We start from the raw sequence: 57671 nt of genomic DNA, 5'->3' as shown, positions 1-57671 counted from the left end.
TTGAACCACTTGTTTCATATTGATTCCGGTGGTCGTAACTGTTACGAAAGGTTGGTCTTTGTAAAAAGCCTCATATTTAGCTACTACATCTTCCAAGTTTTCTTCGATTGTTGTGTATAATGTAGCGAAAATTCCTCTAGCAAAATCACCTCTGTTAGGTACAAAAATCAATTCGTTTGCATAATCCGCTTGCAATTGGTTGACACTTTGGTTTATTTCGCCCAAATGTTGGTGTTCAAAAGCTTTGTAATGCGACATATTATTTGATCTCCAGCTAAAATGCGTCGTTTCCGAAGGCGTAACTCCGGCTCCCGTACTTCCCGTTGTGGCATTGATATGAACGTCAGTCGTAAGCATTTCGTTTTTGGCCAATGGCAATAATGCTAATTGAATCGCTGTCGCAAAACAACCAGGATTAGCGATAAATTGTGCGTTTTTGATAACCGTTTTATTCAATTCGGGCAAACCGTAAATGAAAGATTTATTATCGAACTCTTTGTCTTTTGTCAATCTGAAATCATTTCCTAAATCGATAATTTTGGTATGACTCGCAAATTGATTTTGCTCTAAAAATGATTTTGATTTACCGTGTCCTAAACACAAGAAGACAACATTCACATTTGGATTTACGGTATCGGTAAAATTCATTTCGATATCGCCCATCAAATCATGATGCGCAACCGAAAGTGGTTTTCCAGCGTTTGTTGTGCTGTAAACAAAATCAAGTGTAGCATTGGGATGAAACATCAATATTCTGATGAGTTCTCCCGCAGTGTAACCTGAACCGCCAATTATTCCAATATTAATCATGTGTCAGTTTATTTACAGATGAAAATATGTTTTGGGCATTCCCCAGAATTTTGATAAATCCTTTAGCATCGTCAGAGGTCCAAGCATTGTTCATTTCTCCATATTGCCCAAAACCGGTATTCATTAAATCATTTTCAGATTCAATTCCGTCCAATGTAAAGTGATATGGTTTTAGAGAAACGATAACGGTTCCATTTACAGTCGTTTGAGTGTCTTCTAGGAAAGCCTCGATGTTTCTCATTACAGGGTCCAAAAATTGTCCTTCATGAAACAACATTCCGTACCAGTTTCCTAATTGTTCTTTCCAGTATTGTTGCCATTTACCCAGCGTGTGTTTCTCTAATAAATGGTGCGCTTTGATGATGATTAAAGGCGCAGCAGCTTCAAAACCAACTCTTCCTTTAATTCCTATTATAGTATCACCAACATGGATATCTCTACCAATTGCATACGCGCTGGCTAATTTTTCTAAGGCAACGATGTTTTTTGTTGGTGTGTCCAAAGTACCGTTGATACCTACTAATTGTCCTTTTTCAAATTGTAGTGTTACTTTCTCTTCACCCGTTTTTTGCAATTGAGAAGGGTACGCTTCACTTGGTAAAGTTTGATTTGAGGTCAATGTTTCTTTACCGCCTACGCTTGTTCCCCACAATCCTTTATTAATGGAATATTGTGCTTTTTCCCAAGAATAATGAACTCCGTTTTTAGATAAATAATCAACTTCTTCCTGTCTTGATAACTTTAAATCTCTTATAGGTGTAATGATTTCAATTTCGGGAGCAATGGTTTGGAAAATTAAATCAAAACGAATTTGGTCATTTCCTGCACCAGTACTTCCGTGGGCGATTGCTTCAGCACCAACAGATTTTGCATATTTAATCGCTTCGATAGCTTGAAAAACACGTTCTGCACTTACAGATAATGGATACGTATTGTTTTTTAATACATTCCCATAAATCAAATATTTAATGGCTTTGTCATAATATTTATCTACAATGGTAAGATTTGCATGTTGCGCACTTCCTAATTCGTAAGCTCTTTCTTCGATAGCGGCTAGTTCAGCTTCATCAAATCCTCCAGTATTTATAAGAACGGTATGAACTTCATATCCTTTTTCGTTTTTTAAATATTTCAGGCAATATGAGGTATCTAATCCTCCACTATAAGCTAATACAACTTTTTTCATGATATTATTTTTTTTAAGAACAAGGCTTCTTTAATTGATTTTAATCTGTTTAATACTCTGACATTAAATGGATGTTTAGGCGGGTCTTTAGGTTTTTCTTTTGGGTCATAAAGCATTCCGGTACACAAGCACATTTTGTTGTCTTTACTTTTTAGGATTTCATAATTGGTACACGTTTGGCATCCTTTCCAAAAACTGGGATCACTGGTCAATTCTGAAAAAGGAACAGGTTTGTACCCCAAATCGGAGTTGATTTTCATTACCGCTAAACCAGTTGTGATTCCAAATACTTTAGCCTCTGGATATTTTTCCAATGAATAATCAAAAACAAATGATTTGATTTTTTTTGCTAAACCTAAATTTCTGTAATCAGGATGTACAATCAACCCAGAATGTGCTACAAACTTTCCGTGTTGCCAACTTTCGATATAGCAAAAACCGGCAAATTTCCCATTATCTAATGCGATAACGGCATCTTTACTTTCCATCTTTTTTTGGATGTATTCAGGAGTTCTTTTTGCAATCCCAGTACCTCTCAATAAGGCGGACGATTCAATAGTATCGCATATTTCTTGCGAATACTTATAATGTTCTTCCTGAGTTACAATGATAGAAATTTTCATTTCAAGCGATTATTTTGAGTTAAAAAATGATTCGTGTATTTGTTTTTGAAATGCATTTTCGCCAAATTCAAATATAATACTAAAACAGTCGATTGTTGTGCAATAAATTGAACTACAATACGATAGTGATAAATAAGTATTAATTTTTGGATATATTAATCCAATGGAAAATAGCGGTAATTTCAAAACGGAAAAAATGAAAAATGAATAAAGATACGAAACAGCTTTTGGGTACTATAGGGATAGTATCCGTACTTCGGGAGAAGTAGTAGGTCTGTTTGTCCGTGACAAAGAAGTTATATGTAAACTTGTTTTATTCATTGGTGCAAAAGTACACATATTTTTAAAACACAACACTAATTTTGTGTTTTGTAACAAAATTTTAATGTATTGTTGATTTCTTAAATCGAAAAACTCCTTGATAGGCTTAATTATCAAGGAGTTTTATGTAATAGTGTTAATTTAAAATATTAGTTTCTAAACCTGTTTCTGCTGATTACATCTTTTATTTTGACTTTTAAATCTTCTCCGGTGTCATAAACCATTTGTTCATTGCTTGGAAAAGCTACCGCTCTTTTGTCAAAATAAGAGTAATAATTATCATCAGAAGCGCGTCGGTCTCCCTTATAAGTGGCGTAAATATTTTCGAAAATAAACTCACTGGCTATTGGGAAAGATTGTAATAATTGATTGTTTTTAAAGTTGATGTAATCTACTTTGGCAGTAATTTGACAAGATTTAAACTGTCTGAATTCATAAATGCGTACTGTTGCATTTCTCATATCATCCACCATGACCACTTTACCTTTTTCGTCTAGTACTTCTTTTCCGTTGGCGTCAATTAGTTTTTTGACACCATCTTTTATAATGCGGTCTTTTATAAACTCTCTTTCTTTTATTTGCTCAGGCGAGATATAAATATGTCTAAAGTTGATTACCATTCCATAATCATAATCAATCCCTTTTTGTTTGTTGCTGTGGTATACAGTCCATTTGTCGTTCAATCCATAGGTGCTAAAGTCCAATAAGTCATTTTGAAGACGAACCGGGATGATCATATTCGTTTCGTTTTTGGTGTAAACCGATACATAATCAGAACCTTTAAATTTAGCTTCATCCATGAGTTGTAAAACGTTTTTATAATTTGGAGTTATTTGGTTTAAATATTCCATATCATCATACGCTTTTCGGTAATTCATTTTGTCTGAAGTTCCCATTAATTTTTTTGCATTAGCATACAAATACGCTGATAAGGCATTTTTGCTGTCAATGATTTGATCGTTATAATTCTCAAATGGAAAAATTGCATTTCGTCCTTCTTTAAGTAGTTTTAAAGGAAGTAACGGTTTGATTTTTTCCTGACGGGAATTCAATTGTAAATACGTGTTGTACATTTTTTCCAATTGTGCAGGATTAGCATCTTTTGCTAATAAATTAATGGCATTCAAATCACGTTCTTTTGCTTTGGCGAAAGCCTCTTCCAGCAAGTAAACATAATCTTGTTTGCCTTTTTTATCTTTATTGGTTCGCAAATTTGAAACGGCATTATCAATTGCTTGATCGTAATTTCCAGAGCTTAATAAATTTTGGGTTTGTTTCACGCCACATGAGGAAACAAGGAGAAACAGGGATAATAAAAGAGTAATTTTTTTCATAAGCTTACAGTTAAGTAAATGATTTTTCGAAATTGTTTCTACTGTTTTTAAGCAGTTTTACGGGTTTTGAATTTTAAAATCCAAAAATAATGCCATAAAAAAACCTAACAAAAATAGAATAAATGTTAGGTTTTAAAAAGTGTATTTCTAATTTTTATTGTCTCACAAAAGGAGGCAGTAATTTGCTGGAAACTTCACCAAAACCAATTCGGACCTGACCATTTTGGCAAAAACCTTTCATGATTACGGTGTCATTGTCATTGATAAATTTACGCTCTGTTCCGTCGCCCATTTTTATTGGATTTTTTCCGCCCCAAGTTAATTCTAACATGGAACCAAAGCTATCTTCAGTTGGGCCGGAAATAGTTCCTGAACCCATCATATCACCAGAATTTACGCGACATCCATTTGAGGTGTGATGTGCTAATTGTTGGCACATTGACCAGTATAGATATTTAAAATTAGAGTGCGAAACTACTGTTGGTTTTGCATTTTCAGGCTGAATTGCCACTTCTAAATTGATATCAAATGAATGTTTTCCTTTTTGTTGCAAATAAGGAAGTGGAGTAGGCTCTTGTTTTGGTCCTTTGGTTCTAAAAGGTTCCAAAGCATCCATAGTAACTATCCAAGGCGAAATTGAAGTTGCAAAGTTTTTTGCCAAGAATGGTCCTAATGGTACATATTCCCATTTTTGAATGTCGCGGGCACTCCAGTCATTCAATAAAACCATCCCGAAAATATAATCTTCAGCTTCAGTTACAGCAATGTTTTCTCCCATTATATTTACATCCGTAGTAATGAAAGCAGTTTCAAGTTCAAAATCGACTGAACGAGAAGGGCCAAAAACCGGAGTAGTTTCTCCATTTGGCAGTGTTTGTCCCATTGGTCTGTGAACCGGAATTCCTGATGGAACTATGGTAGAACTTCTGCCGTGATATCCTACAGGGATATGAAGCCAGTTTGGTAATAATGCATTTTCAGGGTCACGGAACATTTTTCCTACATTAGTTGCGTGCTCTTTACTGGAATAGAAGTCAGTGTAATCACCTATAAGTACCGGTAATTGCATTTCGACATCTTCCATTTTGAAAATTATAATATCTCTGTCTTTAATATTATCTTGTAGTTTCGAATTTGTCACATCAAAAAGTTCCGCAATTCGGTTTCGAACCAAACGCCATGTTTTTTGACCGTCAGAAATAAAATCATTCAAAGTATCCTGCATGAACATATCATCCGTCAGTTCAATGCCTTCAAAATAATTTAATTGTTGTAAAGCTCCCAAATCGATTGCAAAATCACCAATTCTTGTCCCTACGGTTACTATGTTTTCTTTGGTAAGAAAAACTCCAAAAGGAATGTTTTGAATAGGGAAATCACTTTTGGCAGGTACTTCAAGCCATGATTTTCTATTGGTATCGTTAGCTGTTATTGGCATATTTTGTTAATTATTTTGTTAAAAAATTACTCATCAAATATATTATAATCTAACTATTAACCAAACGTTTTTTTGTATTTTTGCATCAAATTAACGAAAATCAAAAAAATGCAACGCGACGAACAAATTTTTGACCTTATTCTAGAAGAACAAGAAAGACAAATTCACGGATTAGAACTTATTGCTTCGGAAAACTTCGTAAGTGACGAAGTAATGGAAGCAGCTGGTTCTGTTTTAACTAACAAATATGCTGAAGGATATCCTGGCAAAAGATACTACGGCGGTTGTGAAGTAGTTGATGTTGTTGAACAAATTGCTATTGACAGAGCCAAAGAATTGTTTGGAGCTGCTTACGCAAATGTACAGCCACACTCCGGTTCACAAGCTAATACAGCGGTTTACCACGCATGTATCAAACCAGGTGATAAAATTTTAGGTTTTGATTTGTCTCATGGAGGACACTTAACTCATGGTTCACCAGTTAATTTTTCAGGACGTTTATACACGCCTTCATTTTACGGTGTAGATAAGGAAACTGGAAGATTAGATTATGATAAAATCCAAGAAATAGCTACTAAAGAACAACCAAAATTAATCATAGCAGGAGCTTCGGCTTATTCTCGTGATATGGATTTTGAGCGTTTCAGAGTAATTGCTGACAGTGTTGGTGCTATTTTATTGGCTGATATTTCTCACCCTGCAGGACTTATTGCTAAAGGCTTGATGAATGATCCATTGCCACATTGCCATATTGTAACTACTACAACTCACAAAACATTACGTGGTCCTCGTGGAGGATTAATCTTAATGGGTAAAGATTTCGAAAATCCGTTTGGTTTAACAACTCCAAAAGGAGAAATCAGAATGATGTCTTCTTTATTAGACTTGGCTGTTTTCCCTGGAAATCAAGGAGGTCCTTTAATGCACATTATTGCTGCAAAAGCAGTAGCTTTTGGTGAAGCTTTGAAAGATGAATTTTTTACATATGCTTTACAATTACAAAAAAATGCTAACGCTATGGCGGATGCTTTTGTGAAAAGAGGATATGAAATCATTTCTGGCGGAACGGATAATCACATGATGTTGATTGATTTAAGAAACAAGAATATTTCTGGAAAAGATGCTGAAAATGCATTAGTAAAAGCAGAAATTACTGTAAATAAAAACATGGTTCCATTTGATGATAAATCACCATTTGTAACTTCAGGTATTCGTGTAGGAACTGCAGCTATTACCACTCGTGGTCTAGTTGAAGAAGATATGGAAACTATTGTTGCTCTTATTGACAGAGTATTGGTAGACCATACTAACGAAGACGTTATCGAGGCGGTAGCTAATGAAGTAAACGAAATGATGAGCGAAAGAGCTATTTTCGTATATTAACAAATACGTTTTAAAGTTTTAAAGTCGAAAGTCGAAAGTCTTTGATTAGAATTTAATATTCTGTCTTAGTTTTGGCTTTCGACTTTTGACTTTATGACTTTATGACTTTCTAACTTTAAGACTAAAATTATGTCTGTACTAAGATTAAAATTACCAACGGATCCAAGATGGGTCAATATAGTAGAAAAAAACATTGAGGAAATCTTGACAGATCACGCTTGGTGCGAACAAAAAGCAGCTACAAATGCCATTACCATTATCACAAACAATTCAGAGCATCAAGATTTAGTGAAGGATTTATTGGCTTTGGCCAAAGAAGAAATCGATCACTTTGAGCAAGTTCACAATATTATTATAAAGCGTGGCTTAAAATTGGGACGTGAACGCAAAGATGAGTATGTGAATGAATTGTATTTGTACATGAAAAAAAGCAGTGATGGAAGCAGAGTTTCCAGCTTAGTGGAACGGTTATTGTTTTCAGCAATGATAGAGGCCAGAAGTTGTGAGCGTTTCAAAGTGCTTTCAGAAAATATTCAAGACGAAGAATTATCTGTTTTTTATAGAGATTTAATGGAAAGTGAAGCAGGACATTACACCACTTTTATTACTTACGCTAGGAAATATGGTATAGGAATTGACGTTGAAAAGCGTTGGAGAGAATGGCTCGAATTTGAAGAAAATATTATAACAAATTATGGTAAAAACGAAACAATTCATGGGTAGTTTTTTATGACAGGTAATTTTAGTTCTAATTTTTAGTAAATTAATAAACGATTTAAGAACCTTAATAATCAGTTATTTATATTTATTATGTTTTAAGTAGATAATGTTTTGTATTTTAATTAAATTATTTATGACAGATTAATATTTATTTGATTTACATTTATCATTTAATTTTAACTTTAACACTTGTTTATTGATATGAAGCTCAATTTTAATTACGATGGAAATGTTGCTTGTAAGGCAATATTACAAGATCAATTAGAAAAATTTGATATTAAATATCAGCTGTTGGATTTAGGACAAATTGAAATTGGAGATAATGTTTCTGAGGATGTTTTAACTGAACTTCAGGTTTGTTTAACTAAGTATGGGATTCAGATTATTGACAATCCAAAAGGACAATTAATACAAAAAATTAAAGATGCTATAATTGAGATTGTCTATGAAAAAGAAAAATTTCCAAACATAACAATTTCTCAATATTTATCTGATAAACTGAACTTTAGATACGGTTATATTACTAATGTTTTTTCGGAATATACATTTACATCTATTGAAAATTTTATTATTATTCAAAAGATTGAAAGAGCCAAAAAACTTATAATTGAAGAGAAACTCACCCTAACCGAAATTTCTCATGAGTTAAACTATAGTAGTGTTGCTTACTTATCAACTCAATTTAAAAAAGTTACAGGATTAACACCTTCAATGTTTAAAAGAATAGTAAGTAAAAAGAGAGAGTTATCTAATAAAGATTAAATAAAATTTTAAAAACATACCCCCATATTTTATGATTACACACCAAGATTCAATGCATATTCTTTTAGCTGACGATGATGAAGATGATCGTATTTTTTTTAGTGAAGCTATACAAGAGCTTAAAATGAATAATAAGTTGACTCTATTTAAAGATGGTAATGATCTAATGGATTATTTAGTGCATCCTGAAATTAAGTTGCCTCATGTTTTATTTCTTGATTTGAATATGCCCGGAAAAACAGGAATAGACTGTCTGAAAGAAATTAGATCGAACACTCGTTTTAAAGATGTTTCGATTGCTATATATTCGACCTCTTCATCAGAAAAAGATATTGAAGATACTTTTATTGAAGGAGCAAATATTTATATTAAAAAACCTAATGATTTTTCTAAACTAAAAAAAGTAATCAAGGAGGTTGTAAATATGAATTGGCAATTCCATACCTCAGGTTTAAATATTGAAACTTTTTTCTTTAATATATAAAAAGGAATTGATGAAAATTCATGGACTATATAAAAACTCACAAGTCTTTAAAATAGCTTTAGCTATTGCAATTGTTGTTGTTTGTTATATAGCCTCGATGTTTTATTCCCAAATGAAAAAGCTCGATTCAACGGTTGAATTAATAGCTAATTCAAATGAAACTCAACTCGAATTAGAAAAACTATTATCCGTAATGAGTAATTACGAAACGAGCCTGCGAAGTTATATTATCACAAAAGATACGGCTTATATACAAGATCGATTTTTGAGTAGGGGTAAAATTGAAGAAAGTATTACAAAGCTTAGGTTGTTAACTGCAAATGACACTGCCAGATATAATGATATAGACCGATTAAAAAAACTTATTGATCTTAGATTCAAATTGTTAAGAAGAACCTTGCTTCTTGCACAAAGTAAAAATTCTGGTCCAGTAGCGATAAATGCGATGTTATTGCAGAACAGTAATGTTACTGAAATGATGAAATCCTTTGTCACTAAAATTATATTTTCTGAAAGTGCAAAAACGGAATTTGAAAACAATAATCATCAGTTTGAATTACAAGATTCAATCATTACCGCTTTTTTATTAGTGATACTTTCGCTTCTTATATTACTGCTTTCGTTCCAAAAAATGAATGTTGATATTGATGAACTCAAAAAGGCGAATGATCAATTAAAACTGTTGAATGAGTCCTATAATTCTGCTGAAATGACAGCCAGTTTCGGGCATTGGATGGTTAATTTAGAAAGTAATACCTATACTTTTTCAGATAATTTATTTCGATTGATGGGAGTTGAACCCAATGCATTCGAACCAAATATAGAAAATTCAATTAAATATATTCATCCGGATGATTTAGAATATGTCACTAAAGTACACATTGATTCGTTGGTTAATCATCAATCCACTTCAATGATATTTCGATTTTTGACACCAAGTGGTGATATAAAATATATCATGGGAGTAGGTAGTTTTACTAAAAACGGTAATGGAGATTTGATTAAAATAGGCGTTAATTATGACATTACAAGCCAGTATAATAAAACACTCGAGCTGGAAAATAATAATAAAGAACTTAAATATATTAATACTGAACTCGAGGCTTTTAACAATATTGTAAGCCACGACTTGCAGGAGCCGCTTCGTAAGATTCAAATGTTTATCTCCAGATTAGAAGGAAAGGAATCGGACTTGCTTTCGTCACAAGGGAAAGAATATTTCTCTAAAATTCGTGTAACTGCAAATAGAATGCAGACTTTATTAATTGATCTGGTGAATTATTCCAGAACAATAAAAGGCGATAAGGTTTTTGTAAAAACGGATCTAAATAAAGTTATTGAAGAAATACTTCAAGATTTATCTTCTAATATTGAAGATAAAAAAGCCATAATCACAATTGGAAATTTGCCTATAATCAAAGCGATACCTTTTCAGGTGAAGCAGCTTTTTATAAATTTAATTTCAAATTCTCTGAAATATAGTAAAGAAAATATTGCTCCAGAAATCAGTATTACTTCTAAAAAAATTACAGAAAAAGAAATGCATGATTATAAAATTGCTAATAAAAAGGATTACTATAAAATTGTCATTTCTGATAACGGAATTGGTTTTAAACAAGAGTATTCAGATAAAATATTCCTATTATTCAAGCGATTGGAAACAGACCCTAAATATTCTGGAACTGGACTTGGTCTGGCTATTTGCAGTAGAATTGTAGATAATCACAAAGGATTTATAAAAGTAAAAGCAAAACAGGGTGTAGGTGCTAAATTTTATATTTTTATTCCAAAAGGAGATTTGCTTTAAATTTTAATAATTATTACCAATACATACAATGTTATTACTAGCTGACGCCGCCATAAACGACTTTAAAACTATTCGAGAAATTGCCTATAAATCTTGGCCAAGTGCTTATGGTTCTATTTTATCGAAAGAGCAAATTGATTATATGCTCGGTTTGTTCTATTCAGAGAAAACCTTACTTAAAAATTTAAACGAAAAAGGACATCGTTTCCTATTGGTAAATGAGGGAGAAGTATGTCTTGGATTTGCTTCGTATGAACACAATTATTTAAACGAAAAATGCACTCGCCTTCATAAAATTTATATTTTGCCTGAGGCGCAAGGAAAAGGAGTGGGGAAGCTACTGATGAATGCTGTAGAAGACTTAGCCAAGGAAAATCAATCGGTTGTAGTTTCATTAAATGTAAATAAATTTAATAAAGCCATTTCGTTTTATAAAAAAATAGGATTTGAAGTAGTTTCAGAAGAAGAGATTCTATTGGAACATGGTTACAAAATGGAAGATTACAAAATGGAAAAGAAGCTTTAATTCCTTTGGTTAAAGCAATCTGAATCCAAAATTGCGTGAAATCTAAATCTTCGGATCTTTTAGAACCTACATTTTTATACATTTTCCAAGCTGTCTGCATAGCTGTTGAACTTAATTCAGGCACTCAAAAAACAACTATTTTAAGTAGTAAATTACTATTATTGCACTATAATTTCATGTTTGTAAAGCAATCCTTTTAATCCTTCTAAAGCAAAGACTGCTTTTTTTAACTTTGTTGTTTTTGGATCAATCGTATAGTTATAGCTTGTTTTGAAATCAGCTTTGTAAGCAATTGCTTTCGCAAATTCGGAACGGTATAAATCACAGTTTTCAAAAATAACTTCGGTTAAATCAGTGCTCATAAAATCAACTGCAATAATACTACAATTGGTAAATGAAGCTCCTTTCATCTTTAGAGTATAAAATTTGGAGAAATCCAAAATGCAATTGTTAAAAGTAATTTCGAAAATTAATTTATCGCACATCGCAAAATTCACGTCTTTGATTTCACACCGATTGAAAATCACGGTTCTAAAGGCGACATAGTTAATTTTGGCATTACTAAAAGTACAATCATTGAAGGTGCAATCAATAAAAGTAACCGCCACAAAAGCACATTGAGAGAAATTACAATTGGTAAACGTACAGCACTCAAACTCCTTAAAATTGACTTCTTCCTCTTGGTAGGTGATATCATTATACTCAATATCTAGAAAATATTCTGCCATTTATGGATTTTAATTTAGCTTTTAGTGCTGTTTTTCGGAACAAAGAAACAAAATTCTGAATCGTTATATTGGTTAAACTAAAGTATTATTTTTTGGATTTAAACTCTTTCATAGTCGCCTTTCCAGTGCTGAATCGCTTTTTTAATTTCCTTTCCCGAAAGATTTTCATGTAGCGCTCTTTGAGTAAGTCCAGGGAATTCATCGTCTGTGGTAAACCGCAAGGCAAATAATTGGTCATCATTTAATCGATGTTCGAAATCTTCCAGTCTTTTTCCTGTAATCGAAAAATAGCGGTATCGAAGTTCCAAACGCACGATTCGGTTTTGTAAAGTCAAAGTATAATGTTGACGTAACATGAAAGCCAGACAAAACAGAACAACGAAAATTCCACTTATAAATGACCAAATTAATGAATCTTCGGTGGTGCAACTAAAATATATACTGAATGCCAGAAATGTTATTACTATGGGATAATAAACAAAATGATGCGGTGGGTAATATCGAATATGATTTTTATAGGATTGTGTTTCCATAATTTTATTTTAAAGTTTTTTAAAGATAGTTAAAACAGTTTATTTTGAAGGCAACAGGTTTTTTAATTATGGAAAATCCCAAAATTATATATGTTTTGGCAGTGTTTAATAATAAAAAAAAGACTTGATTAATATGAAAAACAATTCAATGTAGGTTTTCAATATCGTATTATTAATGCTTTATCAAAACTATTTGGTAACAATAAAATTAGTGCACTCACCTATGACCTCTTAGCCTTGTAAATAATCAAACTGGTTGAAAATATTTTAGAATTAATATTTATGCTAGTACTAAATAATTTCTTTATACTTGCCAATTTCCTTGCTAAAAAAGAATAAACTGTTTGAAGTACTATAGATAAACTATCAGTATTTAACTTAATTTCAGTAGCAAGTAGGTTCTGTAAAATAGTCTCCACACTTGAAATAGCAATGTGGTTACTATCAGTACAAATGCTAAGTTCTTTTAAAACTTTGACTATTTCTTTGCTCTGTAATTTGATTTCAAAAAAATTTATTGTTTGATTGAATAGACTACTGTTTAAGAACTTTATTAATTTCATATTTTCTTCTTTGGCAACAATAAGCTGGGATTGATAAATAACCAAGTAGAACTTAACTTTTATATTTTTTTCAAAATTCAATACCGAATTAATACTGCATTGACTCTTTAAGATAACTTTATCTTGTACCGCAATCATATTTTTTGAACTAGTATCTCCAAAACTATGATTTAACCTACCTTCAGTGCAATACATAAAAAAAATAGGGGAATTTGAAATAGCCTCAGCGCTAATTCTTATATTTTGATAAATCATTAGATCAAATTCTAACAAATTTATTCCCGCTTGACTTTGTAATATCTTGATATTGCCTTTCGCAAAACATGAATCTATTTCAAGATTTAAATGATCTTCATCTGATGACAAGATACCTTCAAATTGATTGCTCATGTCAATGAAAATATCTTTTATATTTCCCGCATTTAAGTATATGTTTTTCATAAGTAATTTGGGGTTTATTATATTTAACTATTGGTTGTTAATAAGAAATTCTATTCGCATTGCATTATTAAAACAATATTGTGTAGAAAAACAGGATTTGAGTTTACCTGGAATTTGATAATTTACTGGAATAAAAAATTAATATCTTTTTACAGCGTTTTAACTACAAGGTGAACATCCTTATGTTGATTTAAAATAAATTGTAGTTACTTAGCTATGAACTAATTAAAATTGAAGTAAAATTATTTTAAATTTTTGTGGCTACATAACAGGTCACAACCATTTTAATTTTATAAAAGCAGTTCAGATGTGCCTAGATATTGATAGATTAATATCTATGTTTGTTTATATTTTCTTTGCATCCCAGTTAATGAACTCCTTTGCTTTACTTATTCTGATAGCTATGGGCGAGCCTTCATCTAGCTTACCTACTTCTAATATTGTATTTGCTATTTCAATAGCTTTGTTACGAACTTTCTTTGATAAATTTTTCATTGCTAGGGGAAATCTTTACGTATCTATGGCATAATATTGAATTTTAAAGTTTATTTGTTTTAATAATTAAAAACTAGTTTAGTATCAGCTAATTTTATTACCATCTAACAATATTGTGCTGCAGTTATATGAGTTTATAATTTAATTTCTAGTGGTATAAAGTATAATAAGGAAGTGAATAAAATACAATTACTGAAATTATGATTTCAAAACGTAGTCAATTGCAAAAATACAAGTGTTACATTTCTTTCAGAAAATAAAAGGCGCTACGATACTCAAATTCATAGGAATTTAAAAAGTTGTAGCGCCAGAATTAAATGATCAACATTAATTACATTCATAATTAAAAAAATCGTCACATACTATATGTCTATCTGCAATAATCAATAATTTTATCACAACTTAAAATCTTATCCACAAAGACAAAAGCTTTACTTCTGACCCGATTCTAAATAAGTTTTAAGTTTATTGATATCATCTGTGATCATTTTTTCAAAAAGTGGATTCAACAGATTTGCAATTACTTCTCCCGGCCCTCCCATTGGAGCTCTGTATGAAATCAAGATATCAAGCTCGGTAGTATTTTCTTTTGATCTAAAAACGACTATTCCTTCGTTTTCAATTGTGGATTCAGGCAGAGAATGCCAACTTAACAATTTTTCCTTTTCATCTTTTACTATCTCAGCTTTCCATGTTACTGTACCAATACCAGCCGGACCTTTAGCAGTCCATTGAGATGTTTTATCACTTATATTTTTTACCGATTCTAAATGTGTCATGAATTTTGGTAGATTTTCTAAATTTCTCCAAAAGTTGTAAACTTCAGCAACTGGCAAATTAATAGAACTAATAATTTTAATATTAATATCGTTTGATTTCAATTTTTTTGACTGTTCTAAAACGTCATAAACAGGACAGTAACCTGTGATTCCTCTCAAAAGCATGGCACTTCCTATACTTGTTTGGGTAAAACTCTTGTCTTTATTTTTTAAACCGTTGCAAAGAATCAAGGCGCCACCTGCCAGCATTAAAATTCGTTCCATCTTTGAAACATTGTTATTTTCTTTAAAAAAAATTAAAGGTGATTGTGTTATTGCTTCCATAAGTATTGTGTTAAAGTTATAATGCAGCAAGGCTGCTTTTAAAACGAAATTTATTTCGAGTATTTATTAGAATGATAGCCTATTTGTTAAATACTATATATTAAAATCATGAAACTAAACTTATTTTTTTTCAAAATATAAGTATTGAAAAATAAATATTTCCAAAGTATTTCGATAATTAAAAATTGAGGTCGCTGACTTTTATCTGGAAAACAACCTCAATCAGAGGATAATCATTTAAATAATATGACCAATATTATCAGCTTTGCCATTATCATTTTCAAAGCCTTTTTCATCGTCATCATCGTCATCATCGTCATCATCTTTTTCATCGTCATCATTATCATCGGCATTAAACTCGCTTTGATTTTCTGAAACAGATTCTACAAAAATCCCTTCATTCTGATTTATATCTTTAAAAGCGTCATCATCTCTTTCACCTAGTTCTTCAATAGTATCATCAGAATTAAAATTTGGATTTGAATTTTGATCATTGTCACTATTCCTGCTTCCGTTTCCTGATGCACTTTCTTGGAAGTTTGATGAAGATGTAGCTGATTCACTATCCCTCTGTTCAAACGAATTAAATCTCTCCTCGTTTAGTTGTCCATCATTCTCGGCAAACTGATTTGGATCTTGATTCAATTTAGATTTTTCAAATTCTGTAATTCTTGGTTCGTCTTTATAATTACGATCATCCTGATTGTAATTACCATTTGCATTGTTTTCCATAGTTTTAATTTTTAATTTAATTACTTAATTCATTTAACATTGATTTTGTGGTGATTATTTTAAACTAGTGCTGTACAACGCTTACAAGTTCCAGTTCTAGTTATTGTTTTAAATCCAATCCTCTTTTTAATTTTATTTCTAACAGTTTCTCTCATACTTTTAGCTTTAAACATTATTCTAATGATTATATATTTCAAATTTAGGATTATTACCCACTAAGATTTTACACGTTTAAACGGATGGTTTACAAGATTTTATAACCTTGAAAATATTTAATTATAAAAATGATGTAATACAATAGTTAAATTGTGTAAAAGAGATTAATCAGTTAATGATATTTTTGACATTATCCTTGTAGTAGCATACTAAATGAGAGCAAATAGTAATTTAGGAATCATTAGAAAATATGAAGAAATGTTAAAATATGTCGACTTGAGATTTTATTTTTTAGCGTCTCATCATTAATTGCTTATTGTTAAAACATGTTATTTAACCTAAAATACACTATTCATGAGAATTGAATTTTTAACAATTGTTTAATAAAAATTTATAGATTTTAATTACATCACTGTATAGTCTTTACTTTTATAAAATTTACAGTAGTGTTTTAGTAAAAGTACTTAGCCCATTAATTTTAGTAACATTAGCATCAGCATTAAAAATATAACACTAAGGGTTATAAAGATTACACTGTAGGCCTTCTGCCTTAAATTTAATTTTTGATAACTTTTATTAATGCTTAATAAACCAAATTATAAGATGAAAAATATGGGCTACGATTTCAATAATTCACATATAAAATTAGATTAGCCAAGATGAAAGTGGAAATTATATAATGTTTATTTTTAATTATATAAGTAAAAGTAACATTATTGAAGTAAATTCGTAATGCATCAAAAGCAATTTTTTAAACGCAAAAAAAGTGAATATTATGATTTTTGAAGATGTAAAATTTAAGAGTGGTTTTGATTATATTGAAAAAAATAATTTTTATAATTTTTTAACGGCTTTAATTACTTTGGAAATTATTGATTGGAAATTTGCCTTAAAAATAATAAAATCATATGTCCATTTTCAAATTAAACTAATTAATGATCCGTAAATCCGAGAAATTAAAAAATTATAAACTTTAAACAAATATTAAATTTTGGATAATTAAAATTTTGACAAATTTCAGCAGATGTAATTTATCTCTTTACTATTAAAAAGATACCTAATTAAAAAATTAGATCTCATCCTGTTGAAAAACAAACATAACTTTTAGCTGCCCCGCTGGAACATTATGTTACTTTATGAAAAATTATTGTAAGTGCCCCAAACGTAATTTTATCAATCTTGTAAACTAGAAACTTAACCGGTAATTGATTTAACAAATTAATTATTTCTTAAAATCTGAAACAAATGCATTTCCAAATAAAATATAACTCAAATAAATGCTGTGAAATAGTAACTAGAGAGCAATTAGAGAATTTCTCAATTCCATATGAAATTAATAATATGATGATTATTATTAAACAAGGGATTTCTCGTGAAGTTTTTCAAAATTTAGAAAAAAATCTAGCCCGTTATGGAATCGAAATTAGTGACGATCCTAAAAGAATTTTTTTACAAAGAATAAAGGATGCAATTTCTTTGGTCATCAAAAATGATAGAGCTTTGAAAAACAGAAAAACTTCTGTATATCTGAGCGAGACTTTGGACTTAAGCTACACCCATATTTCTACAGTATTTTCCGAAATAGCATATATTTCAATTGAAAATTACATAATTCTTCAAAAAATTGAAATAGCAAAGCAAATGATAATTGAGGGTAAATATTCACTCACAGAAATCGCTTATGAACTAAATTATAGTAGTGTGGCTCATTTATCCAATCAATTTAAAACCAAAATCGGAATTACACCGACTATGTTTAAACAAATAATGGATGAAAAAAAGACACAACAACTCAACAAAATTATAAAACTTTAACATCAATAATTTATGAAAGACATTACTATGAACATAATCTTCGCTGATGATGATTCAGAAGAACGTATTTTTTTTAAAGATGCTATTGCATCTTTCTCAAAAAAAATATTAATCAAATTTGTGAATGATGGCGAAGAATTGATGGAATATCTAAAAACTTTTGATATCAAATTACCCACAATATTATTTTTAGATTTAAATATGCCAGGAAGAAGTGGGATAGATTGCCTAACAGAAATTCGACAGTCTCCAGAATTGCAACTTTTAACAATAGCAATATATTCAACTTCGTGTGAAACTGAGGATATTCATAATTGTTTTGTTTTAGGAGCTAATGTTTATATCAAAAAACCTAACGATTTTGAAATTCTTAAAAAAAATCTGCAAAAAGTTATTAGTGTGAACTGGCAGTACCAAATATCGGATCTTAGTAGAGAAACCTTTTTTTTAACACTTTAAAATTTTAATCATTTTGAAGGAAATTGTTAAATTGAAAAATATTAAGAACTCATATTAATTTAATGACGAACCAATATTTCTTGTTCTAGAACTTTTGTGAGTAACTAATCATAGTGATAAACAGAATATTTTTCTGCTTAAAATTATTCTTTATTTTAAATACTTTTCTTAATAAAAGAAGAATCAAAAAAATCCTGTGATTAAAGAACATCACAGGATGATTAAAGGGTATCGATTTTGATTTCATGTAATTGAAATTATTTTATTTCTACTCTACAGCATCAAAATTTATTGTATTGTAGGCAGCTTCCGTTAACTTAATATCCGCCTCTTTCTCTTCACCTAGCGTAACCTCTAACAAGCGAGCAGCCTCTTTTTCTCCAAGTGTTTTAGCAAATGCAGCTAAAGTACCATAAGTTGCTATTTCGTAGTGCTCGATTTTTTGTGATGTGGCAATTATTCCGGCATCACGCACGGAACCTGCTTTGGTTTCTTCTACAATAGATTCCCCTTCTGTAATTAAGCCCTCCATAGCTTCACACTTTTTTGCGCTAGCTTTTTCCCCAATAGATTTAAAAATATTTTCAAGTCTAGTAACTTGTTCCTTAGTGACTGTTAAATGACTATTAATTGCTTCTACAAGATTAGCTGAGGTTGCATTTTTTGCCATTTTGGGTAATGCTTTGACAAGTGCCTTTTCAGCCCAATAAATGTCTTTTAGAGAGTTTATAAATAATTCTCTCAACCCTTCCGCAGCGTTTATCATTTTACTATCTGACCCTTTACTCTTAGCTTTTGATGAAGTTTGAGCCTCTTTTTCTGTTACATTAGTTTTCATAGGATTATTTTTTTAAAGATTAATAAAAGCAAATTTATGGAAACGCTATCGCTTAATTTTTATACCATTTGTACCATTAGTTACATGATTTTATTATCCCAAATTAGATATTTAAAAAGAAATAATATCTCTTATATAATTGTAATACTTTTTATTCATAGGTATGAAAATGATATAATTGTTAAAAGTAGAAGTAAACTAATTTTGAGAATTCAATAGATAATATTTTTCTTCCAATATCTCATCAAATAAATATTAACTTAAAATTTGAATTACTATGAAAACTAAAATGGAGAAAACAATAATGCTTAATAATAATGTGGCTCTAGTAAAAAAAGACATTGTACCGCAGTATGACATGATTGTATTTTGTCACCTAAGATGGGAGTTTGTATATCAAAGACCGCAACACCTTATTAGTAGATTATCAAAAAATATGAAAGTACTTTTCGTAGAGGAGCCTATTGCAAAATCACCAGGAGCAAAAGACACGTATACGACTATCAATATCACTGAGAATATTGACGTTTTTAAACCAAAAGTAGATGATATAGAGGATATTGCTCTTTTACTGAAAAAATTTTTAAAAAGCAATAAACCAGTAATTGGGTGGTTTTACTCTTCATCATTTAGCCCTTTGCTAACTGTCATAAATTTTGAAACAGTTATTTATGATTGCATGGATGAACTTTCACTATTTAAGGGAGCATCCAAACATTTAATTAATCAAGAAAAATTTCTACTGTCCCATGCTGATATTGTATTTACTGGAGGGAAGTCATTATTCGAATCAAAAAAGAATCTACATTCAAATGTGTACTGTTTTCCAAGTTCGGTTGATGAAACACACTTTGCGAAAGCACAGAATGGAATTGAAGTACCATCTGATATTTTCTTTCTTAAAAATCCTATAGTAGGATATTATGGTGTAATTGATGAAAGAATTGATTTAGAATTATTACATAACACTGCTAAAATTTTACCCAATGTATCATTTGTTATGATTGGTCCATTAGCCAAAATTGAAGATGGTGATTTGCCCAAAGATCAAAATATTTACTACTTGGGCATGCGATCTTATGAAGTGTTACCCAATTATCTAAAAGCTTTTGATATAGCCATGATGCCGTTTGCACTGAATGAATCAACTAAATATATAAGTCCTACAAAGACCTTAGAGTTTATGGCTGCGGATAAACCCATCATATCCACAAAAATCAAAGACGTGGTACGCGATTACGAAAACTGTATAAATCTTATAGATACTGCCGAAGAGTTTGCCAATACGATTACCACTATCCTTGACTCTGATAAAAGTATGTTGAGCAAGCAAGAAGGTTATTGTAAAATTCTTAAGAATACTTCGTGGGATGCTACAGCTCAAAAAATGACAACTATTATAAACACATTTGCTAAATGAAAAAAATCGACATTGTTATAATAGGCGCAGGAATCTCTGGTGCCGTTCTTGCAGAGCGATACGCATCTATTGGTAAAAAAGTTCTGATTTTGGAAAAGCGGAACCATATCGGCGGTAATTGTTACGATTTTATAGATGAAAATGGAATTTTAGTGTCAAAATATGGCGCTCACTTATTTCACACAAATGATGAAGAAGTCTGGAAATATATTAACAGATTTTCGTCTTGGTACCCTTGGGAGCACACTGTGGTTGCAAGAGTAGATAATCAAACAGTACCTATACCAGTGAACATCAAAACAGTTAATATTTTATTTGGTACAAACATCACTACTGAGGAAGAAATGAGGTTCTGGTTAGAGGAGAATCGTACTCCCTTTGCAAATCCTCGAAACGGAGAGGAAGCGGTTTTGGATCGTGTTGGAGCTGTATTATACGACAAAATGTTTAAGTACTACACAAAAAAACAATGGGATAAATACCCATCAGAACTAGATGCCTCTGTGTTAAATCGTATTCCTGTAAGATATAATCACGATGACCGCTACTTCATAGATAAATATCAGGCGCTGCCTATGGGTGGCTATACGCAACTTTTTGAAAATATGCTTAGTCATAGCAATATTGAAATTAAATTAGAAACTGATTATTTTGATAATAGAAGTGAGTATTCCCATTTTGAAAAGCTATTTTATACGGGTCCCGTGGATCGTTTTTTTGATTTTAAGCACAGTTTGAGTGAAAAACTAGAATATCGGTCTATTAATTTTGTTAGTGAAACTATAGATGCTCCATACTTTCAAGAAAATTCCGTGGTGAACTATCCTGGAATCGAAGTTGATTTTACACGTATTATTGAATACAAGCATTTTGGAAATCAAAAATCAGCAAAAACAACTATTGTAAGAGAATTTACAGTAGATGAGGGCGAGCCTTATTACCCTGTGCCAAATCCTAAAAATCAGGAAATATATTTAAAATACAAATTTGAAGCTGAACAACTTACTAATATTCATTTCGTAGGTAGATTGGCAAACTACAAATATTTTAATATGGATCAAGCTTTTAAAAATGCTTTAGATCTATTCAAAAGTTTAAATTGTGCTGAAAATCTAAAAACAACTTCATAATGAATCTTTTCAATAGTTTTTTTATGGGTGGCTTTGAATGTGCTGATCATATTAATCGCTCAGGCAATAGAGTAAATCTTTTAAAAGAAACTCAACACGACATACGATATTTTAGCGATTATGAAATACTATCCTCCCTTGGTATTAAGACAGTGCGTGAAGGCATATGCTGGAGCAAAGTAGAGAAAACTCCCGGTGTTTTCGATTTTTCTGGAGTCATTAATCGCATCAAAGCGGCTGATAATTTTGGTATACAACTGATTTGGGATCTAATTCATTTTGGCTATCCTGATGGGATTTACCCGAGTCACCCTCATTTTAATCACAGATTTAATTCCCTTTGCCGCGAATTTGCAATTTTTCACAAAAATAGCACAACTAATCAATTGTATGTAGTCCCTATAAATGAAATTAGTTTTTTATCGTGGTATAGTGGGGATAATAAAGGTACTGTTCCCTTTGCTACCAATAATGGTTGGGATATTAAATACCATTTATGTCAAGCAGCCATTATTGGAATACAAACATTAAAAAAAGTTGACCCTGATTGTATAATTGTACTCGTAGAACCCTTGGTGAGTATTCATAAATGTCCACAGGAAGACTATAAAGATTTTGAATTATTGAATGAGCATCAATATCAAGCTATGGATATCATAAGTGGTAGAATGTGCCCAGAACTGGGCGGATCAGAAGAGTTTCTTGATATTCTAGGCTTTAACTACTACTGGAATTGCCAGTGGTCAGTTGATGGTCAAACTCTTGAGTGGCCAGAGCAAACACATAAGATTAGAAAACCACTATCCATTTTATTGCAGTCAGCTTATAAAAGATATCGCAAACCTATATTCTTATCTGAGACAGGCCATTTTGGTACAGGTCGTGTAGAATGGATGGATGAAATTACCCAAGAATGTGAGAGGGCAAAAAAAAATGGCGTTGACTTCAATGGTATCTGTATTTACCCTGTAATCGATCGACCTGACTGGGATAATCTATTAAATTATAGTCAGTGTGGCATATGGGATTTGAATCCGAATGGTGATAGGTTACCGAATCTACCATACATAAATTGTATCAAAAATGCTCAAGAAAAATTCCAACAACCTATAGGAATTATTGATTATGTCTTGACCCTTTTAAAACAAATCATTTAAAAAAAATATAAAATGAGAAATATCAAATTAATAACAGGTATTACCTTCAGTGCCTTTGATCTTTTACATGCAGGCCATGTTCGTATGCTAGAAGAGGCAAAAATGTATTGTGATTATTTAATTGTAGGATTGCAGACCGATCCAACCATAGATCGACCAGAAAAAAATAAACCTACCCAATCCGTGGTAGAACGTTATATTCAACTAAAAGCCTGCAAATTTGTTGATGAAATTATCCCATATACAACTGAGCAGGATTTAGAAGATATTTTACAAACCCTCCCTATTGATGTTAGAGTATTAGGTGATGAATATAAAAACATCAATTTTACAGGTCGATCATTCTGTGAAAAAATGAAAATTAAATTAGTTTATAATACTCGCAAACATCGTTTCTCAAGTAGCGGACTCCGTAAAGAGGTATTCCAATGCGAGTCCTTAAAATCAGTATAAAATCTATTAGTAAAAGAAGTCCCAACAATAGATAAATATAAATCGTGAGGTTTATCAAATATTAATGATCAATAATAAAAACAAACGGAACAAGAGGTAAAAGAACACATCTAAAACTTACTGGATAACAGCAATGCTAAAAATGTTTTAAAATCCGCCTTGTAAATTGCTTTAAAGGCAATAATAATGAGTTTGTATCTTTTTCAAAGAATAATTAATTATCCGATAGCAGTGTAAACTCAAATATGTTTTTTGTACTATTTTTTTAGTATATGAAACTAAACAACCGTTATCAATTAATGAGCGTTAATAATATCCTTGCCACCACATTTTAAATTTAACCACCATATTTAAAAAATTTTAGAAAGAATACCTAATATCCTTATGACAAAATTTTTTGATAAAAATTCTTTAATGACAAAAATCTTGTTTTCAAACTATTATAAGTATCGTGGCAGAAAGATGGATACATAGATATACAGTTTAAATTATGTAAGACTTGAATCAAAAGATGTAACAAATTACAATTGAATCATAATAATTTTGATTAAACATCAGATGCAATAATGAAAAATAAATTGTAAGCAAATTAACTAATTTAAAAAAAATCAAAATGGAAAATATGCAAGATGACAAACTTCGTGATTTATCAAAAAATAAAAGCGATGGTATCAATAAGGCTATGACAACAAATCAGGGTGTTAAAATTAATGATGATAATAATTCTCTTAAAGCAGGAGATCGAGGACCAACATTATTGGAAGATTTTATATTGAGAGAAAAAATAACGCATTTTGATCACGAGAGAATTCCTGAAAGAATTGTGCATGCTAGAGGCTCAGGAGCACATGGTTTCTTTGAAGTTACTAATCCAATACCCGAGTTAACCAAAGCTGGATTTTTACAAAAAAAAGGGATTAAAACACCTGTATTTACTAGATTTTCAACTGTTGCTGGATCACGCGGTTCAACTGATCTTGCAAGAGATGTGAGAGGTTTTTCGGTGAAATTCTACACACAAGAGGGAAATTATGATCTAGTTGGCAATAACATCCCAGTCTTTTTCATTCAGGATGCTTCAAAGTTTCCTGACCTTGTTCATGCAGTGAAACCTGAACCTCATAATGAAATACCTCAAGCAGCATCTGCTCATGATACATTTTGGGATTTCATTTCCTTGATGCCGGAATCTATGCATATGATAATGTGGGTGATGTCAGATCGAGCTATTCCTAGGAGTTATCGAATGATGGAAGGTTTTGGCGTTCATACTTTCAGATTAATCAATGAAAGCGATGAAGCCACTTTTGTAAAGTTTCATTGGAAGCCTAAATTAGGCACCCATGCCGTTGCTTGGGATGAAGCACAAAAAATTTCGGGCAAAAATTCAGATTTTCATAGACAAGACCTTTGGGAAGCAATTGATATGGGGAATTTCCCAGAGTGGGAACTTGGAGTACAAATTATTCCTATTGAAGATGAACACAAATATGATTTCGATTTGCTAGATCCAACAAAGTTAGTACCTGAAGACCTTGTTCCTGTAACCATTATCGGGAAAATGGTTCTTAACAAAAATCCAGACAATTTTTTTGCAGAAACTGAACAAATTGCTTTTCATCCTGGCCATATTGTTCCTGGAATAGATTTTAGTAATGACCCTCTACTGCAGGGCCGTCTATTTTCTTATACAGATACGCAGTTATCGAGACTTGGTAGTGCTAATTTTCATGAAATACCGATTAACAGAAGTGTTGCGCCTACACACAACAACCAACGGGATGGTGCGATGCGTCAACAAATTGACAAAGGGAGAGTAAGCTATCATCCAAATTCATTAGGAGGTGGTTGTCCTTACCAATCTAAAATCAGTGACGGCGGATTTGCAAGTTTCAGTGAGCGTATTGATGCTCATAAAGTTAGAGAACGAAGCGAAAGTTTTAATAATCATTTTTCGCAAGCAAAATTATTCTTTAATAGCCAAACAACAGTTGAAAAGAGTCATATTGTGAAAGCACTCCGTTTTGAACTTGGAAAAGTTGAGACAGCCGCTATACGTTCCAGAATGTTGGGTCTCTTATCTCTAGTCGATGAAACACTAGCTGAATGTGTATCCAAAGGTATCGGAACAATAGTTCCACCAATTTTAGAAAGACCTCTGAACCATGGTGTATCACCGGAAAATGAAAATGGTATTCAAGAACCTCTTGAGACACCCCAAGAAGTTACCAATTCCCAGGCACTTAGTATGATTAATAATCCAACTAATTCCACAATAATTGCTTCACGAAGAGTAGCTATTATTTGCACAGATGGAGTTTCAGCAGAGAGCGTATCAAGTTTAAAAATTGCCTTACTTAAAGAAGATGCTAAAGGATTTATAATTGCTCCTAATCTAGGCGCGATATCAACAAATGATGGTGGTGCTCTATCTGTAGATTATAGTTTCTTAACCTCATCCTCAGTTTTATTTGATGCAGTCTATATTCCGTATGGACTCAATTTAAATACGCTTGCGGAAAGTGACGATATGAGCGAATTTTTAAATGATGCCTACAAACATTGCAAAGTAATTGGTGCTGAAGGTGATGCAGCACTTTTAGTGAGCTTGGCACCATTTTCATCAAAAATTACAGATAGCGATTGGGGGATAATTATAACGGATGAAATAGCAAACGCTCTTCACATACAAAAGTTTATAACTACATTGAGTAGCCATCGTGTTTGGCAACGTGAACCCAATTTATACATATAAAAATTCTAAACTATGAAAGATTTAAAAATGGAAAATCAAACAAAAGGCACCACAGACAAAAGAATAGTAAATCAATTTGTACCCTCAAAAACTGGTGCGGCAACTGAACTCAAAGAGTTATTTATTGATAGTTTAAAAGATATTTATTGGGCAGAAAGCGCTTTAGTTAATGCTTTGCCTAAAATGGCAGCAAATGCAACTTCAGCAATTCTTGCAAATAATATAATGGAACATTTGGAAATTACTAAAAACCAAGTAATCCGACTTGAAAAAGTATTTGAGCTATTAGGAGTAAAGGCAGAAGGTAAAAAATGTGAAGCAATGACCGGACTCTTAAAAGAAGGTGACAGTATATTAGAAGAGACTATACCTGGCGCTGTGCGTGACGCGGGAATCATTGCTGCTTCACAAAAAATTGAACATTATGAAATTGCGTCGTACGGGACATTGATCGCCTTCGCAAAGACTATTGGCAAAAATGATGTTGCAAAATTATTGACTCAAACTTTAGCTGAAGAAAAGGAAGCAGACTGCATTTTAAATGAGGTAGCATTAAATTCTGTAAATATTTTAGCTACGACTTTGTAGTAATTACAATATGAAGATAAATTTTACACTATTTGATTAATTTTATAATCTTCATAATTGATTACTGCAATAGTGTTGGAGAAAAAGTGCAGTTTAACCTGCACTTTTTTTTATTTCATTTCATATAAAATGAATTGTAGTAATTTAATTATCCATTTTGAGATACATTATTATATCGCATAGATTACTATTTATGATTTCTAAATCAATTTTTTAATTTTTGCATTCTTAATCAAACGAAATTAATATTAAAGTAGATAGGATTTTTTTTTCATGTTTATTTCTACAATTTTTTTTTAAAATTATCATATCCTCTCTTATTTTTTTATCCAAAACTTTTGCATAATGCTATGTAGTTCTCAAATTTTTGACCTAGCATTTTACTTGCACTATCAATTGGAATACCATTTGTAAGCGTTACAGTCGTTGCAACAGTATGTCTAGCAATGTGGAAGGTTAAATCCTTATTAATGCCGCAAACATCTGCAATTTCTTTTAAATATGCATTCATTTTCTAATTACTCAAAATAAGAGGTAGTCTGTATTGATTTTTACTTTCCGGAAGGTCGTTATACTTATCGATAATCATTTGGGTGATTGGAAGAATTGGAATTTTAGAAGCGGTTTCAGTTTTCTGTCTGTGGGTAAATATCCATTTCTCGCCATCAATACCGATGCTTATATGCAATTTTGTTAAGTTTTTGACATCAATGTAACCCAAACCAGTAAAGCAGCTGAAAAGGAATATATCACGTACTAGCGATAACCTTTGTGTTTTAAAATCTTTTTCAATAATATTTTGAATTTCTCCTTCAGATAAATAAACTATCTCGACTTCTTTAGCTTTCGATTTGTAATTCGTAAACGGATTTTTGTCGAACCAGTCATTGGCCAAACAAAGTTTAATTATTTCACTAAAATTTTTAACATACTTTACCACCGTATTATTGGCACAGTTACCAACGCTTCTTAACCAAAACTCGTTATCGGTTATAAAAGCGTGATCTATTTTATTTATCTCGATATCCGAAACTTTATATTTCCATTTAGAAATTCTTTAGTATAACTCAACGAAGTTTTGTAACGTTCTAATGTACTTGGAGCATATTCTTTGCCAACCAGTTATTTGATTTTGTTATTGTGGTCTTGGAAAATGGGAATGAGCATACATTTAGTTTCAGTAGTTCCAAACAATTCATTCTTCAAATTTTCGGAAATAATTTTGATATATTTTTTTAACAATCTTTTTTCTACTTCCAAAACTTGATTTTTCAAATAATTCAGATGGCTGTTTATTGTTCTACCTTCTTCATTAGTACCCTTAACTTTAGATCCTTCGCCTGACTATCTTTCGGGATTTACATACTTGTTAGCACTAAACTCAAATCGTTTGGCTTGGATTGTTACTCTTGCTTAAATAGGGCAGATGCCTTCGTTGTTGGCTTTTGATCTCTTTATGTAAAAGAGAATTGATACATTAGTGTTCATAAGTGGTAACCTTTTAGTTATTATTAAATTTAAAATTTCTAATAATTACAAACAAGATGTACATATTTTGAATATGTTGTTGAACACCTTGCTGTACTGGTGATTTTCTGTGAGAGGTGTCACTTAAATTTTTATAATTTAGTGACACCTCGAAAGACACCAAAACTTTGAGATTAAATGAATAGTTTGATATTCCTATAAACGAAAAAACCCACTAAATTGTTGAATTTAGTGGGTTTTGTAACCATTTGCCTTTCGGCTCGCGGAGAAAGAGGGATTCGAACCCCCGGACCTGTTACAGTCAACAGTTTTCAAGACTGCCGCATTCGACCGCTCTGCCATTTCTCCAATATGTCGCTTTCATTACCTGATTGCGAGTGCAAATATAAGAACCTTTTTTGGTTATGCAAATCTATTTTTAGAAAAAAAGCATCTATTTTTAGAGCTAATTTTTAAAGGTTTCATTTTCTTTACTTTAGATTAAACTTATTTTTATAAAATAGTAACGATTGGGGTTAATACTTTACATATTCGGTTATTTCTAGCCCATATCCAATCATTCCTACTCGTTTTGTTCCCTCAGTATTGGATACTAATCTAATTTTTGAGATATCAATATCATGTAATATTTGTGCTCCGATACCAAAATCTTTGCTGTCAATAACAATTTTAGGTGCTTTCATTTCACCTTGTGCTTGTAATGATTTAAGTTCAGCGATACGATTCAATAGATTTACGGATTGCATGTCCTGATTGATGAAAATAACAGCACCTTTTCCGGCTTCATTTATCACCTGGAACATATCATCCAGTTGTTGATCCGCGTTATTGGTCAATGTGCCCAACAAATCATTATTCACCTGTGACGAATTGATTCTGGTTAAAATTGATTCTCCCAAATTCCAAGTTCCTTTGGTCAAAGCGATATGTATTTGTTTATTAGTTGTCTGTTGGTATGCTCTTAGTCTAAAAGTACCAAAACGGGTCTCAATGTCAAAATCGTCTTTTTTAACAATCAAACTATCATGTTGCATTCTATAGGCGACTAAAGCTTCGATGGAAACTAATTTCAAATCGAATTTTTTAGCCACTTCTACTAATTGTGGTAAACGTGCCATCGAACCATCTTCGTTCATGATTTCTACAATCACACCTGCGGATTTAAATCCAGCTAGTCTTGCGAAATCTATAGCGGCTTCGGTATGTCCTGTTCTTCTTAAAACACCACCTTGTTTTGCAATTAGGGGGAATATATGTCCCGGACGTGCTAAATCGTGCGGTTTGGTTTTAGAATCAACTAATGATAAAATAGTTTTTGCTCTGTCTCCCGCAGAGATTCCTGTTGTTACTCCATTGCCTCTTAAATCTACTGAAACTGTAAAAGCGGTTTCCATTGGATCCGTATTGTTGCTTACCATTACATGCAATCCCAATTCTTTACAACGGCTTTCTGTCAGTGGAGCACAAATTAATCCTCTACCGTGTGTTGCCATGAAATTTATCATTTCTGGTGTCACTTTTTCGGCTGCAGCCAAAAAATCTCCTTCATTTTCGCGGTCCTCATCGTCAACAACAATGATTATTTTTCCTTGGCGAATATCTTCAATCGCTTCTTCAATTGTGTTGAGTTGTATGTTATTTGTAACCATTTGTGTTGTTAATTTTGTGATGGTAGTATTTTTTTAATTATTTTTTGGAATGGAGCCAGAATAACGTCCATGTTTATTAATCCAATATCGTTTGTGGCTCTGTATGTTAATAGAACAGCTAAGGGAGTCAGGATAAAAGAGGATAACCAAGCTCCCATAAAAGGAGTCATTCCGTTTTCCTGTGCTATTCTTTTTCCAAAAGTATTTATAAAGTGAAATGTAATAAAAATTAAAATTGCAAAAACAATTGGAAGTCCTAAACCACCTTTTCTGATGATTGCTCCCAATGGTGCTCCAATGAAAAACATTAGAAAACAAGCAAATACAATTACAAACTTATCGTAAAAAGCTAATAAATGTTTATTTATATTTTTTCGTTTATTGTCTAGGTCTGCTTTTGTGGTATCAATGGAGTAGGTTGTGCTGGCAAGATTACTTACCGCTATTTTTAAAATATCCGATTTTTGTTCTAAAGTATATAATGACAGAATATCTTTAGGAAGCGGTTTTCTTTTTGGTGCTTTCTCCAGTTTTTTATTTACCGGAATACCAACTCGCATGTTGCTATTTTCAGAAAATGAAATAATGTCATTTTTTATATTCTTGTTTAATGAATCTAAGGTGTATTTTAATTCATTAACAGTCAGCATTGTGTTCGTATTTGCCACACTTTCATCTGTAACATCGGTCTTATTTAATTCAGATAAATCGATGTTGATGATGTGTTTTTTAAAAGAACTTTTGGCAAAAGGCATTTTATTACGATCTTCATATTTTTTTGGAACAATATCCTCGTAGTAATACCCATCGTTTAGCACCAATTGTAAAATACTGGATTGTTCACTGCTGATTAACTCCCCATCTTTTGCTTTTATTACGGTTTTACTTCCGTCACCAATGTTCGATTTTTTGTGAATTGTCACACCGGTAAGAATATTGCCTTGTTCACCGGATTTTTTATTTACCTTAATATTGTAAGATCCCACATCGTTAAACTGACCTTCGGCTATTGCTAATGCCGGTTTTACCTGTGCAATATTTTTTCTAAAATTGATGAATTTGTATTCCGCATAAGGAATAACATTATTCGAAAAGAAAAAGGCAACAATACTTAATAAAACGATGAATACTGTCAAACTTCTCATGGCTCTTTGCAATGAAATACCAGAAGATTTCATCGCTGCGAATTCATAATTCTCAGCTAAATTACCAAAGGTCATTATGGAAGCCAATAATATAGAGAGAGGCAATACCAATGGTACAATTCGAGGCATGGAAAATGCCAGGAATTTAATAATCATTAATAAATCTAAATCTTTTCCAGCCAATTCTGATATGAATAACCAGACGGTTTGAAGTATAAAAATGAAAAATAGGATTACAAATACCGTAGTAAATGTAGTCAAGAATGTTTTTAATAAGTATTTGTCAAGAATTTTCACCGAATAGATTAATCTAATTTGTTGATGTAGTAATTTGGATATTTACTTCCCGCAAATGTAAATTGATTTTTTGACAAAGGTTGGTTGGTTTTGAAAGAATTAACCGTTAATGTTGTTTTTGTACCTTTTTTACCCACTTCTATTAAGTTATAGATGTGTTTTGTTTGGATGTCAATCCCTAGTAATACTTCTTTTCTCTGATCTTTAGAATTGGTAGGAACTAATTTTATATACTGAATTTTTCGGCCTTTTACGTTCTGTAAAATATCCATATTGTATTTATAACCGGTATTGAAAAAAGTTAACATTTTCGAAGGAGTAATCGCATTGTCATCTTTTTCATTCACGTTAGAAATAGTAATCTCCTCATCTTCTGGAACAATAGTATATGTTTTTTTACCATCAAAAATTTTAGTCACTCCCATGAAATTCAATACATATTGATTGCCTTTCATAGTTACATTTCCTTTACTGTCCTGATTGATATTTTCTTTAGCGTTATTCAAAGAATACTTGAAATCGATTATGATTGTATTGTAGCTTTTTACTTTAGCGGTAACTTGATCTAAAAGTTCTTTTGCTTTTTTGTCTTGTGCTTGTATTGAGAAACTAAAAAATAATAATGCTGCAATTAAAAGAAATTTTTTCCCCATATTTTCTGTATTGTTTTTTTTAGATTCTTGAATTTTTGATTTCATGGTATTAGTTGTTTTGTTCATTGTTGAAAAATTGATCAAGAGAACTCATGTCCAAAATGTTTACACTGCGTGCTTTACTTCCTTCAAAAGGGCCTACAATTCCTGCAGCTTCGAGTTGATCAATCAATCGACCTGCTCTGTTGTAGCCTAGTTTTAGTTTTCTTTGTAACAATGAAGCCGAACCTTGTTGTGCATTTACAATGATTTCGGCAGCTTCTCTAAACAAAGTATCTCTATCGGAGATATCCATATCAAGATTAATGCCACTTTCCTCCCCAACGAACTCAGGAAGTAAATAAGCTGTTGCATATGCTTTTTGAGAACCTATAAAATCAGTGATTTTCTCTACTTCGGGAGTGTCAATAAAGGCACATTGTACCCGTACCACATCATTTCCGTTAGTATAAAGCATATCACCACGTCCTATTAATTGATCGGCGCCCTGAGTATCCAAAATGGTTCGGGAATCAATTTTTGAGGTAACTCTAAAAGCTATTCTCGCAGGAAAATTGGCTTTTATTAAACCTGTAATTACATTCACAGATGGTCTCTGTGTGGCTATAATTAAGTGAATTCCAATGGCTCGTGCCAATTGTGCGAGACGTGCAATAGGAACTTCGACTTCTTTACCGGCAGTCATAATCAAATCGGCAAACTCATCCACTACAAGAACGATGTAAGGTAAAAATCGGTGTCCGTTTTCAGGATTCAGTTTTCGAGCTTTAAATTTATCGTTGTATTCTTTGATGTTACGCACCATCGCATCTTTCAATAAAGAATAACGGTTGTCCATTTCAACACAAAGCGAATTTAACGTATTGACCACTTTTGCATTATCCGTAATAATTGCATCATCCATGTCAGGAAGCTTGGCTAAATAATGTCTTTCAATTTTATTGAAAAGTGTTAGTTCAACTTTTTTAGGGTCTACCAAAACAAACTTAACTTCGGCTGGATGTTTTTTGTACAAAAGAGAAGTCAGAACAGCATTCAAACCAACAGATTTTCCTTGTCCTGTAGCTCCCGCCATCAATAAGTGAGGCATTTTGGCTAAATCCACGACAAATGTTTCGTTCGAAATTGTTTTTCCAAGAGCGATTGGTAATTCCATTTCGGCTTCTTGAAATTTGGCAGAGCCAATAACACTTTTCATCGAAACCATCGTTGGATTCTTGTTAGGAACCTCGATTCCTATAGTCCCTTTTCCAGGAATAGGAGCAATGATACGAATTCCTAATGCCGAAAGTGATAAAGCGATGTCATCCTCTAAACTCTTGATTTTTGAAATACGAATTCCTGCTTCCGGTACAATTTCATATAAAGTAACTGATGGTCCAACGGTCGCTTTTATCTGTGCAATTTCTATTTTGTAATTGCGCAGTGTATCAACAATTCGGTTCTTATTTTCTTCTAATTCTTCTTGGTTGATGGTAATTCCTCCGGTCGAATATTCTTTTAATAAATCGATAGTAGGAAATTTATAATTGGATAAATCCAAAGTTGGATCAAATAATCCAAAATCAGCCACTAATCGTGAAGCTAGATTTTCCTCTATAATATCTTCTTCCGGAGCTGTTTCTATTACAAAAGATTCATCAGGATTTGAAATAACTTCTGGAGTCGCAACCGGTGTAACCTTCATGGCAAGCGGTTTAGCAACGGGATCTCTGTTGATGTCAGATGAATTGCTGATGGTTGGTTTCAACGCTTCTTTGTTAATTTCGAATTGTGAACCATTCGTTTTTAAATGAATGTCATCCAGTTCGTCTTCAACAACAGCAAATTCTTCCAGGTTGTAACCACTTTTTCCATTATTAACTGGATTGGTGATTGGAACTGCTTTCATTTCTTTTTTTGTAGTATCAAAAAAGGACTGAATACTCTCTGGAGAAAGTTTGATTTTAAAAATTATATAGATGATTAATCCAAACAGCAAAATTAATAATGTTCCTGTTTTTCCAATGTAGTCCTGCAGGAATAGATTCAATTCATATCCAACAGTTCCTCCTAATTCAGGCGCTGAGGTAGCAAAAAAACCAAATAAAACGGATAAGATAATTATTACGAATAAATCCCAAAACCAAATGTTCTTGAGCTTTGCTAAAGCAATACTAAGAACCATGTATATTCCAGTTAGGAAAAATAAGCGCACAAATATAAATGCAGCAATTCCAAAACCTCTGTAAATAAGTAAATCAGCTAAAAATGCGCCAAATTTCCCCAACCAGTTGTGAACTATTTCAGCTCTGTTCGTTAATTCTCTAACAGCGCTTTGATCTTGTTGTCCATAAATGAAAAAGGAAATAAACGCAAATAATAAAGCTATTGAAAACAATACCAAAAGAGAACCAAAAACAATTTTATGTTGTTTAGTAATTTTTAATAGATTATTTCCCTCGGCTTTAGCGTCGTTCTTTTTATCTAAAGGAACTGTTTTTTTTATTTTTGCCATTCTGGATTATAATAATATCTAAAGTAATATTGGGATATATATGATTAAACCGATTGCTATTGCTGTTAATGCAGCAAAAAATACTGCCCCTGCTGCAATATCTTTAATGAATCCAATTCTTTCATGATAATTAGGATGAATAAAATCTGCTACTTTTTCAATTGCTGTATTTAAACCTTCGATACTCATCACCAAACCAATGGCAAAAGTTTGAAAAAGCCATTCTGTTTTAGAAATGCCAAAATAAAACCCAGCAATGGTAATCAATATTCCTATTGAAAATTGTACCATAATGCTGTGTTCTGTAGTAATTAATTTTACGGCACCTTTAAAAGCGTAAGAAACGCTTTTTAATCTTCCGGTAAAGAAAGTATTATCTTTTTGAAACTCCATCAAGATGTGATTAAAGTACCGCTAATGCAGCTTCGTAGTTTGGTTCGTCTGCAATTTCAGCAACTTGTTCCGTATGTGTAATTGTTCCGTTTTCATCAACAACAATAATAACTCTTGAATGTAATCCAGCCAAAGGTCCGTCAGTAATTTCTAAACCATTTGCTTTACCAAAACTTCCTTCTGGAAAATCAGATAAGTTAACAACATTTTCAAGTCCTTCTGCTCCACAAAAACGTTTTTGAGCAAATGGTAAATCTCTTGAAACACATAAAACTGTTGTATTTTCTAAAGTACTGGCACTTTCATTAAATTTACGAATTGATGCTGCACACGTTCCTGTGTCAACACTTGGAAAAATATTTAAAACTAATTTTTTACCTGCAAAATCACTTAATGAAGCTACAGAAAGATCTGTTTTAACTAATTTAAAATCAGCAATTTTTGTGCCTACTTTTGGTAATTCTCCTGAAGTGTGTATTGGATTTCCGCCTAATGTAATTGAAGCCATAATATTTGTTTTTTAATGAGGTTCAAAAGTATGAAAATTATTTAAGAATTTGTCCTCAAATGTCGTGATAAGTTTACCATTTTGGTTCAAATTATCAACCGAAAGATTCCAATGTGTTCAATAAAAAAACGCACTCGTTGCGGAGTGCGTTTTATAATTGTTGAATTAAAAATTCTTTTATTTATCGATAGATCCCAGAACACGTTTCATAAAAGTGTTTAAAGCTTCTTTTTTATCAGTTCCGGTTTTCACCAGCTTATTAACCTCCAAAGCGCCATACATGTTAGAAATTAATTCCCCAATAACATCTAATTCTTCATCTTTCAATGACGAAATTTCAGTCATTGCTTCCAGAACTTCGATTGTTTCTATGATGTAATCTTCATCATTTTCTTCTATAAACTGCGTTAAATGCTTAATTACGGGTAATTTCATATTTAGACTTCTTAGATTTTTAGACATTTTAGATTTTTAGACTTCTTAAATATTTTAAAATTTCAGATGAAAGATTCTAGGAATCAATCAAACTAAGGAGTCTAAAAAATCTAAGCTAGTCTAGTAATCTAATTAAACTATTTCGTTCACTAATTCAATTAGTACTTCTTGTTTATTTGTTTGTGTTTCGTTTACCAATTTCCCGTTTACAAAAGTGGCAAAAGTTGGTAAATTACTCACGTTCGCTAATTTTCTGGATTCTGGAAAATTCTCAGCATCAACAAGAGCAAAAGTTATTGTTTCGTTTTCTGAAGCTAATTTTTTGAATTTTGGCTTCATAATTCGGCAATTTCCGCACCATGATGCCGAAAATTGAACGACTACTTTTTCGTCTTTTGCAATTAAATCCTGTAAGGTATCTTCGGTTAATTCGATTAACATATTTTTTAAATTTAAAAATACAATTGCAATAGCAATATTCAATTTTTTAAATTGAAATTTGGTATTGCAATTGACATTGTTGTTGAATTAGTTTAAACTTAAGTACTCAGCAGTACTTTTTCTGTCAGCACTCATAGCTTCTTTTCCAGCTTCCCAGTTTGCAGGACAAACTTCTCCTTTTTCTTGAATGTGTGTGTATGCATCAACCATACGTAAATACTCGTTTACGTTACGACCAAGTGGCATATCGTTAACACTTTCGTGGAAAATTTTTCCAGTTTCGTCAATTAGGTAAGTTGCTCTGTAAGTAACATTAGAACCTTCAATAATGATAGAATCAGTTTCTTCAGAATATTCAGTTGAATCGATATCAAGAATTCCTAAGATGTTAGATAAGTTTCTGTTTGTATCAGCAAGAATTGGATAAGTAACACCTTCAATTCCGCCATTGTTTTTTGCAGTATTTAGCCATGCAAAATGTACTTCGTTAGTATCACAAGAAGCACCTATTACAATTGTGTTTCTTTGTTCAAATTCTGGTAAGGCTGCTTGAAAAGCATGTAATTCAGTTGGGCAAACGAATGTGAAATCTTTTGGGTACCAAAACAAAAGTACTTTTTTGTTGTTATTTACAGCTTCTTCGAAAATGTTAATTTTTAAATTATCACCCATTTCAGAGATAGCGTCTACTGCAATACTTGGAAATTTTTTACCTACTAATGACATTTTATTTACTTTTTTAGTTGTTTTTTTTGATGGTGCAAAAGTAGTCATACTGTATGTAAATAGAAATATCAGTTGATTATAAATATTTATTTCAAAATAGGGAATTACTATACTGTTATTTTCGAAAGATTTTAATTATTAATTATCGTAAGCTAACCTCCACAGGAAGAGTTCCTTTGCAATTTGTGTTTTCTAAAAGTTGCTCTGCAGCCGCTTCTTGAAATTCTGCAAAATCTTGATACATTTCGACAATTCCTGCAGCATGTTCCAGATTTGGTATCACTTGAAGCGCATATGGATTCCCAAAAACATACAAAATACATTTTTTGGTGGTGAATAAGTTGCCTAAAAATTGAAGTACAGAGTCTTCAATATCAAAATTATTTAAAGGTTTTGCCTTTGGAACAAATAAAGAAATGACTAGCGTGTCAAATCTATTTAAATTTGTTTCTAATTCGTTTAAAATGGATTCACCTCCAGTTTCATAACTAAATTCTGGGGAAGGCAAAGCAGCAGCCAAGCTTTTAAAAAACACAGTATCGGTATTTTTATAAATGCTGACTTTGGCGAAATTCTCTCTGTTTTTAGCATCAAAAATGGTCACGGTATTGTGATTGTCTTTTATTTTTGTAATGGAGTTTTGAGCAATTTTTAGGTTTAATTTTGAAGTGGTTACAAAATCAAAATCATTTTCTGAAAGGTTTGGCAAGTTCAGATTTCCGTCTGTGATTCCTGCTTTTTGTTTGCATTTCCAAATGCGTTGAAAACTGGCTTCAATTCGCTCTGGAGTTGCGTTTTTTAGAATTTCCTGAATTCCTTCGGGAACATTTTCGGCAAAGCATAACACATCATTTCCGGCATTGAAAGCTTCCCATTCCAGTTGTCCTTTTTGATCGTATAATTTAGAAACGCTGTGCATGTTCAACGCATCCGAAATTACTAATCCATCATAACCTAATTGCTTTCGCAAAAGCGTTTCGATAACGGATTTTGACAAGGTTGCCGAAGTATCTTTTCCATCGTTCAGAGCGGGAACGGCCAAATGACCAATCATAATTGAATCGACATTATTCTCGATTCCTTTTATAAATGGAACTAGTTCATTTGTTAGTAATTCGTCCAATGTTTCTTTTAAAACCGGTAATCCTAAGTGCGAATCGACATTGGTATTTCCGTGTCCGGGAAAATGTTTGAGACAACCCAAAATCCCGACATCATTCATTCCTTTGAGATATTCCAAGGCAAAACCAGCTACTTTCTCTTTGTTTTGACCAAAAGAACGGTATCCAATTACAGGATTATTTGGGTTATTATTAATGTCCGCTAAGGGAGCTAAATTATAATGAATCCCAACGGATTTTAAGTCTAAACCTATTTGTTTTCCCACTTCATAAACCAAATTTTTTTCACTTTCAGGTAAAGCACCAAGGGTAATTGCATATGGATATTGAGGTGTTTTTTCAACGCGCATGGCTAATCCCCATTCGGCATCAATACTCATTAATAAAGGAGTTGTAGCACAATTTTGATAACGCACAATAAGTTCTTTTAAACGCTGAAAACTATCATCATTTAATACTATTTTTTTCTTGGTTTCATAATTGGTTGCTGCGCTGGCTCGACTATGAAAAAAAGTCAATCCGCCTATATTGTGCTCTTTGATTAATCGTTCTGTAGCCTGAATATTTTCTTCGGTATCATTGATGAAAACGGCAGGAAAGAAAAATTGTCCTATTTTTTGTTCTAATGTCATTAGTTAGAATTTTATGCTTTTATGGTACCCAGATAAAACGGATTCGCTATCACGAAAACGCAGATAAAAACGGATTTTATTGGTTTAACGAAAGCACTTTTTGTATTTGTTTAAATTTTAATCTTTAAGTATCTATTTTTATCCGTGTCTTTACGAAGTAAATCCTTGTTATCCGTGTGCTATTATATCATTTGGTTTTCTTACCAAAATCGGCTGGGAAAATCAAGAATCTGGATAAAATTAATCCTGGAATGGTTGCCAAAAACACCCAAATAAAGAAATTTCCATACCCAAGATATTCTTGAATATAACCGCTCAACATTCCCGGAAGCATCATTCCTAATGCCATAAATCCGGTTGCGATAGAGTAGTGAGAGGTTTTTGATTCGCCATCAGCCACATAAATTAAATACATCATGAAAGCGGCAAAACCAAAACCGTAACCAAATTGTTCCGCGATTACTGTTGCATAAATATAGAAAACGGAACCAGGGTGAAAATGTGACAGTAAAATGAATCCTATTATGGGTAAGTGCATTGCTAAAATCATGGGTAACATCCATTTTCCTAATCCATCTCTGGAAATGACAATACCTCCTAAAATTCCACCAACAGTAAGCGAAAGCACGCCAAAAGTTCCATAAATAACGCCGACATCCTGAGTGGTTAAACCCATTCCGCCTGCAGTTATTGGATCTATTAAAAAAGGAGTCAGCATTTTTAACAGTTGCGATTCCCCTAATCTGAATAATAGAATGAAAGCCAAAATCAAAACAATTTGTTTCTTTTGAAAAAAAGTTGCGAAAACAGCTCCGAAACTCTTACTAGGAACTGATTCTGTTTTCGTTTCAGCGATTTTTGCTTCAATTTTTGGAGTCGAAAAATAATTGTAAATTGTAATTACAGTCATAATTAATCCTACAACTACCATTGTATAGGACCATGCTTTTTGTTTATCGCTATATTCTTGTTCTAAGTAACCAGCAATAACCACGATTAATCCATTTCCGGTAAGCATGGAAAGTCTGTAAAAAGTACTTCTGATGCCAAGGAAAAAAGATTGTTGGTCTTTTTCTAGAACCAGTAAATAAAATCCATCACTCGCCACATCATTAGAGGCAGATGCAAATGCGGCTACCCAAAAAACGGCTAAACTGATGACGAAAAAATTACTCAAAGGAATCGTTAAACCCACAATCAAAAAAGCTAGTGAAATGAGCAATTGCATGCTTAAAAACCACTTTCTCTTAGTAGAATAAAGATCAATAAACGGACTCCACAACGGTTTAATTACCCAAGGTAAATAGAGTAAGCTAGTATAAATTCCTATGTCCTCATTGTTGATTCCGAGGTTTTTATACATAATCACCGATACCGAAATAATAATGGCATAAGGCAATCCGGAAGCAAAGTTTAAAACTGGAATCCAATACCAAGGTCTATTGTCTGTTTTCATTTTTTAGCGTATTATATTCAATTAAATTTTATAGCGTAAAGTTCACTAAAGTTGGGTCACTTTCATTACCATAAAAATCAATGAATGTAATGGCGCAGGTTGTGTTTTTGTCTAATTTATACGTTGGAATCACAACTTCAACCGTATCAACATTGTCTTTGAATGCTATTTTATCAATAATTTGACTTGGATCGTTGACATCAATTTTTGAATTGAATTTGGCGCTATAAACCACAACATAACGCACTTTACTGTACAAAGGATACGTAACATTGAATCTTGATGAAATAGGATTTATCAAAATGTTATTTGCTGTGGGTACGATAGCCATTTTTTTTACGGAACTAGGAACCACAGTAGGAAGTGCAGGATATTTGTATTGGTTTTCTGTTAGTAATTTAGTCACACTTTGATTTTTATTCAAAAATGATTTGGCACTAAAAAAAGCATTTCCCTGAATGTTTTTGTAAGATCTGGTGATGTCTATTTGATTCGGAATTTCATTTGGATTATTCCATCTTTTATCAGAATCAGCGTTGATTTTATAACTTCCGTTTCCAATGTAAATTGCGGTATTGGTCGAATTTTCAGACCACCATCGCAATAATTTCGAATAGGATGCTTTAGGATGATCCATGCTCCAATACAATTGTGGAACGAGGTAATCAATCCATTTGTTTTGCATCCACGCTAACGGATCGGCAAATAAATCATCGTAATTTGTTTGTCCCGCTTCCGTTTCAGAACCCCTGGGATCCACTGATTTATTTCTCCATACTCCAAATGGGCTGATGCCAAATTGTACCCAAGGTTTTATGTTTTTTATCGAAAGGGAAACACATCGTACAAAATTATTCACATTTGAACGTCTCCAATCTTCAATACTTAGTCCTTTTCCATATTTATTAAACGAAGCAGTATCGTTAAATAATTCTCCTTTTATTCTGTACGGATAAAAATAATCATCAAAATGTATCGCATCAATATCGTATTTTTCCACAACTTCCTCCACAATGGCCAGTAAATGGTTCTGAACTTCTGGTAATGCGGGATTGTAATAATATTTCCCACCATATTTAATCATCCAATCTGGATGCTTGAAAAAATCATGTTGCGGACTCAAAAGCGACGTGTTGTAATCCATTGTAGCTCTATACGGATTCATCCAAGCATGAAACTCAAAACCTCTGGCATGAGTTTCAGCAATCATCCAAGCTAATGTATCAAAGTAAGGTTTTGGAGCCTGGCCTTCTTTTCCGGTCAAAAAACGAGACCATGGTGCTAATTCGGTTGGATAAAAAGCATCCCCAACGCTTCTAATTTGGACAATTACAGCGTTATAATTTAGTTTTTTATAAGCGTCTAAAATTTCAATATAATCCGCTTTTTGTTTGGCAACATTATCAGTATTGGTTTTTGGCCAGTCAATATTTACCACGGTAGCAATCCAAACGGCTCTAAATTCATTTTTTGGATTTGTAGCCAATGCTTGTGCATTACCATTCCAAAAAGAAAGTAAAAGGAACGTAATAAGCAAAAGGGTGTGCTTGTAATTTTTCATTATAGTCTTGTTTATAAAGTATTCAAAAATAGTTTTTTTAGTGAAATTTACCGGTTAAAATGGTTTTAAAATTTGACTTATTTTAGCAGCGCAATTTCTTTGCCAATTTTTCATGAAGTGGTTTGAATACACTTTCTGACAAACAATAATAGATTTAAATATTTTGAATTTTTCTTATTTGATTTTTTAATTTATAATAAGGTATATATTTATATTTGTGAAAATAACAGCAATTTACTCCACTACATGTCAATTACGCCTCAATTACAAGAATTATCTCAGTCATTAGAAGGAACACTTTTATATGATGATCTCCATAAAACACTGTATGCCACAGATGCTTCGGCGTATCGAATTATGCCAGTTGCTGTAGCGATTCCAAAAACCGAGGATGATATTGTCAAAATTATTCGCTTTGCAGCAAAAAATAAGATTTCAATTACGCCCAGAACTGCCGGAACGTCACTGGCAGGTCAAACAGTAGGTAACGGAATAATTGTAGATGTTTCGAAACATTTCACAAAGATTGTCACTTTTGATTCCGCACAAAAAACGGTTACAGTACAGCCGGGAGTAATTCGGGACGAACTGAATTTATATTTAAAAGAACACGGATTATTTTTTGGACCTAATACTTCGACCTCAAATCGCTGTATGATAGGGGGAATGGTAGGCAATAATTCATCGGGAACCACATCGATACGCTATGGAGTTACCCGAGATAAAATAGTGGAAATCAAAGCGGTTTTGAGTGATGGAACTTCGGCAGTATTTAAAGAAATAACTTCGGCGGAGTTCATTGAAAAAGCAAAAGGGAATACGCTCGAAAGTTCGATTTATAAAACGATTTATGAGGAACTTTCGAATAGAGAAAACCAACAAGAGATTATTAAAGAATTCCCGAAACCTGAAATTCATAGAAGAAATACTGGATACGCAATTGATTTATTATTGAAATCGGAACTTTTTGGAGGAACTGAAAACACTATAAATTTAGGAAAACTCCTTTGCGGAAGCGAAGGAACGCTTGCTTTTACCACCGAAATCACGTTGAAAGTAGATCATGTACCGCCAATATATAATGTGATGGTGGTAGCTCATTTTCATACCATTCAGGAAAGTTTGGAAGCTGTAGTTACTGCGATGAAACATCATTTGTACACCTGTGAAATGATGGACGACACGATATTGAATTGTACCAAAACCAACCGAGAGCAAGCTAAAAACAGATTTTTTATTCAAGGCGAACCAAAAGCAGTTATTATGCTCGAAGTGGCTTCGCATAACAGTCTGGAAGATGCTGAATCACAAGCTAATGATTTGATTGCTGATTTGGAAAGAAATAATTTTGGGTATGCTTTGCCAAAAATTTATGGAGCAGATATTGATAAAATAAATGAGTTGCGAAAAGCAGGTCTTGGACTTTTAGGAAGTATTGTAGGTGATGATAAAGCCGCTGATTCTATTGAAGATACTGCTGTCGAGTTGAGTGATTTACCCAATTATATTGCCGAGTTTTCTGCTATGATGGAACGCCACGGGCAGAGCGCTATTTATTATGCGCATGCCGGTGCCGGAGAAATTCATTTGCGACCAGTTTTAAACTTAAAGACAACAGAAGGATTACATCAGTTTAGAAACATCGCAACCGAAGTGGCTATTTTGGTTAAAAAATACAGAGGATCCTTGAGTGGGGAGCATGGAGACGGAATTGTAAGAGGTGAGTTTTTGCCATTCATGATTGGGGATAAGAATTATGAATTGCTAAAAAGAATCAAACATGCTTTTGATCCCAACACCATTTTGAATGTAGGTAAAATTGTAAACGCTTTCAAAATGGATGAAAATCTTAGGGTAGAAGCGGGCAGAGTGGAACCGGAAATACAAACAATTCAGGATTTCTCGGATAGCATGGGAATTTTGCGTGCTGCAGAAAAATGTAATGGTTCTGGAGATTGTAGAAAATTACCTTCGGCTGGTGGGACTTTGTGTCCCAGTTATCGCGCCACCCTAAATGAAAAAGACACCACGCGTGCTAGAGCCAATGCGTTGCGGGAATATCTAACGCATTCAGAAAAAGACAATAAATTTGACCACGAAGAATTATATAAAGTATTTGAATTGTGTGTGAGTTGCAAAGCTTGCGCTAGTGAATGTCCCAGTAATGTGGATGTAGCGGCTTTAAAATCAGAGTTTTTGTACCAATACCAAAAAGCAAATGGATTTTCATGGCGTAATAAAATTTTTGCTTTTAATGCGAAACTGAATGGATTAGGAAGTATCACTCCAAAGTTTACGAATTTTATGGTGAATTTACCTTTGGTGAAAAAAAGCATGGGAATTGCACTAAAACGAGAAGTGCCGCTTTTGGCTCCACAAACTTTTAGGAAATGGTATGAGAAAAATTGGAATCAGGCGCCAAGTGATTCTTTTGTCAACGGAAAAGTATGTTTGTTTTGTGATGAGTTTACTAATTTCTATGATGTTTCAGTTGGAATTGATGCGCATGAGCTATTGACAGCATTAGGATATGAAGTGATTCTGGTGGATCATGAAGAAAGTGGAAGAGCTTTTATTTCGAAAGGTTTTCTCGAAGAAGCAAAAGCAATTGCGAATATAAATGTTGCTGTTTTTTCGAATTATATTACGGCTGATTTTCCTTTGATAGGAATAGAACCTTCGGCGATATTGACCTTTAGGGACGAATACATTCGATTGGCGGATGATACAGAAAGTGCTAAAAAATTAGCCAAAAATGTATTTACGATTGAAGAGTTTTTCAAAAATGAGAGTACAAAAGGTAAAATTCATGCAGAACAATTTTCTGAGGAGGAAAAAATAATAAAAATTCACGGACATTGCCACCAAAAGTCATTGAGTACCATGGAGGCGACTTTTGCAATGTTAAATGTACCGAAAAACAGTTCGGTTACTATTTACAATTCGGGTTGTTGTGGAATGGCAGGTTCTTTTGGATATGAAAAAGAACATTATGAAATCAGTATGCAAATGGGTGAAGACACTTTATTTCCAAAAATTAGAGCAACTGAACCGACGACGGATATTGCAGCAGCCGGCACGAGTTGTCGCCACCAGATTTTTGACGGAACTAGTAGAAAGGCTTTGCATCCGGTGACAATTTTAAGAAGTTGTGTGAAATAATTTTCAGCTTGAAATGAATTCTAGAAGGAATAGTAGTTTTCTGTCTGTTTAAGTGATTTTTCTTTTATTGATTGAATTGTATTCGATTTGACTTTTTAAAATAATAAAAAAAATCATTTTGTCTTTTTTAAAAAATAATATAAAAAAAAAGCTCGAGAAACTTTATTAGTTCAATTTGTTTTATACTTTTGATTTTTCAAGATAATCTGCATTATTTTTAAGATAAGAGCATATAATTTACAGTATATTAATTTTTAATGATAAAATTTACAATATGGCATTAAAGGGTTTATTCAGAAAGAAAACAGTACAAGATATTTTAAAACAGGTTGAAAAAAGGGATGCCGATGGACATAACGCTTTAGGCAAACATTTGACAGCGCGAGATTTGACAGCCTTTGGTATTGCGGCAATCGTAGGAGCGGGTATTTTTAGTACCATTGGAAAAGCGAGTGCTGATGGAGGTCCTGCAGTTATCTTTCTTTTCTTGTTTACTGCTATAGCATGCAGTTTTGCTGCTTTTGCTTACGCTGAATTCGCCTCGATGGTTCCCGTTTCAGGAAGTGCTTACACGTATTCGTATGTTGCTTTTGGTGAAATTATAGCTTGGATTATTGGTTGGGCATTGATAATGGAATACTCTGTAGGTAATATAACGGTTGCTATATCGTGGAGTGATTATTTTACAGGTTTACTAGAGAGTGGTGGCCTTCATTTGCCGCAATGGGTTCAGATGGATTTTTTGTCCGCTTCCAGAGGATTTGATGATGCCACAGCACTAATGCAAGGAGGAAAAGAGTATGCCAACTTAAGTCCTGCTTTGCAAGATGCTTATACGGCATGGACAACTTCACCAGTTATTGGTTCGTTTCATTTTGTAGCTGATCTTCCTGCATTATTAATTATCGTTTTAATCACGGCATTGATTTACCGTGGAATGAAAGAATCCCGAAATGCAAGTAATATCATGGTTGTGGTAAAATTATGTATTGTTCTTTTAGTAATTGCTGTAGGTGTTTTCTATGTAGATACCGCTAATTGGGATCCATTTGCACCTAATGGAGTTACGGGAGTTTTGAAAGGAGTTTCAGCAGTATTTTTTGCTTATATCGGTTTTGATGCTATTTCAACAACAGCTGAAGAATGTAAAGATCCGCAACGTGATTTACCAAGAGGAATGATGTGGGCTATCATCATATGTACTATTTTATATATTGCAATAGCGTTAGTATTAACAGGAATGGTTAGTTATGACTTATTGAATGTAGGTGATCCATTAGCTTTTGTATTTGAAAAATTAGACTTAAAATGGATGTCGGGAATTATTGCAGTTAGCGCAGTAGTGGCTATGGCTAGTGTTTTATTGGTTTTCCAAATGGGACAACCGCGTATTTGGATGAGTATGAGTCGTGATGGATTGTTGCCAAAGCGTTTCTCAAAAGTACATCCAAAATACAAAACACCTTCTTACGCGACTATTGTTACTGGTTTTGTAGTAGCAGTTCCAGCTTTGTTTTTGAACTTAACATTGGTTACAGATTTGTGTAGTATTGGGACTTTATTCGCTTTTGTATTAGTTTGTGCTGGAGTTTTGGCTTTGCAAAACAAGACTGATATTCCAAGAGGAAAGTTCAAAACACCGTATTTGAATTCAAAATTCATTATGCCGGTTTTGCTTATTATCGGATTGGTATTTGCTTTTGGATACAATAAGAAAGCGACTATGGATTTCATTACCAATGAAACTCAAATCAATAATGCTGCGGATATAATCACATCGTTAAATAAAGAAGAAACTCAAAAAGTATACGACTATTTAGTAACCGTTGATGCTAAAAACAGTACGACTGAAGCACCGGATTTAGAAAATTTGTTAAGCCAATACCAACAAGATGATACAAAATACGCTTCAGTAATTGCTGGCTTGCCAATTGCTGATGCTGTTAAATATGAAAGTGGTTTTGGTCTATTTAAGCACAAAATACCAATGTGGATTTTCCTAATTGTTTTAGCAGGATTAACGGTTTGGTCTTACAAAGAAAATTTATCTTTAATTCCATTATTAGGCTTAATTTGTTGTTTGTATATGATGGCAGAGCTTAGCGTTTGGAACTGGATTTATTTTGGGGTTTGGCTTTTAATTGGTTTAGTAATCTATTTTAGCTTCAGCCGCAAAAACAGTAAGTTAAATGGTCTAGAAATTTAAAAATATATATTTATACAATCAACCGTCTCGTTAAAAACGTGACGGTTTTTTTATGCTTTTAGTTAACCTATTAAAAAGAGGTGTTGCGTCCAAAATTAGTTCATTAGACTCAAGAAATATATTGGTTTTCTGGCTGTTTGATAGGTTTGTAATAGCCTGAAAGAAGATTGATAAATGTGATTTAAGCTTTGTAAATCTTGTCTTTAATGTTTTGAGAGCACGATTAAAACAATTGCTATTAAAGCTAAAAACAGCCCTATAAAATTCATTCTACTCAGTTTTTCTTTAAAAATTAAAACACCCACAACACTACCCATAATAATCACACCCATATTCATACCCGCAAAAACGGTTGAAGGACTTTTTGAAAATTCCTGATGTGCTTTAAGGTAGAAAAGAATATTTCCAAAATTAAAAATACCCACCAAACCCCCAAAAATAATGTTATGGATCTTTACTGTCACATTTTTGAAAACTACTTCATAAGCAACCACAGTAATCATTATGGTCATTGCTATTCCTAATATTACAAATAATGAAGTAGTGTAAGGCAAACTGGTATAAGTGGCAATTTGTTTGAAGAGAATATCTATAACTCCAAAGCCAATCAAAACTACCGCTGGATAACCCCATTTATTTTTAGTGTTTTCGGTATTTTTAGTAAGAATGAGCAACAGTGCCGGTATTGCCAATACGAAAGCCGAAATTTTCAGAATACTGAATTGTTCTTTGAAAAGTAGCCAAGCTGCTAGAATAGGAATGAATAAAGAGAGTCGTTGGGCAGCATCGGTTTTTACAATCCCCATGTGTTTAATGGATGCCGCCAAAAAAAGAAAAATGGAAGGTAATAAAATTCCAATAGTTATATAAAGCCACCATGGTGCTGTAGTTTCAACTGTATTTAAATCTGGACCGAATGATACATAGCAAAGCATACATGCAAACACGTAATTCCAAGCGACTATTTGGGTGTGGCTGATGGTATATTTACGAGCGACTTTAAATATTACGCCCACGGTCACACTACAAATAATACTTAAGATTAGAAATAACATAGATTTATCTATTTATGCTGTAAAATTACTATTTATATGTTTGGATTGCATATCCATCATCTGAAAAAGGAATCGTATTTGTTTTTTGACTTACTTTTTTTTAAATTGGCAGTACTAATAGAAATGTAGCAAGAATACTGAGATATAACCATAAAAAAACCCCAACTTTTGTTGGGGTTTTGTGACCTTGACTGGATTACTTTTGACACAATTAAGGGATTGTTGTTGTTCTGTTATAATGAGCGATTTAGAAACTAAATATCAATAAAATCAATGGTTTACAAGGTTTTTTAATAATGTAAAGTTGTTGAAACAAATTGAAGTAAATTGATAAAGGTGGACTAGATGTGGACTAACTTTTGTATGTTTACCGTCCAATCAAAAAAAGTACTCAAATGGCAATCATATTTTATATACAATCAAAGAAAAATCCTGCCCCTATTTATGTTAGAATAAGAGAGGGAAAAGGTATTGATGCAAAAGCAAAAACGAATTACTCAATTAATCCTGAAAGGTTCAGCAAAGGCAGTATTAAAAAATTTAAGGTTCCTGGCGGTGCAAGTGCAGACGTAAAAGCAGATGTTCAGAAGGAGAATGCTTCTTTGATTAATTTAGAAAAAGACCTTTCAAAATTGTCCAGTGAACTTACAACGCTTTTAAACGAAAGAAAAGATTTTGAGATTATAAATTCCAATTGGTTAAAGAATATTATTAATCCAAAAGTAGAAAAGATTGCACCCTCTAAATTGATCGATTATTTTGAACATTATATTGATTGTAAAGGAAGTGATATTGCGCCGTCGACAATAAAGAAAATTCGTGTTTTCAAGAATAGGATTTTTAGGTATGAGAAAACAGTAAAGCCAATTTATATTGAAAATATTGATTTAATGTTTATCACACGCTTTGAGGATTGGATGCGAGAAGTAAACTATGCTAAGAACACAATTATAAAGACAACTAAGACGATTAAGGAAATATGCAACCATTCAAAAACTAGAGGTATTAAGTTAAACCCCGAAGTTGAACAAATTGGTTTGGGTAAAGAGTATGTTTATAAACGAGCAGAACACATCACTTTAAATGAAGATGAAATACAAAAGATTGAAACGGTTAAGCTGGATGATAAACAATTGGATACTGCTAGAGATTGGTTAGTAATCAGTTTGCATACAGCCCAACGAGTAAGTGATTTTTTGAGGTTTAAGGTGGATGATATTGTAGATATTGAAGGGAGCAAATTTATTGACTTTAGACAACAAAAAACTGATACACCTGTTTACATTATTTTGCGTGAACCGGTATTAAAAATCATAAAAAAAAGAGGAGGTAAGTTTCCTCCTATATTTTCAGATAAGGCTGGAAGCAATAGTACAATTTATAATAAGTTGATAAAATTAGTTTGCAAAGAAGCTAAAATAAATGAGTTGGTTACTGTAAGTATCAAGAACAAAGAAACTAACCGTCATGAATTGAAGGAGATTAAAAAATATCTTGCAGTTAGTACACATATAGGAAGACGTAGTTTTGCTACAAATTACTATACACATATTGATACCACTTTATTAATGAGTCAAACTGGACATAAAAGCACTAAACAATTTATGGAATATGTGTCTAAAGCTGATAAAACTAACGCAACAAGTTTGGCAAAAGGATTTGCAAAGTTTGATGAGTTAAATAAAAAGCAAGCACCCATGCAAGTAATGTTTAATACAGGAACTGAATAATGAAAAATAAATATCTAACATTAATAGTTGAGGCTTTTGAAACACTTCACCCTATTACAGAATCAACAATTGAATCAAAAAGGAATCAGTTTCGAAGAAAACTCTTAGAAGAGCTAAAAAAAATACAAGAGAAAAAAAAAATTACAAAAAAAGATTTTTTGAATTATTGCGAAATTGAAGTAGACTTATTAAAAAAACATATTGTTAATCGTGTTGAACTGTTAAATGATAAAGCTACCCATTCCTTGGTTATAGAAAGAAATTTCGGCATAGGAGGTAGCTCTAAACCGTTATCAATTTATGAAAAAATTAGTCGAAAAAAAGAATTAGAAACATTAATAGAAAAGGCAGATGAATCTTATGGAAATCACACTTGTATAAATATAAATACTTTAATAGAAACAGCTAAAACAGAAATGTGTTTAAATGATATTGAATTTATTGAATCTGTTTTTGAAAATTTTAATTTTATTAAACTTGAACAAGCCGAATCTGAACCAGACGATTTGTCTGATACTAACACAGTACAAAAAATAATCTATTTGAACGAGTTAGGGATTATTGATTTTCTAAGGACAAAACCCGAATTTATGGGAAGTGTGAATTTAATGGCAACCATTTTAAGTTCAGTTACAGGCGTTAAAGCAACTACATTACAGAGCAGTTTAAATCGATTGGTAAACGATGATAAAGAAGACAAAAACCACCCATATGCTACAAAAAGCACCGTAAATAAAGTACGGCAAACATTAATCAATAAAAATATCACAACCAAAACCTCTTAATCCAAAGAGGTTTTTTTATGCATTTCAATCTTTTTAGGGAATCCCTAAGAATTACCTAATAGTGGTTTGTGCTCTAACAAATAAGTAATTATTATGAGCACAATTCAATTCGTGGCAACAACACCACAAGATCTTAAAAATGAAATTGCAGCAGATGTAAAAGTAATTTTAGACGAATTCTTAAAACATTTCAAACCAATTCAACCAGCAGAGTATTTAACACGCAAACAGGTGGCCGAAATGTTTGCTGTGGACATTTCGACAGTTCACAATTGGTGTAAGTCAAAAAAACTTAATCCCGTTGGATTAGGCTCTCGCGTTTATTTTCTGCGCTCTCAAATCGAAGAAAGTTTAATCCCTTTAAACCAATAACTATTTATGGAAGATATAAACATAAACCAAAGAATAGATGTTATTCATGAATGGTCACTAGAATTCACCAAACAAATTAAACGACAGTCAAACAGCAAAAAAGTGAATTATACGTTTTCAGATGCATTAGCGAATAAGACACTGCACTCTAAAAGAGATGAATGTTTTATTATTGCCTATACATACTTAAAAGAGAATTTACCAGAAAGAAACGATTTTATTAAATACTTAACCGCTTATATAGAAGATGGAATTAAATTGAAACAAGAGTATTTTAAATACGATTATGAAAGACTAAATAAGTACTATAATAAAGTGGATGAAAAAAAAAAAAACGGCGATTCATATAATCCGTTCAACATAAAATCTTATCGGAACTATGTTGTTTTCATGGTTTTAAAATTGCATGGAATTTATGAATTAACAGATGATGAGTTATTTCGTGTATCGAAAAAAGATAATAGAGAATTCAACCCAGCAACAAACATACCATCTGTTTTACGTGGATTTTTACCAATTAGAATTAAAGAATTAGATGTTAAAAGAGAATTTCCAACTATTATCGATGAAGAATTGGGAACAAATTTTAGACATGAGATTTACGAAATATTGGACAAAGTAACATTCGCGAAAGTCTTGAACGCAAATTCTGTTGATCCTAATGACTATTATTATACTCAATGCATAAATGAACTTAAAAAAGTTTACGGAGATAAAGCTTATGACGTTTTAACATTTGATCGTTTTTACGAAAAAGGGAAAGTGTACAGAGATTTTGTGAAACGAGAAAAAGAAGTTGTAGAAAAATGTGCTGAAGTAAATGATGTGATAAATTATGTACGATTACACGATGCGCTTATTGTAGGGTATTCTCAAAATATAAAACAAACAAAATTTGGTTTGTTTGAGTTTGATTGTAAAGAAATAACAGCACTAGCAGTGAATTCTGATATAAAAGAAACATTTTATTACCTGAGCGATGACGGCAGAATTAAAACATCTCCCCCTCGTATCCGTGATTATTTAGTCAATATTGGAATGAAAAGAATTACGACCCCTGACGACCAAATACAACTATTAATGGACACAAATAATGTTGTAAATTTATTCAACCACAAAACAGATTTACTAAGCATATTAAAATTAGGTATTAATGAAATAGGAGGTGAATATACTAAAGTCGAAGAACTAATATCACACGAATATAAAAACATAATAGCGAAAGCGTTGCCACTTATAGAATCTGAAAAGTTAATATATTATCAAGATTCTCGTTACACATTCGGCTTACCGTTCAAGAATGGCTTTATGTTGATGGATAAAAATGAAGTCATTATAAAACAAGAATATAATTCAGTAAATGGATTTTTCATGAAAAATGTTGTTCAAGAACGGGATTTTACGCAAACAGATGAGGTAGGTGATTATGAACAGTTAATAAAAAATGTTTCAGGAAATAATGAAAAACCTTTTATGTCAATGATTGGCTATTTATCTCATACTTACAAAGATCCAATTTTGTCACCTTGTATTATTTTGACAGATGAAAATTCAGATGATATTAACAGAAATGGTGGACGGTGTAAATCTATTTTAGGTGTTGCTTTATCTCAATTTTTAACGCAAAAATTAAAAGGAGGAAATGAATTTAAGCCAAGCTACAATCATAATTATGCTGACTTGCAGAAAGGTATAAGATTATATGTAATTGATGATGTTGGTGCAGGATTCAAATATGACGATTTATACACTAATATTTTGGGAAGCATTGATTGTCAAAGAAAAGGAATAAATGCTGACGAAATAAAATTTAAAGAAACACCAAAGTTTTTAATAACTTCAAATTGGGTAATACCTCATTCGTCAGTAAGTAATTCGACTAATAGGCGTTTTGTAGAATTTAAATTCAATGACCACTACAATAAAGATAACTCACCAGCAACTGAATTTGGTCGAAGATTGTTCGAAGATTGGGACGAAGCGGAGTTTGATCGATTTTATTCTTATATTTTTCGTTGTGTTAAGTTGTTTTTTGATAATGGATTAATAACACCAATTTATAACAAAGAAGTAGATAATTATCTAGTTAAGTTTCGTAATGAAGCATTTGAAACTGAATTTGAACGTATTTTAAAGCCAATGTTAATATCAAAAACAACTTTTAAAGTAAGTGATTTTTTGCGGGAATATAAACACTTTGAAAATCCGTTCAAAAATGAAAATTAGTTTCACCAAAATAATGTGCGCGATTTAATTGATATTTGGTTGAAGCATTCTAACAACTCATTACATTACAAATACTGGAGTTATTCAAAAAGTCATAAAGCATGGTTTTATAGAGATTCAAATCTTACCGCTAAGGCAATTCTTGATTGTTAGAGAAAAAAAAATATTATATGAATTTTTTAATATAGTAAAAAGGGGTGTATCAGTTACGGTCATGCGGCGACCTATGATACACCCTTTATCTCTTATTATCATTAAGCTATTACACCTATTACACCTAATATATAGTTATTGTTTTTATTATTTTTATTATTAAAGAGTAAATACAATGCAGATAACTTTTTCCTCATATCCTGAATAAGAATTTAATTAAAGGTCGTAACAGGTGTAATAATTCAATAAACATAAGGGTTTGGAGGTGTAAATCCAATAAAATATAAATACTCGAAGCGAAAAAAAAGACACCAACCTAATAAAATATTATTTTTTTTAGATAAAAAGAAGACATTAATCAAAATTAAGCTTAAAAGAAAGACTTGAGCAAGGATTTTTTTTTTCTTTAACTATATGATCAAATACATATTGACGCAACATATCTGTCTATTATTTCAAAAAATTCCTTGAATTTAAGCAAATTATGATTGTCATTTATCGAAATAACAATTTGGTTATTTGTTAAAATTGAATCACTTATTTTTTTGTGGTCTAAAACTTCGTCATTATCTGATATTATAATGCAGCAACCATTAAAAAAACCAATTTCACGAATGTATTTCAAAATTTCCGCAGGCAATATATCTTTATTAATTAGTTGGTTAAGACTAAGCAATGGATTTAATAATATTGTTTTTTGGTAGTTGTTGGTTTTGCTCAATATTACATTCATCTGACATACTAAATTACAACCTGTCGATGAAGCAATCAAAACGACATCAAGTTGACAGTTTTTAACAACATCAATCCACTCATTAATTTTCTCATGCAGATTATCACCAATTACCCAGTCAAAACATATTGAACCAGGATATTTTAATTCAATTTCTCTGTATTTCTGTGAGTTTTTTGAAGAGCCAAGTCCATGAACATAGAAATATTGTGTATCCTTTTCCATTTTGTTTTAATTATATTACAAATGTAAAACATTTAAGCTACAAGAATTGACTAATATATACTGAAAGGCAGCCTATTCCTTAAAAATTTAGATTTCAATAATTCTGAATTTTTTTTAAATTTCAGGAATTGATTCAATTAACTTATATATAACATTATGACGATAGAGAACTGCTTAACATTGAGTATAACGGATTTGAATAAAAATGGTTTTTTTAGAAACCGTAAAACAGTTGAGGTTATTAATTTGACAAAAAACAATGGGCAGTGTTTAAGCGTAGATCTAGTAATTGTTTTTGATGAAAATGAAAAATATTTAACTTTAAGTCACACAATTGAAACGACAATAAACAAAACAGAAACTTATAGGATTAATATCGTTTCAATAGCTTCAAACATAGGTAATGGCTCTGTGTTGTATTTTGTTTGTCCTCTAACAGCAAAGTGTTGTAGAAAACTTTATTATCACAGAGGAAAGTTCATGCACAGAGAAGCTACTGGAATTTTATATGAACAACAAAAAAGGAAACAATTTATCTCTCATGCTTTCTATTTAAGTAAAGATCAGCGCAACGAGCCGAATACAAAATATTTCAAGAAATATTATAAGGGAAATTTCACGAAACGATATCTTCAAATTTTATTGAGAACATCACATTCAGAAGTTGTTGATGTTTATAGAGAATTGAGCGTTAAATTGAAATTATAAAAAAACAACAACTCTTGCGCTGTAAAATGTGTGGGAATGTTTTATACTTGTTTTTCTAAAAATAATATCTTTCTAATCTTTACAACAGTGTTATTTGATAAATTAGTTATAGATGAGAGTTTTCTAATCGAATAGTTTTCGTCTTTGATCAATTCTAAATGGGATTGATTGTATTTAGATAAAAATTGTTGTTTAGTTTCAGTTGTATCGAATTGTCTGCCTTTATAGGTTCCTTTAGCTTTTGCAATGATAATACCTTCTTTCTGCCTTTCTATTAAAGAAGTCCTTTCCATTTCTGCTACATTACTCAAGACATCAGTAATCATCTTAAATATAGAATTGGGTTTGTTTTCAATCATGGAATACAAACCAATATTTTCTACATATACATTTATGTTGAGATTACTTAGCATGTTCAATGTTGTTTGTATATCAAAAGCATTCCTTCCTAATCTATCAATTGAATGAACTATTAAAGTGTCAATTTTTTTGTTCGAAATATCATTCAATAATTTGATTGCGTTTGGACGTTCTCTAAATGGAATAGAACCGCTACACTTGTCAATATAAGTTTTGTGTGTAGTATTTTCTTGTCTTAAAGTATTTTGTTCTGTGGTAGAAACTCTAATGTATTTTGCGGGTTGCATGTTCTTTATTTTTTTTTGAAACAAATATAAGGAACAATATTTAATTGTATTAAATTTAGGGTGGTTGATTTTAACGCAATTAAGGATCAATAAAATTGGTTAGATTTTAATTAGAATTGTATTACCGTTTGACTATAGTTTAATTTTGATACTACTTGAGTAAATTTTGTAGAATTCTAATTTTGAAATTATTAATCATTTGTTAATTTTTTTTGCATTGAAAGATGTATAGTGACTAAATTTTGAATTATGTAATTACAAATTAACTAATCTAGACAAACTAATTTAGGACAATCACATAAAATACAGCTTATTAATCTGTAATTCAGATGATTAATCTTAATGTGTTTAATTTTGTATAATAATTGTCATTGGATAGATTGATCCATAGTAAATTTATTAACTTGCAGTATCAAAATTTACATATGAATAATTTAAAATTTTCAGGTCATGATACTTTTCACTGTAGGCAACAATGGCTTTCAAAAGGCATTAAATTAATTGATAATGAGGGATATAGTGTTTTAAATAGGCCTGAAATTGCAATTTCAAAATTAGGTGTTGGAAAAAACATGGTACAATCAATTCAACATTGGCTGAAATCCTTTGGGTTGATTAACGACAAACATGAAATTTTAGAAATAGCTAATAAACTGTTTTTAGGTGATTTTAAGTTTGATCCTTATTTAGAAGATGAAGGAACTTTATGGTTATTGCAATATCAAATTTGTAAAACAAATTTTGCGAGTATTTTCAATCTAATATTTACTGAATATTTTAATGATAAAGTTAGCCTAGAATTTTCCGAAAGCCAGATTATTCAATTCATTGAAAAAAAATTACGTGATTATAATGTGAGAGAAGTAAGTGTTAACACATTATCCTCTGACTATAAAGTTTTTACAAAATCTTATGCTACTCCAACCAAATCATTAAAAACTATAGAAGATGATTTTAATTCCCCTTTACTAGAGCTGAATTTAATATCGCAATTAAATGGCAAAAACAGTAACGGAGAAACTATTTACAGAATTAATAAAGAGGTAAGAAACAATATTCCTGTTGCTATTTTAGCTTATTGTTTATTAGACTATTTAGCTGAAAGAAATGATATTAGTCACGATGAAATTAGAAATACTTTTGGTTCATATTTTTGTCTCTCAACTGATGGCTTAGATAGTTTAATAGAGGAATTGTGTATGGAATATCCTGAATTTATATATAAAAATGATGCTGGAATACGTCAAATACAAATCAAAGGAATAACAAAGGACTATCAGAATAATTTATTAGAATCGTATTATGGAATATAACAATATATCAACTAACATTTTAAGAGACGAGTCAAAAGACTTGAATTATGTAGTTACTCCAAATGCTATTCAAATTTACGAACGCATTGTAAACAGTGCTGAGAAAAGCAATAAATCATTTACTTTGATTGGTAATTATGGTACTGGGAAATCTACATTTCTATGGGCTTTAGAAAAGAACTTACTGAAAGAAAAAATTTATTTTAGTAATACTATTGAATCAAAAAATAATTCTTTTGATTTTATAAAATTAGTTGGAGATAATACTTCTCTAACAGATACATTATTAAAAACTTTGAAACTTAAAGAAGGTTCATCAAATGAAATAATTGTAGAACTTGAAAAAAGAAGAATTGCATCATCTAAAAAAAATAAAGGTTTAGTATTAATAATTGATGAGTTTGGCAAATTTTTAGAGTTCATAGGTAAGAACAAAGACAGTAATGATTTGTACTTATTGCAATTGATTTCGGAATGGGCAAATGATGATACTAAAAATGTGTTTTTCATTATTTCATTACATCAAAGTTTTATATCCTATTCCGCTTCCTTGGATTTGGCAGAAAAACTTGAATGGGAAAAAATTAAAGGCCG

52 protein-coding genes, 1 tRNA gene and 1 pseudogene (2 of these 54 cut by a window edge) are annotated in these 57671 nt (G+C 31.9%); 24 read left to right on the top strand and 30 right to left on the bottom strand.

Features of this window, described 5'->3' with window-relative positions; all coding sequences use genetic code 11:
* From argC to fahA, 5 genes are all read right to left on the bottom strand, one after another.
* Positions 1-810 carry the 5' portion of an N-acetyl-gamma-glutamyl-phosphate reductase gene (argC, locus tag ACNQF6_RS14415; RefSeq protein WP_282712622.1) on the bottom strand. It extends 168 nt beyond the left edge of the window, so 810 of the gene's 978 nt are visible here — the first part of the coding sequence; its start codon is at positions 808-810; its stop codon lies off the left edge, out of view.
* Entirely contained in the window at positions 803-1996 is a 1194-nt protein-coding gene (locus tag ACNQF6_RS14410) for an argininosuccinate synthase (protein ID WP_039110645.1), read from the bottom strand. The genes argC and ACNQF6_RS14410 overlap by 8 nt, the downstream gene beginning before the upstream one ends.
* The gene (locus ACNQF6_RS14405; protein ID WP_417966610.1) at positions 1993-2619 is read right to left on the bottom strand and encodes a GNAT family N-acetyltransferase; all 627 of its coding nucleotides are present in this window, start codon (positions 2617-2619) and stop codon (positions 1993-1995) included. Before ACNQF6_RS14405 ends, ACNQF6_RS14410 begins: the two co-directional genes overlap by 4 nt.
* 470 nt (positions 2620-3089) lie before the next feature.
* Positions 3090-4274 (bottom strand): hypothetical protein, encoded by a 1185-nt coding sequence (locus ACNQF6_RS14400; RefSeq protein ID WP_417966609.1) that lies wholly within the window; start codon positions 4272-4274, stop codon positions 3090-3092.
* Between the two features lie 154 nt (positions 4275-4428).
* Positions 4429-5712, bottom strand: a complete 1284-nt coding sequence (fahA, locus tag ACNQF6_RS14395) for a fumarylacetoacetase (protein WP_417966608.1) — start codon at positions 5710-5712, stop codon at positions 4429-4431.
* 108 nt (positions 5713-5820) lie between these two features.
* On the opposite strand from fahA, the gene glyA reads away from it, so the two are divergent.
* From glyA to ACNQF6_RS14365, 6 genes are all read left to right on the top strand, one after another.
* Positions 5821-7095 (top strand): serine hydroxymethyltransferase, encoded by a 1275-nt coding sequence (gene glyA, locus ACNQF6_RS14390; RefSeq protein ID WP_113665999.1) that lies wholly within the window; start codon positions 5821-5823, stop codon positions 7093-7095.
* A gap of 129 nt (positions 7096-7224) precedes the next feature.
* A complete protein-coding gene (locus ACNQF6_RS14385) occupies positions 7225-7818 on the top strand; it encodes a MiaE family protein (RefSeq protein WP_417966607.1) in 594 nt (197 codons plus the stop codon).
* A 198-nt stretch (positions 7819-8016) separates the two neighbouring features.
* Positions 8017-8577 (top strand): helix-turn-helix domain-containing protein, encoded by a 561-nt coding sequence (locus tag ACNQF6_RS14380; RefSeq protein WP_417966606.1) that lies wholly within the window; start codon positions 8017-8019, stop codon positions 8575-8577.
* A 31-nt stretch (positions 8578-8608) separates the two neighbouring features.
* Positions 8609-9061 (top strand): response regulator, encoded by a 453-nt coding sequence (locus ACNQF6_RS14375; protein ID WP_417966605.1) that lies wholly within the window; start codon positions 8609-8611, stop codon positions 9059-9061.
* Between the two features lie 10 nt (positions 9062-9071).
* Entirely contained in the window at positions 9072-10868 is a 1797-nt protein-coding gene (locus ACNQF6_RS14370) for an ATP-binding protein (protein ID WP_417966604.1), read from the top strand.
* A gap of 28 nt (positions 10869-10896) precedes the next feature.
* Entirely contained in the window at positions 10897-11394 is a 498-nt protein-coding gene (locus ACNQF6_RS14365) for a GNAT family N-acetyltransferase (protein WP_417966603.1), read from the top strand.
* A gap of 158 nt (positions 11395-11552) precedes the next feature.
* Here the strand turns inward: ACNQF6_RS14365 and ACNQF6_RS14360 are convergent, their stop codons facing one another.
* From ACNQF6_RS14360 to ACNQF6_RS14340, 5 genes are all read right to left on the bottom strand, one after another.
* The gene (locus tag ACNQF6_RS14360; protein ID WP_417966602.1) at positions 11553-12122 is read right to left on the bottom strand and encodes a pentapeptide repeat-containing protein; all 570 of its coding nucleotides are present in this window, start codon (positions 12120-12122) and stop codon (positions 11553-11555) included.
* A gap of 98 nt (positions 12123-12220) precedes the next feature.
* Complete coding sequence (locus ACNQF6_RS14355) at positions 12221-12655, bottom strand: DUF6526 family protein (protein WP_417966601.1); 435 nt, start codon at positions 12653-12655, stop codon at positions 12221-12223.
* 221 nt (positions 12656-12876) lie between these two features.
* Positions 12877-13659 (bottom strand): hypothetical protein, encoded by a 783-nt coding sequence (locus ACNQF6_RS14350; protein WP_417966600.1) that lies wholly within the window; start codon positions 13657-13659, stop codon positions 12877-12879.
* A gap of 926 nt (positions 13660-14585) precedes the next feature.
* Positions 14586-15257 (bottom strand): SRPBCC family protein, encoded by a 672-nt coding sequence (locus ACNQF6_RS14345; protein WP_417966599.1) that lies wholly within the window; start codon positions 15255-15257, stop codon positions 14586-14588.
* 237 nt (positions 15258-15494) lie between these two features.
* The gene (locus tag ACNQF6_RS14340; protein WP_417966598.1) at positions 15495-15989 is read right to left on the bottom strand and encodes a hypothetical protein; all 495 of its coding nucleotides are present in this window, start codon (positions 15987-15989) and stop codon (positions 15495-15497) included.
* A 931-nt stretch (positions 15990-16920) separates the two neighbouring features.
* Here ACNQF6_RS14340 and ACNQF6_RS14335 point away from each other — a divergent pair.
* The 3 genes from ACNQF6_RS14335 to ACNQF6_RS14325 all read left to right on the top strand — a co-directional run bounded on the left by ACNQF6_RS14335 (position 16921) and on the right by ACNQF6_RS14325 (position 18419).
* Positions 16921-17091 (top strand): hypothetical protein, encoded by a 171-nt coding sequence (locus ACNQF6_RS14335; protein WP_417966597.1) that lies wholly within the window; start codon positions 16921-16923, stop codon positions 17089-17091.
* 299 nt (positions 17092-17390) lie between these two features.
* Complete coding sequence (locus ACNQF6_RS14330; protein ID WP_417966596.1) at positions 17391-17960, top strand: helix-turn-helix domain-containing protein; 570 nt, start codon at positions 17391-17393, stop codon at positions 17958-17960.
* Between the two features lie 12 nt (positions 17961-17972).
* Complete coding sequence (locus ACNQF6_RS14325; RefSeq protein WP_417966595.1) at positions 17973-18419, top strand: response regulator; 447 nt, start codon at positions 17973-17975, stop codon at positions 18417-18419.
* 268 nt (positions 18420-18687) lie between these two features.
* Here the strand turns inward: ACNQF6_RS14325 and ACNQF6_RS14320 are convergent, their stop codons facing one another.
* Entirely contained in the window at positions 18688-19257 is a 570-nt protein-coding gene (locus ACNQF6_RS14320) for a YciE/YciF ferroxidase family protein (protein ID WP_417966594.1), read from the bottom strand.
* A gap of 436 nt (positions 19258-19693) precedes the next feature.
* On the opposite strand from ACNQF6_RS14320, the gene ACNQF6_RS14315 reads away from it, so the two are divergent.
* From ACNQF6_RS14315 to ACNQF6_RS14290, 6 genes are all read left to right on the top strand, one after another.
* On the top strand, positions 19694-20677 hold the full coding sequence (locus tag ACNQF6_RS14315) for a glycosyltransferase (protein ID WP_417966593.1): 984 nt from the start codon (positions 19694-19696) through the stop codon (positions 20675-20677).
* A complete protein-coding gene (gene glf, locus ACNQF6_RS14310) occupies positions 20674-21807 on the top strand; it encodes a UDP-galactopyranose mutase (protein WP_417966592.1) in 1134 nt (377 codons plus the stop codon). The genes ACNQF6_RS14315 and glf overlap by 4 nt, the downstream gene beginning before the upstream one ends.
* Positions 21807-22964: a hypothetical protein gene (locus ACNQF6_RS14305; protein WP_417966591.1), complete on the top strand. Its 1158-nt coding sequence runs from the start codon at positions 21807-21809 to the stop codon at positions 22962-22964. The genes glf and ACNQF6_RS14305 overlap by 1 nt, the downstream gene beginning before the upstream one ends.
* A 12-nt stretch (positions 22965-22976) precedes the next feature.
* Positions 22977-23417 carry an adenylyltransferase/cytidyltransferase family protein gene (locus ACNQF6_RS14300; RefSeq protein WP_417966590.1) on the top strand — a complete coding sequence of 147 codons (441 nt, stop codon included), beginning with the start codon at positions 22977-22979 and terminating at the stop codon, positions 23415-23417.
* Positions 23418-24030: 613 nt separating this feature from the next.
* Positions 24031-26172: a catalase gene (locus tag ACNQF6_RS14295; RefSeq protein ID WP_417966589.1), complete on the top strand. Its 2142-nt coding sequence runs from the start codon at positions 24031-24033 to the stop codon at positions 26170-26172.
* Positions 26173-26184: 12 nt separating this feature from the next.
* Positions 26185-26760, top strand: coding sequence for a YciE/YciF ferroxidase family protein (locus ACNQF6_RS14290; protein ID WP_417966588.1), 576 nt, complete (start codon positions 26185-26187; stop codon positions 26758-26760).
* Positions 26761-27085: 325 nt separating this feature from the next.
* On the opposite strand, the gene ACNQF6_RS14285 is transcribed toward ACNQF6_RS14290, so the two are convergent.
* From ACNQF6_RS14285 to ACNQF6_RS14210, 16 genes and pseudogenes are all read right to left on the bottom strand, one after another.
* The gene (locus ACNQF6_RS14285) at positions 27086-27271 is read right to left on the bottom strand and encodes a site-specific integrase (protein ID WP_417966587.1); all 186 of its coding nucleotides are present in this window, start codon (positions 27269-27271) and stop codon (positions 27086-27088) included.
* Positions 27272-27274: 3 nt separating this feature from the next.
* Complete coding sequence (locus tag ACNQF6_RS14280) at positions 27275-27655, bottom strand: site-specific integrase (protein ID WP_417966586.1); 381 nt, start codon at positions 27653-27655, stop codon at positions 27275-27277.
* A gap of 15 nt (positions 27656-27670) precedes the next feature.
* Positions 27671-27754 (bottom strand): annotated as a pseudogene (locus ACNQF6_RS14275) (hypothetical protein); the annotation flags it as partial.
* Positions 27755-28511: 757 nt separating this feature from the next.
* Positions 28512-28596: transfer RNA gene (locus ACNQF6_RS14270), tRNA-Ser, on the bottom strand.
* Between the two features lie 167 nt (positions 28597-28763).
* Positions 28764-29897 carry a 3,4-dihydroxy-2-butanone-4-phosphate synthase gene (gene ribB / locus ACNQF6_RS14265; protein WP_417966585.1) on the bottom strand — a complete coding sequence of 378 codons (1134 nt, stop codon included), beginning with the start codon at positions 29895-29897 and terminating at the stop codon, positions 28764-28766.
* Positions 29898-29905: 8 nt separating this feature from the next.
* Positions 29906-31339 (bottom strand): LptF/LptG family permease, encoded by a 1434-nt coding sequence (locus ACNQF6_RS14260; protein ID WP_417966584.1) that lies wholly within the window; start codon positions 31337-31339, stop codon positions 29906-29908.
* A gap of 8 nt (positions 31340-31347) precedes the next feature.
* On the bottom strand, positions 31348-32037 hold the full coding sequence (lolA1, locus tag ACNQF6_RS14255; protein ID WP_417966583.1) for an outer membrane lipoprotein periplasmic chaperone LolA1: 690 nt from the start codon (positions 32035-32037) through the stop codon (positions 31348-31350).
* 4 nt (positions 32038-32041) lie between these two features.
* A complete protein-coding gene (locus tag ACNQF6_RS14250) occupies positions 32042-34489 on the bottom strand; it encodes a DNA translocase FtsK (protein ID WP_417966582.1) in 2448 nt (815 codons plus the stop codon).
* A gap of 18 nt (positions 34490-34507) precedes the next feature.
* The gene (locus ACNQF6_RS14245; RefSeq protein ID WP_417966581.1) at positions 34508-34882 is read right to left on the bottom strand and encodes a diacylglycerol kinase family protein; all 375 of its coding nucleotides are present in this window, start codon (positions 34880-34882) and stop codon (positions 34508-34510) included.
* 10 nt (positions 34883-34892) lie between these two features.
* On the bottom strand, positions 34893-35390 hold the full coding sequence (tpx, locus tag ACNQF6_RS14240; RefSeq protein WP_417966580.1) for a thiol peroxidase: 498 nt from the start codon (positions 35388-35390) through the stop codon (positions 34893-34895).
* A 177-nt stretch (positions 35391-35567) separates the two neighbouring features.
* Positions 35568-35825, bottom strand: a complete 258-nt coding sequence (locus ACNQF6_RS14235; protein WP_091172168.1) for a DUF6952 family protein — start codon at positions 35823-35825, stop codon at positions 35568-35570.
* Between the two features lie 132 nt (positions 35826-35957).
* Entirely contained in the window at positions 35958-36266 is a 309-nt protein-coding gene (locus tag ACNQF6_RS14230) for a thioredoxin family protein (RefSeq protein WP_091172170.1), read from the bottom strand.
* A gap of 87 nt (positions 36267-36353) precedes the next feature.
* Positions 36354-36992 carry a peroxiredoxin gene (locus ACNQF6_RS14225; RefSeq protein WP_417966628.1) on the bottom strand — a complete coding sequence of 213 codons (639 nt, stop codon included), beginning with the start codon at positions 36990-36992 and terminating at the stop codon, positions 36354-36356.
* A 142-nt stretch (positions 36993-37134) separates the two neighbouring features.
* Positions 37135-38745 carry a glycoside hydrolase family 3 protein gene (locus ACNQF6_RS14220; protein WP_417966579.1) on the bottom strand — a complete coding sequence of 537 codons (1611 nt, stop codon included), beginning with the start codon at positions 38743-38745 and terminating at the stop codon, positions 37135-37137.
* 187 nt (positions 38746-38932) lie between these two features.
* Positions 38933-40201, bottom strand: coding sequence for an AmpG family muropeptide MFS transporter (locus tag ACNQF6_RS14215; protein WP_417966578.1), 1269 nt, complete (start codon positions 40199-40201; stop codon positions 38933-38935).
* Positions 40202-40229: 28 nt separating this feature from the next.
* Positions 40230-41762 (bottom strand): glycoside hydrolase family 10-like protein, encoded by a 1533-nt coding sequence (locus tag ACNQF6_RS14210; protein WP_417966577.1) that lies wholly within the window; start codon positions 41760-41762, stop codon positions 40230-40232.
* A 246-nt stretch (positions 41763-42008) separates the two neighbouring features.
* On the opposite strand from ACNQF6_RS14210, the gene ACNQF6_RS14205 reads away from it, so the two are divergent.
* Positions 42009-44924, top strand: a complete 2916-nt coding sequence (locus ACNQF6_RS14205; protein ID WP_417966576.1) for an FAD-binding and (Fe-S)-binding domain-containing protein — start codon at positions 42009-42011, stop codon at positions 44922-44924.
* A 274-nt stretch (positions 44925-45198) separates the two neighbouring features.
* Positions 45199-47130 (top strand): amino acid permease, encoded by a 1932-nt coding sequence (locus tag ACNQF6_RS14200; RefSeq protein ID WP_417966575.1) that lies wholly within the window; start codon positions 45199-45201, stop codon positions 47128-47130.
* A 203-nt stretch (positions 47131-47333) separates the two neighbouring features.
* Here ACNQF6_RS14200 and ACNQF6_RS14195 read toward each other — a convergent pair whose 3' ends face one another.
* Entirely contained in the window at positions 47334-48185 is an 852-nt protein-coding gene (locus ACNQF6_RS14195) for an EamA family transporter (RefSeq protein WP_417966574.1), read from the bottom strand.
* A gap of 395 nt (positions 48186-48580) precedes the next feature.
* Between ACNQF6_RS14195 and ACNQF6_RS14190 the strand changes: the two genes are divergently transcribed.
* The 4 genes from ACNQF6_RS14190 (at position 48581) to ACNQF6_RS14175 (ending at position 53298) form a co-directional block, all read left to right on the top strand.
* Positions 48581-49915 carry a phage integrase SAM-like domain-containing protein gene (locus ACNQF6_RS14190; protein WP_417966572.1) on the top strand — a complete coding sequence of 445 codons (1335 nt, stop codon included), beginning with the start codon at positions 48581-48583 and terminating at the stop codon, positions 49913-49915.
* Positions 49915-50700, top strand: coding sequence for a hypothetical protein (locus ACNQF6_RS14185; RefSeq protein ID WP_417966571.1), 786 nt, complete (start codon positions 49915-49917; stop codon positions 50698-50700). Before ACNQF6_RS14190 ends, ACNQF6_RS14185 begins: the two co-directional genes overlap by 1 nt.
* Positions 50701-50793: 93 nt before the next feature.
* Positions 50794-51072: a helix-turn-helix domain-containing protein gene (locus ACNQF6_RS14180; RefSeq protein ID WP_417966570.1), complete on the top strand. Its 279-nt coding sequence runs from the start codon at positions 50794-50796 to the stop codon at positions 51070-51072.
* Positions 51073-51078: 6 nt separating this feature from the next.
* A complete protein-coding gene (locus ACNQF6_RS14175; protein WP_417966569.1) occupies positions 51079-53298 on the top strand; it encodes a hypothetical protein in 2220 nt (739 codons plus the stop codon).
* A 571-nt stretch (positions 53299-53869) separates the two neighbouring features.
* Here ACNQF6_RS14175 and ACNQF6_RS14170 read toward each other — a convergent pair.
* Complete coding sequence (locus ACNQF6_RS14170; RefSeq protein ID WP_417966568.1) at positions 53870-54409, bottom strand: hypothetical protein; 540 nt, start codon at positions 54407-54409, stop codon at positions 53870-53872.
* A gap of 156 nt (positions 54410-54565) precedes the next feature.
* On the opposite strand from ACNQF6_RS14170, the gene ACNQF6_RS14165 reads away from it, so the two are divergent.
* Entirely contained in the window at positions 54566-55117 is a 552-nt protein-coding gene (locus tag ACNQF6_RS14165) for a hypothetical protein (RefSeq protein WP_417966567.1), read from the top strand.
* A gap of 41 nt (positions 55118-55158) precedes the next feature.
* On the opposite strand, the gene ACNQF6_RS14160 is transcribed toward ACNQF6_RS14165, so the two are convergent.
* Positions 55159-55764, bottom strand: a complete 606-nt coding sequence (locus tag ACNQF6_RS14160) for a recombinase family protein (protein WP_417966566.1) — start codon at positions 55762-55764, stop codon at positions 55159-55161.
* Between the two features lie 425 nt (positions 55765-56189).
* On the opposite strand from ACNQF6_RS14160, the gene ACNQF6_RS14155 reads away from it, so the two are divergent.
* On the top strand, positions 56190-57077 hold the full coding sequence (locus ACNQF6_RS14155; protein ID WP_417966564.1) for a DUF4007 family protein: 888 nt from the start codon (positions 56190-56192) through the stop codon (positions 57075-57077).
* Positions 57067-57671: the start of a hypothetical protein gene (locus ACNQF6_RS14150; protein ID WP_417966563.1), read on the top strand. The gene runs 2626 nt beyond the window's last position; 605 of the gene's 3231 nt are visible here — the first part of the coding sequence; the start codon lies at positions 57067-57069; the stop codon falls past the right edge of the window. The genes ACNQF6_RS14155 and ACNQF6_RS14150 overlap by 11 nt, the downstream gene beginning before the upstream one ends.

This window comes from Flavobacterium pasteuri (assembly GCF_048286615.1).
Classification (GTDB): domain Bacteria; phylum Bacteroidota; class Bacteroidia; order Flavobacteriales; family Flavobacteriaceae; genus Flavobacterium.
The sequence above is the reverse complement of the archived record's forward strand: the minus strand, read 5'-3'. Positions and strand labels throughout refer to the sequence as shown.

Coding starts and splice junctions, on each gene's coding strand:
- ACNQF6_RS14410 (WP_039110645.1), bottom strand. CDS start 1,996: ATGAAAAAAGTTGTATTAGCTTATAGTGGAGGATTAGATACCTCATAT.
- ACNQF6_RS14405 (WP_417966610.1), bottom strand. CDS start 2,619: ATGAAAATTTCTATCATTGTAACTCAGGAAGAACATTATAAGTATTCG.
- ACNQF6_RS14400 (WP_417966609.1), bottom strand. CDS start 4,274: ATGAAAAAAATTACTCTTTTATTATCCCTGTTTCTCCTTGTTTCCTCA.
- fahA (WP_417966608.1), bottom strand. CDS start 5,712: ATGCCAATAACAGCTAACGATACCAATAGAAAATCATGGCTTGAAGTA.
- glyA (WP_113665999.1), top strand. CDS start 5,821: ATGCAACGCGACGAACAAATTTTTGACCTTATTCTAGAAGAACAAGAA.
- ACNQF6_RS14385 (WP_417966607.1), top strand. CDS start 7,225: ATGTCTGTACTAAGATTAAAATTACCAACGGATCCAAGATGGGTCAAT.
- ACNQF6_RS14380 (WP_417966606.1), top strand. CDS start 8,017: ATGAAGCTCAATTTTAATTACGATGGAAATGTTGCTTGTAAGGCAATA.
- ACNQF6_RS14375 (WP_417966605.1), top strand. CDS start 8,609: ATGATTACACACCAAGATTCAATGCATATTCTTTTAGCTGACGATGAT.
- ACNQF6_RS14370 (WP_417966604.1), top strand. CDS start 9,072: ATGAAAATTCATGGACTATATAAAAACTCACAAGTCTTTAAAATAGCT.
- ACNQF6_RS14365 (WP_417966603.1), top strand. CDS start 10,897: ATGTTATTACTAGCTGACGCCGCCATAAACGACTTTAAAACTATTCGA.
- ACNQF6_RS14360 (WP_417966602.1), bottom strand. CDS start 12,122: ATGGCAGAATATTTTCTAGATATTGAGTATAATGATATCACCTACCAA.
- ACNQF6_RS14355 (WP_417966601.1), bottom strand. CDS start 12,655: ATGGAAACACAATCCTATAAAAATCATATTCGATATTACCCACCGCAT.
- ACNQF6_RS14350 (WP_417966600.1), bottom strand. CDS start 13,659: ATGAAAAACATATACTTAAATGCGGGAAATATAAAAGATATTTTCATT.
- ACNQF6_RS14345 (WP_417966599.1), bottom strand. CDS start 15,257: ATGGAAGCAATAACACAATCACCTTTAATTTTTTTTAAAGAAAATAAC.
- ACNQF6_RS14340 (WP_417966598.1), bottom strand. CDS start 15,989: ATGGAAAACAATGCAAATGGTAATTACAATCAGGATGATCGTAATTAT.
- ACNQF6_RS14335 (WP_417966597.1), top strand. CDS start 16,921: ATGATTTTTGAAGATGTAAAATTTAAGAGTGGTTTTGATTATATTGAA.
- ACNQF6_RS14330 (WP_417966596.1), top strand. CDS start 17,391: ATGCATTTCCAAATAAAATATAACTCAAATAAATGCTGTGAAATAGTA.
- ACNQF6_RS14325 (WP_417966595.1), top strand. CDS start 17,973: ATGAAAGACATTACTATGAACATAATCTTCGCTGATGATGATTCAGAA.
- ACNQF6_RS14320 (WP_417966594.1), bottom strand. CDS start 19,257: ATGAAAACTAATGTAACAGAAAAAGAGGCTCAAACTTCATCAAAAGCT.
- ACNQF6_RS14315 (WP_417966593.1), top strand. CDS start 19,694: ATGAAAGTACTTTTCGTAGAGGAGCCTATTGCAAAATCACCAGGAGCA.
- glf (WP_417966592.1), top strand. CDS start 20,674: ATGAAAAAAATCGACATTGTTATAATAGGCGCAGGAATCTCTGGTGCC.
- ACNQF6_RS14305 (WP_417966591.1), top strand. CDS start 21,807: ATGAATCTTTTCAATAGTTTTTTTATGGGTGGCTTTGAATGTGCTGAT.
- ACNQF6_RS14300 (WP_417966590.1), top strand. CDS start 22,977: ATGAGAAATATCAAATTAATAACAGGTATTACCTTCAGTGCCTTTGAT.
- ACNQF6_RS14295 (WP_417966589.1), top strand. CDS start 24,031: ATGGAAAATATGCAAGATGACAAACTTCGTGATTTATCAAAAAATAAA.
- ACNQF6_RS14290 (WP_417966588.1), top strand. CDS start 26,185: ATGAAAGATTTAAAAATGGAAAATCAAACAAAAGGCACCACAGACAAA.
- ACNQF6_RS14285 (WP_417966587.1), bottom strand. CDS start 27,271: ATGAATGCATATTTAAAAGAAATTGCAGATGTTTGCGGCATTAATAAG.
- ribB (WP_417966585.1), bottom strand. CDS start 29,897: ATGGTTACAAATAACATACAACTCAACACAATTGAAGAAGCGATTGAA.
- lolA1 (WP_417966583.1), bottom strand. CDS start 32,037: ATGAAATCAAAAATTCAAGAATCTAAAAAAAACAATACAGAAAATATG.
- ACNQF6_RS14250 (WP_417966582.1), bottom strand. CDS start 34,489: ATGGCAAAAATAAAAAAAACAGTTCCTTTAGATAAAAAGAACGACGCT.
- ACNQF6_RS14245 (WP_417966581.1), bottom strand. CDS start 34,882: ATGGAGTTTCAAAAAGATAATACTTTCTTTACCGGAAGATTAAAAAGC.
- tpx (WP_417966580.1), bottom strand. CDS start 35,390: ATGGCTTCAATTACATTAGGCGGAAATCCAATACACACTTCAGGAGAA.
- ACNQF6_RS14235 (WP_091172168.1), bottom strand. CDS start 35,825: ATGAAATTACCCGTAATTAAGCATTTAACGCAGTTTATAGAAGAAAAT.
- ACNQF6_RS14230 (WP_091172170.1), bottom strand. CDS start 36,266: ATGTTAATCGAATTAACCGAAGATACCTTACAGGATTTAATTGCAAAA.
- ACNQF6_RS14225 (WP_417966628.1), bottom strand. CDS start 36,992: ATGTCATTAGTAGGTAAAAAATTTCCAAGTATTGCAGTAGACGCTATC.
- ACNQF6_RS14220 (WP_417966579.1), bottom strand. CDS start 38,745: ATGACATTAGAACAAAAAATAGGACAATTTTTCTTTCCTGCCGTTTTC.
- ACNQF6_RS14215 (WP_417966578.1), bottom strand. CDS start 40,201: ATGAAAACAGACAATAGACCTTGGTATTGGATTCCAGTTTTAAACTTT.
- ACNQF6_RS14210 (WP_417966577.1), bottom strand. CDS start 41,762: ATGAAAAATTACAAGCACACCCTTTTGCTTATTACGTTCCTTTTACTT.
- ACNQF6_RS14205 (WP_417966576.1), top strand. CDS start 42,009: ATGTCAATTACGCCTCAATTACAAGAATTATCTCAGTCATTAGAAGGA.
- ACNQF6_RS14200 (WP_417966575.1), top strand. CDS start 45,199: ATGGCATTAAAGGGTTTATTCAGAAAGAAAACAGTACAAGATATTTTA.
- ACNQF6_RS14195 (WP_417966574.1), bottom strand. CDS start 48,185: ATGTTATTTCTAATCTTAAGTATTATTTGTAGTGTGACCGTGGGCGTA.
- ACNQF6_RS14190 (WP_417966572.1), top strand. CDS start 48,581: ATGGCAATCATATTTTATATACAATCAAAGAAAAATCCTGCCCCTATT.
- ACNQF6_RS14185 (WP_417966571.1), top strand. CDS start 49,915: ATGAAAAATAAATATCTAACATTAATAGTTGAGGCTTTTGAAACACTT.
- ACNQF6_RS14180 (WP_417966570.1), top strand. CDS start 50,794: ATGAGCACAATTCAATTCGTGGCAACAACACCACAAGATCTTAAAAAT.
- ACNQF6_RS14175 (WP_417966569.1), top strand. CDS start 51,079: ATGGAAGATATAAACATAAACCAAAGAATAGATGTTATTCATGAATGG.
- ACNQF6_RS14170 (WP_417966568.1), bottom strand. CDS start 54,409: ATGGAAAAGGATACACAATATTTCTATGTTCATGGACTTGGCTCTTCA.
- ACNQF6_RS14165 (WP_417966567.1), top strand. CDS start 54,566: ATGACGATAGAGAACTGCTTAACATTGAGTATAACGGATTTGAATAAA.
- ACNQF6_RS14160 (WP_417966566.1), bottom strand. CDS start 55,764: ATGCAACCCGCAAAATACATTAGAGTTTCTACCACAGAACAAAATACT.
- ACNQF6_RS14155 (WP_417966564.1), top strand. CDS start 56,190: ATGAATAATTTAAAATTTTCAGGTCATGATACTTTTCACTGTAGGCAA.